50 protein-coding genes are annotated in these 45,975 nt (G+C 72.8%); 25 read left to right on the forward strand and 25 right to left on the reverse strand.

Features of this window, described 5'->3' with window-relative positions; genetic code table 11:
* Positions 1-327: 327 nt before the first annotated feature.
* Complete coding sequence (locus tag ACTJKO_RS12035) at positions 328-1,683, reverse strand: MATE family efflux transporter (RefSeq protein ID WP_440688961.1); 1,356 nt, start codon at positions 1,681-1,683, stop codon at positions 328-330.
* On the opposite strand from ACTJKO_RS12035, the gene ACTJKO_RS12040 reads away from it, so the two are divergent.
* Complete coding sequence (locus tag ACTJKO_RS12040) at positions 1,676-2,347, forward strand: GAP family protein (RefSeq protein WP_440688963.1); 672 nt, start codon at positions 1,676-1,678, stop codon at positions 2,345-2,347. The genes ACTJKO_RS12035 and ACTJKO_RS12040 overlap by 8 nt on opposite strands.
* 15 nt (positions 2,348-2,362) lie before the next feature.
* Here ACTJKO_RS12040 and ACTJKO_RS12045 read toward each other — a convergent pair whose 3' ends face one another.
* Positions 2,363-3,700: a uracil-xanthine permease family protein gene (locus ACTJKO_RS12045; protein WP_440688965.1), complete on the reverse strand. Its 1,338-nt coding sequence runs from the start codon at positions 3,698-3,700 to the stop codon at positions 2,363-2,365.
* An 81-nt stretch (positions 3,701-3,781) separates the two neighbouring features.
* On the opposite strand from ACTJKO_RS12045, the gene ACTJKO_RS12050 reads away from it, so the two are divergent.
* Positions 3,782-5,746: a M13 family metallopeptidase gene (locus ACTJKO_RS12050; protein WP_440688967.1), complete on the forward strand. Its 1,965-nt coding sequence runs from the start codon at positions 3,782-3,784 to the stop codon at positions 5,744-5,746.
* On the forward strand, positions 5,746-6,702 hold the full coding sequence (locus ACTJKO_RS12055) for a serine hydrolase (RefSeq protein WP_440688969.1): 957 nt from the start codon (positions 5,746-5,748) through the stop codon (positions 6,700-6,702). Before ACTJKO_RS12050 ends, ACTJKO_RS12055 begins: the two co-directional genes overlap by 1 nt.
* A 6-nt stretch (positions 6,703-6,708) precedes the next feature.
* Here ACTJKO_RS12055 and ACTJKO_RS12060 read toward each other — a convergent pair whose 3' ends face one another.
* Positions 6,709-7,536, reverse strand: coding sequence for a phosphotransferase family protein (locus tag ACTJKO_RS12060; protein WP_440688971.1), 828 nt, complete (start codon positions 7,534-7,536; stop codon positions 6,709-6,711).
* Between the two features lie 22 nt (positions 7,537-7,558).
* Here ACTJKO_RS12060 and ACTJKO_RS12065 point away from each other — a divergent pair, with 22 nt between their 5' ends.
* Positions 7,559-7,903, forward strand: a complete 345-nt coding sequence (locus tag ACTJKO_RS12065) for a YciI family protein (RefSeq protein WP_440688973.1) — start codon at positions 7,559-7,561, stop codon at positions 7,901-7,903.
* A 23-nt stretch (positions 7,904-7,926) separates the two neighbouring features.
* On the opposite strand, the gene ACTJKO_RS12070 is transcribed toward ACTJKO_RS12065, so the two are convergent.
* The 3 genes from ACTJKO_RS12070 to ACTJKO_RS12080 form a co-directional block, all read right to left on the reverse strand.
* Positions 7,927-9,213, reverse strand: a complete 1,287-nt coding sequence (locus tag ACTJKO_RS12070) for an alpha/beta hydrolase (protein ID WP_440688975.1) — start codon at positions 9,211-9,213, stop codon at positions 7,927-7,929.
* Between the two features lie 107 nt (positions 9,214-9,320).
* Positions 9,321-9,734: a GNAT family N-acetyltransferase gene (locus ACTJKO_RS12075; RefSeq protein ID WP_440688977.1), complete on the reverse strand. Its 414-nt coding sequence runs from the start codon at positions 9,732-9,734 to the stop codon at positions 9,321-9,323.
* Between the two features lie 19 nt (positions 9,735-9,753).
* Positions 9,754-10,452, reverse strand: a complete 699-nt coding sequence (locus tag ACTJKO_RS12080) for a DUF4232 domain-containing protein (RefSeq protein ID WP_440688979.1) — start codon at positions 10,450-10,452, stop codon at positions 9,754-9,756.
* Positions 10,453-10,554: 102 nt separating this feature from the next.
* On the opposite strand from ACTJKO_RS12080, the gene ACTJKO_RS12085 reads away from it, so the two are divergent.
* Complete coding sequence (locus ACTJKO_RS12085; protein ID WP_440688981.1) at positions 10,555-10,830, forward strand: hypothetical protein; 276 nt, start codon at positions 10,555-10,557, stop codon at positions 10,828-10,830.
* A 3-nt stretch (positions 10,831-10,833) separates the two neighbouring features.
* Here the strand turns inward: ACTJKO_RS12085 and ACTJKO_RS12090 are convergent, their stop codons facing one another.
* Both ACTJKO_RS12090 and ACTJKO_RS12095 read right to left on the reverse strand, forming a co-directional pair.
* Complete coding sequence (locus tag ACTJKO_RS12090; RefSeq protein WP_440688983.1) at positions 10,834-11,244, reverse strand: NUDIX hydrolase; 411 nt, start codon at positions 11,242-11,244, stop codon at positions 10,834-10,836.
* Between the two features lie 17 nt (positions 11,245-11,261).
* Positions 11,262-12,584 carry a glutamyl-tRNA reductase gene (locus ACTJKO_RS12095; protein ID WP_440688985.1) on the reverse strand — a complete coding sequence of 441 codons (1,323 nt, stop codon included), beginning with the start codon at positions 12,582-12,584 and terminating at the stop codon, positions 11,262-11,264.
* Between the two features lie 90 nt (positions 12,585-12,674).
* Between ACTJKO_RS12095 and hemE the strand changes: the two genes are divergently transcribed.
* The 11 genes from hemE to hemL all read left to right on the forward strand — a co-directional run bounded on the left by hemE (position 12,675) and on the right by hemL (position 22,503).
* Positions 12,675-13,799, forward strand: a complete 1,125-nt coding sequence (gene hemE / locus ACTJKO_RS12100; RefSeq protein WP_440688987.1) for a uroporphyrinogen decarboxylase — start codon at positions 12,675-12,677, stop codon at positions 13,797-13,799.
* Complete coding sequence (locus tag ACTJKO_RS12105) at positions 13,796-15,118, forward strand: protoporphyrinogen/coproporphyrinogen oxidase (RefSeq protein ID WP_440688989.1); 1,323 nt, start codon at positions 13,796-13,798, stop codon at positions 15,116-15,118. The genes hemE and ACTJKO_RS12105 overlap by 4 nt, the downstream gene beginning before the upstream one ends.
* 99 nt (positions 15,119-15,217) lie before the next feature.
* Complete coding sequence (locus ACTJKO_RS12110; protein WP_440688991.1) at positions 15,218-15,472, forward strand: hypothetical protein; 255 nt, start codon at positions 15,218-15,220, stop codon at positions 15,470-15,472.
* Positions 15,469-15,927 carry a phage holin family protein gene (locus ACTJKO_RS12115; protein WP_440688993.1) on the forward strand — a complete coding sequence of 153 codons (459 nt, stop codon included), beginning with the start codon at positions 15,469-15,471 and terminating at the stop codon, positions 15,925-15,927. Before ACTJKO_RS12110 ends, ACTJKO_RS12115 begins: the two co-directional genes overlap by 4 nt.
* Positions 15,928-15,963: 36 nt before the next feature.
* The gene (locus ACTJKO_RS12120; protein WP_440688995.1) at positions 15,964-16,194 is read left to right on the forward strand and encodes a DUF3618 domain-containing protein; all 231 of its coding nucleotides are present in this window, start codon (positions 15,964-15,966) and stop codon (positions 16,192-16,194) included.
* Positions 16,195-16,251: 57 nt separating this feature from the next.
* Positions 16,252-16,977: a hydrogen peroxide-dependent heme synthase gene (gene hemQ / locus ACTJKO_RS12125; RefSeq protein ID WP_440688997.1), complete on the forward strand. Its 726-nt coding sequence runs from the start codon at positions 16,252-16,254 to the stop codon at positions 16,975-16,977.
* Complete coding sequence (locus tag ACTJKO_RS12130) at positions 16,974-18,209, forward strand: ferrochelatase (protein ID WP_440688999.1); 1,236 nt, start codon at positions 16,974-16,976, stop codon at positions 18,207-18,209. Before hemQ ends, ACTJKO_RS12130 begins: the two co-directional genes overlap by 4 nt.
* Entirely contained in the window at positions 18,206-19,252 is a 1,047-nt protein-coding gene (gene hemC / locus ACTJKO_RS12135; protein WP_440689001.1) for a hydroxymethylbilane synthase, read from the forward strand. Before ACTJKO_RS12130 ends, hemC begins: the two co-directional genes overlap by 4 nt.
* A gap of 289 nt (positions 19,253-19,541) precedes the next feature.
* On the forward strand, positions 19,542-20,123 hold the full coding sequence (locus tag ACTJKO_RS12140; protein WP_440689003.1) for a uroporphyrinogen-III synthase: 582 nt from the start codon (positions 19,542-19,544) through the stop codon (positions 20,121-20,123).
* Entirely contained in the window at positions 20,120-21,175 is a 1,056-nt protein-coding gene (gene hemB / locus ACTJKO_RS12145) for a porphobilinogen synthase (RefSeq protein WP_440689005.1), read from the forward strand. Before ACTJKO_RS12140 ends, hemB begins: the two co-directional genes overlap by 4 nt.
* Positions 21,172-22,503 (forward strand): glutamate-1-semialdehyde 2,1-aminomutase, encoded by a 1,332-nt coding sequence (gene hemL / locus ACTJKO_RS12150; protein WP_440689007.1) that lies wholly within the window; start codon positions 21,172-21,174, stop codon positions 22,501-22,503. The genes hemB and hemL overlap by 4 nt, the downstream gene beginning before the upstream one ends.
* Before the next feature lie 112 nt (positions 22,504-22,615).
* Here hemL and ACTJKO_RS12155 read toward each other — a convergent pair whose 3' ends face one another.
* From ACTJKO_RS12155 to ACTJKO_RS12170, 4 genes are all read right to left on the reverse strand, one after another.
* Positions 22,616-23,413, reverse strand: a complete 798-nt coding sequence (locus ACTJKO_RS12155) for an ABC transporter ATP-binding protein (RefSeq protein ID WP_440689009.1) — start codon at positions 23,411-23,413, stop codon at positions 22,616-22,618.
* A 31-nt stretch (positions 23,414-23,444) separates the two neighbouring features.
* On the reverse strand, positions 23,445-24,152 hold the full coding sequence (locus ACTJKO_RS12160; RefSeq protein ID WP_440689011.1) for a GntR family transcriptional regulator: 708 nt from the start codon (positions 24,150-24,152) through the stop codon (positions 23,445-23,447).
* Between the two features lie 98 nt (positions 24,153-24,250).
* Positions 24,251-25,228 carry an acrylyl-CoA reductase family protein gene (locus ACTJKO_RS12165; protein ID WP_440689013.1) on the reverse strand — a complete coding sequence of 326 codons (978 nt, stop codon included), beginning with the start codon at positions 25,226-25,228 and terminating at the stop codon, positions 24,251-24,253.
* Between the two features lie 51 nt (positions 25,229-25,279).
* A complete protein-coding gene (locus tag ACTJKO_RS12170; protein ID WP_440689015.1) occupies positions 25,280-26,308 on the reverse strand; it encodes a 6-phosphofructokinase in 1,029 nt (342 codons plus the stop codon).
* A gap of 79 nt (positions 26,309-26,387) precedes the next feature.
* Between ACTJKO_RS12170 and ACTJKO_RS12175 the strand changes: the two genes are divergently transcribed.
* Positions 26,388-27,350 carry a DNA-3-methyladenine glycosylase family protein gene (locus ACTJKO_RS12175; RefSeq protein ID WP_440689067.1) on the forward strand — a complete coding sequence of 321 codons (963 nt, stop codon included), beginning with the start codon at positions 26,388-26,390 and terminating at the stop codon, positions 27,348-27,350.
* A gap of 107 nt (positions 27,351-27,457) precedes the next feature.
* Here ACTJKO_RS12175 and ACTJKO_RS12180 read toward each other — a convergent pair whose 3' ends face one another.
* Both ACTJKO_RS12180 and ACTJKO_RS12185 read right to left on the reverse strand, forming a co-directional pair.
* Positions 27,458-28,303, reverse strand: coding sequence for an NAD-dependent epimerase/dehydratase family protein (locus ACTJKO_RS12180; protein WP_440689017.1), 846 nt, complete (start codon positions 28,301-28,303; stop codon positions 27,458-27,460).
* A 36-nt stretch (positions 28,304-28,339) separates the two neighbouring features.
* Positions 28,340-28,939, reverse strand: coding sequence for a COG4315 family predicted lipoprotein (locus tag ACTJKO_RS12185; protein WP_440689019.1), 600 nt, complete (start codon positions 28,937-28,939; stop codon positions 28,340-28,342).
* Positions 28,940-29,078: 139 nt separating this feature from the next.
* On the opposite strand from ACTJKO_RS12185, the gene ACTJKO_RS12190 reads away from it, so the two are divergent.
* The 3 genes from ACTJKO_RS12190 to ACTJKO_RS12200 are packed head-to-tail and all read left to right on the forward strand — an operon-like array spanning position 29,079 to position 30,978.
* A complete protein-coding gene (locus tag ACTJKO_RS12190; RefSeq protein WP_440689021.1) occupies positions 29,079-29,762 on the forward strand; it encodes a YceI family protein in 684 nt (227 codons plus the stop codon).
* Positions 29,759-30,274 carry a sigma-70 family RNA polymerase sigma factor gene (locus ACTJKO_RS12195; RefSeq protein ID WP_440689023.1) on the forward strand — a complete coding sequence of 172 codons (516 nt, stop codon included), beginning with the start codon at positions 29,759-29,761 and terminating at the stop codon, positions 30,272-30,274. Before ACTJKO_RS12190 ends, ACTJKO_RS12195 begins: the two co-directional genes overlap by 4 nt.
* Positions 30,271-30,978 (forward strand): anti-sigma factor family protein, encoded by a 708-nt coding sequence (locus ACTJKO_RS12200; protein WP_440689025.1) that lies wholly within the window; start codon positions 30,271-30,273, stop codon positions 30,976-30,978. The genes ACTJKO_RS12195 and ACTJKO_RS12200 overlap by 4 nt, the downstream gene beginning before the upstream one ends.
* Before the next feature lie 54 nt (positions 30,979-31,032).
* On the opposite strand, the gene ACTJKO_RS12205 is transcribed toward ACTJKO_RS12200, so the two are convergent.
* A complete protein-coding gene (locus tag ACTJKO_RS12205; protein ID WP_440689026.1) occupies positions 31,033-31,509 on the reverse strand; it encodes a MarR family winged helix-turn-helix transcriptional regulator in 477 nt (158 codons plus the stop codon).
* Positions 31,510-31,624: 115 nt separating this feature from the next.
* Between ACTJKO_RS12205 and ACTJKO_RS12210 the strand changes: the two genes are divergently transcribed.
* The gene (locus tag ACTJKO_RS12210) at positions 31,625-35,194 is read left to right on the forward strand and encodes a proline dehydrogenase family protein (protein WP_440689028.1); all 3,570 of its coding nucleotides are present in this window, start codon (positions 31,625-31,627) and stop codon (positions 35,192-35,194) included.
* Positions 35,187-35,915, forward strand: a complete 729-nt coding sequence (locus ACTJKO_RS12215; protein WP_440689030.1) for a tyrosine-protein phosphatase — start codon at positions 35,187-35,189, stop codon at positions 35,913-35,915. The genes ACTJKO_RS12210 and ACTJKO_RS12215 overlap by 8 nt, the downstream gene beginning before the upstream one ends.
* A 33-nt stretch (positions 35,916-35,948) precedes the next feature.
* On the opposite strand, the gene ACTJKO_RS12220 is transcribed toward ACTJKO_RS12215, so the two are convergent.
* The 9 genes from ACTJKO_RS12220 to ACTJKO_RS12260 all read right to left on the reverse strand — a co-directional run bounded on the left by ACTJKO_RS12220 (position 35,949) and on the right by ACTJKO_RS12260 (position 41,946).
* Positions 35,949-36,146 (reverse strand): hypothetical protein, encoded by a 198-nt coding sequence (locus ACTJKO_RS12220; RefSeq protein ID WP_440689032.1) that lies wholly within the window; start codon positions 36,144-36,146, stop codon positions 35,949-35,951.
* A 10-nt stretch (positions 36,147-36,156) separates the two neighbouring features.
* Positions 36,157-36,735: a dihydrofolate reductase family protein gene (locus ACTJKO_RS12225; RefSeq protein WP_440689034.1), complete on the reverse strand. Its 579-nt coding sequence runs from the start codon at positions 36,733-36,735 to the stop codon at positions 36,157-36,159.
* Between the two features lie 10 nt (positions 36,736-36,745).
* Entirely contained in the window at positions 36,746-37,108 is a 363-nt protein-coding gene (locus ACTJKO_RS12230; RefSeq protein ID WP_440689036.1) for a hypothetical protein, read from the reverse strand.
* A complete protein-coding gene (locus ACTJKO_RS12235) occupies positions 37,105-38,100 on the reverse strand; it encodes an SDR family oxidoreductase (protein ID WP_440689037.1) in 996 nt (331 codons plus the stop codon). Before ACTJKO_RS12235 ends, ACTJKO_RS12230 begins: the two co-directional genes overlap by 4 nt.
* A gap of 80 nt (positions 38,101-38,180) precedes the next feature.
* The gene (locus tag ACTJKO_RS12240) at positions 38,181-39,452 is read right to left on the reverse strand and encodes a phosphatidylserine decarboxylase family protein (RefSeq protein ID WP_440689039.1); all 1,272 of its coding nucleotides are present in this window, start codon (positions 39,450-39,452) and stop codon (positions 38,181-38,183) included.
* A gap of 52 nt (positions 39,453-39,504) precedes the next feature.
* A complete protein-coding gene (locus tag ACTJKO_RS12245; protein ID WP_440689041.1) occupies positions 39,505-40,269 on the reverse strand; it encodes a YqjF family protein in 765 nt (254 codons plus the stop codon).
* Positions 40,266-41,099 (reverse strand): nitroreductase family protein, encoded by an 834-nt coding sequence (locus ACTJKO_RS12250; RefSeq protein ID WP_440689043.1) that lies wholly within the window; start codon positions 41,097-41,099, stop codon positions 40,266-40,268. Before ACTJKO_RS12250 ends, ACTJKO_RS12245 begins: the two co-directional genes overlap by 4 nt.
* Positions 41,100-41,126: 27 nt before the next feature.
* Entirely contained in the window at positions 41,127-41,498 is a 372-nt protein-coding gene (locus tag ACTJKO_RS12255) for a hypothetical protein (RefSeq protein WP_440689045.1), read from the reverse strand.
* Positions 41,499-41,508: 10 nt separating this feature from the next.
* Complete coding sequence (locus ACTJKO_RS12260; protein ID WP_440689047.1) at positions 41,509-41,946, reverse strand: Lrp/AsnC family transcriptional regulator; 438 nt, start codon at positions 41,944-41,946, stop codon at positions 41,509-41,511.
* A 237-nt stretch (positions 41,947-42,183) separates the two neighbouring features.
* Here ACTJKO_RS12260 and ddaH point away from each other — a divergent pair, with 237 nt between their 5' ends.
* A complete protein-coding gene (ddaH, locus tag ACTJKO_RS12265) occupies positions 42,184-43,086 on the forward strand; it encodes a dimethylargininase (RefSeq protein WP_440689049.1) in 903 nt (300 codons plus the stop codon).
* On the forward strand, positions 43,086-44,309 hold the full coding sequence (gene rocD / locus ACTJKO_RS12270) for an ornithine--oxo-acid transaminase (protein ID WP_440689051.1): 1,224 nt from the start codon (positions 43,086-43,088) through the stop codon (positions 44,307-44,309). Before ddaH ends, rocD begins: the two co-directional genes overlap by 1 nt.
* A 123-nt stretch (positions 44,310-44,432) precedes the next feature.
* On the opposite strand, the gene ACTJKO_RS12275 is transcribed toward rocD, so the two are convergent.
* Positions 44,433-45,425 (reverse strand): NAD-dependent epimerase/dehydratase family protein, encoded by a 993-nt coding sequence (locus ACTJKO_RS12275; RefSeq protein ID WP_440689053.1) that lies wholly within the window; start codon positions 45,423-45,425, stop codon positions 44,433-44,435.
* Between the two features lie 193 nt (positions 45,426-45,618).
* Here ACTJKO_RS12275 and ACTJKO_RS12280 point away from each other — a divergent pair.
* Positions 45,619-45,975: aldo/keto reductase (locus tag ACTJKO_RS12280; RefSeq protein WP_440689055.1), on the forward strand; the 357-nt coding region annotated here is incomplete at its 3' end.

Here is a 45,975-nt window from a genome sequence, read left to right on the forward strand (position 1 = left end):
CGTTGCGTGCGCGCGCGGACTGTTGCGTGCGCGCGGGGGCGACATCCCCGCTGTCGTACGACGTCGACGATGTCGTTCGGGGTCCGCGCGGGGCGGTGGCGCGGGCGGCACGGCGTGGCCGACTCGGTACGACATTGTCGCTGTCGTGCGACGTCGGCAAAGTCGTTGCGTGCGCGCGCGGACTGTTGCGTGCACGCGGGGGTGACATCTCCGCTGTCGTACGACGTCGACAACGTCGTTCGGAGTCCGCGCGGGCTGGCAGCGCGGGCCGGGCGCCGCCGCCGATGCCGCACCGGCCCGCCGGACCTGCACCGCGCCTCCCGTCCGTCAGCGCGCCAGGGCGACCTCGATCCACTCACGGCGGTGCGCACGGACCCCGAGGGTGACCGCACGGATGCCGATGTACCCGAACGCGAACGCAGCCCACAAGCCGGCGAGCGTCCCACCCGCCCACCACAGCAGCGGCAGGTAGACCACGAGGTTCACGCCGCCCGCGATCGCGAGGTACCGGGCGTCGCCAGCCCCGATGAGCACCCCGTCCAGCACGAACACGTACCCGGCGACCGGCATGCCGACCGCGATGAGGAGCAGGACCGTCGGCAGGGCCGAGCGCACCGCCGCCGAGTCGGAGAACACCGGGCCGAGCACCCCGCTGACGAGCAGCGTGAGCACCCCGAGCAGCACCCCGCCGACGATGCCGAGCACGACCAGGCGCCCGGTCACGAGTCGGACCCGCCCGGGGTCGCGGGCACCGAGCCCGTGGCCGACGAGCGCCTGCCCGGCGATCGCCAGGGCGTCCAACGCGAACGCCAACGTCGAGAACACGGTGAGGCCGACCTGCGTCGTGGCGAGCCCCGTCGTGCCGAGGGCGGTGGCCGACGTGACGGTCGCGAGCATCGCAACTCGCAGCGACGCGGTCCGCAGGAACAGCCACGCGCCGGAGCGCAGCGCGCGGACCACGCCGGAGGCCCCGGGACGGAGCGGTGCGCCCGACGAACGCGCGGCCCGCACCGCGATGGCGACGTACACGGCCGCCATCGTCCACTGCACGATGACCGTCCCGGCAGCGGAGCCCTCGACACCCCACCCCGCGCCGTAGATGAGCACGGCGTTGAGCAGCCCGTTCGCCACGAACCCGATCGTCGCCACGACGAGCGGCGTCCTCGTGTCCTGCAGCCCCCGGAGCAGACCCGTCGACGCCGTCACGACGAGGATCGCCGGCAGCCCGACGAGCGAGAGGAGGAGGTACGCGGTCGCCTGCGCGGACACCGCACCGGACGCCCCGAACGCGGACACGAGCGGTCCGGCGAGCGGCCATCCGGCGAGGGCCAGCACGACCCCGAGCGCCAGCGCGAGCCACATCCCGTCGATGCCGGCGTGCACGGCTCCTCGTCGATCCCCAGCACCGAGCGCACGGGCCACGGCCGGCGTGGTCGAGTAGGCGAGGAAGACGAGCAACCCGGTGACGGTCTGCAGCACCGCGCCCGCCAGGCCCACGGCGGCGAGGGAGGTCGCCCCGAGGTGGCCGACGAGCGCCGTGTCCGTCATGAGGAACAGCGGTTCGACGACGAGCGCCCCGAGGGCCGGCACGGCGAGCCGGACGATGTCCCGGTCGACGGACCTGGTCTCGGGGGAACGACGCACCGGGACATTCTCCCGGGGATACGCTCCGGTCGTGGACATCCTCGCCCTCGTGCCGGGAGCGGTCGGCATCGCGTCGAGCCCGTTGACCGTGGCCGCGATCGTGTTCCTGCTCGGGCAGCGGCGTGGTCACGGCTCTGCGGTCGCGTGCGCCGTGGGGTGGATCACGACGATCGTGGTGGCGCTGGTGGTCTCGGTGCTCCTCGGGGAGCGGCTGCCCGCGCCGTCGGACGACGGCGTACCGGTCCAGGCGATCGTGGCGCTGTGCGCGTCCGTCCTGCTCCTCGCCCTCGCGGTGTGGCAGTGGGTGCGGCGCACCCTGCCGGACGGCTCACCGGCGAGCACCCGGTGGGCGGACGCCATGGAGGCGGTGGGGCCCGCTCGGGCGTTCGGGCTCGGTGGGCTGCTGTTCCTCAGCCCGAAGCTGTTCGTGCTCGTCTTCGCCGCCGGCCTCGCGTTCGGCGACGCCGACCCGAGCGCCCCCGAGACCGTCGTCGCCGGGGCGCTGTTCGTGCTGGTGTCGGGGTCGACGGCACTCCTGCCGATCCTGCTCGCGGCGACGCTCGGGTCGCATGCGCGGCGCGCGCTGGACGGAATGCGGAGGTGGATCGCCCGGTGGGGGTCGCTGTCACTCGTGGCGGTGCTCGTCGTGCTGGCGGTGGTGCAGCTCGCCATCGGTCTGGCGGGCCTGCACGCAGCGGCGTGAGCGGCTGCCCGGAGGTCAGTCCCGGCGCGGCTCCGCAGGGATGCCACCCGTGGCGGCGTGGGCCTCGTCCGACACCGCGGGCGTCGGCTCGTCGGTGCCACGGGCACGGCCGACGAGGTCCATCAGGTGGTAGACCACGATCGCGGCGACCGTCCCGAGGATGATGCCGCCGAAGCTGGCCTCGCCGAACGAGAACGTGAAGTCGGCGATGCCGATGATGAGCGCGATGCCCGCTGTCAGCTGGTTCTTCGGCTTCGCGAAGTCGACGCGGTTCTCCACCCAGATCCGGATGCCGATCACACCGATCAGGCCGTACAGCGCCGTGGTCGCCCCGCCGAGCACCCCCGGCGGGACCGACGAGATGACCGCGCCGATCTTCGGGGAGAGCCCGAGGAGGACGGCGACGATCGCCGCGACCCAGTAGGCCGCCGTCGAGAACACCCGGGTGGCCGCCATCACGCCGATGTTCTCGCCGTAGGTCGTCGTCGCCGATCCGCCGCCGAGGCCGGCCAGGACGGTCGAGATGCCGTCGGCGAAGAGCGCACGCCCGGTGAGCGGGGTGAGGTCCCGCCCGGTCAGCTGGCCGACCCCCTTGACGTGTCCGACGTTCTCGGCGATGAGCGCGAGCACGACCGGCACGAACGCGAGGTAGATCGCGAACTGCGACGCGTCGAACGCCGGCGCGGTGAACTCCGGCAGTCCGATCCAGGCGGCTTTGCCGACCGCGTCGAACGACACCTCGCCGCCGATGAGCGCCGCGACGTAGCCGACGACGACGCCGATCACGATCGACAGCCGCCCGACGAGGCCCTTGAACAGGACGGTCACGAGGATGATCGCCGAGAGCGTGATCACGGCGACGACCGGTGCCTTCGTGAAGTTGTCGCGTGCGGCCGGGGCGAGGTTGAACCCGATGAGCGCCACGATCGCGCCGGAGACCACCGGGGGCATGAGCCGGTCGATCCACCCCGCGCCGGCGAGGTGCACCACGGCGCCGATGACCGCGAGGAGCGCGCCGACCACGATGATCCCGGAGAGCGCGAGCGGGATGCCGCCGATCTTCGTCGCGGCGGCGATCGGCGCGATGAACGCGAACGACGACCCGAGGTAGCTCGGCAGGCGGTTGCCGGTGACGAGCAGGAACAGGATGGTGCCGATGCCGCTGAAGAGCAGGGTCGTGGACGGCGGGAAGCCGGTCAGGAGCGGCACGAGGAAGGTCGCGCCGAACATCGCCACGACGTGCTGCACGCCCAGCCCGATCGTCCGGCCCCAGCTGAGTCGCTCGTCCGGTGCCACGATCGTCGTCGCGGAGACGGTGGCGCCGTCCCCGTGCAGCTTCCACGGAAGTCCCATGCGACGACCGTACCGGCAGCTGTCCACAGGTGACGGCGCCCGCCCTGCTCGATCATGGCGACGGTGGCTATCGTTGTCCGCATGACCGACGTCGCAAGCACCTCCGGGATCCACACCGACGAGCTGGACGCCACGGTCCGCCCGCAGGACGACCTGTACCGCCACGTGAACGGCTCGTGGATCGACGCCACGCCGATCCCCGACGACAAGGCCCGGTACGGCTCGTTCACGGTGCTGGCCGAGGAAGCCGAGCTCGCCGTGCGGGACATCATCGAGCGCTCGCAGCAGGCTGCCCCCGGTACCGAGGAGCGCAAGGTCGGCGACCTCTACACGTCCTTCACCGACGAAGCGCGGCTGGAAGCCCTCGGGACCGCCCCGATCGAGCCCCTGCTCGCCGAGATCGCGGCGATCGACTCCGTCGAGGGCGTCGTCCGCACGGTCGGCCGCTTCGAGCGCCTCGGGCTGCCGAGCTTCCTGCAGCTCTTCGTCGACAACGACCCGGGGGACCCCGAGTCCTACGTGGTGTTCCTCGAGCAGTCCGGTCTCGGGCTGCCCGACGAGTCCTACTACCGCGAAGAGCGGTTCGCCGACATCCGGACGAAGTACCGCGAGTTCGTCGCGGCGATGTTCCCGCTCGCCGGGTTCGCCGACGGTGGTTCGCGCACGGACAACGTCATCGCGCTCGAGACCGCCCTCGCCGCGCAGCACTGGGACAACGTCACCACGCGGGACAGCCAGAAGACATACAACAAGCTGCCGTGGGCCGAGGTCGCGGCGTTGGCCCCCGACATCCGGCTCGAGCACTGGTGGGAAGCGATCGACGCCCCCGCCGGGGCCTTCGCGACCGTCGTCGTCCGTGAGCCCTCCTTCGTGACCGGCCTCGCCCGGCTGCTGCGCGACGAGCCGTTGGAGATGTGGAAGGACTGGCTGCGCTGGCAGGTGATCCGCGCCTCCGCGGCCTACCTGACGAGCGCGTTCTCGGCGACCAACTTCTCGTTCTACGGCACCGCCCTCACCGGCGCTCCGAAGCAGCGCGAGCGCTGGAAGCGCGGCGTCTCCCTGGTCGAGGGGGCGATGGGCGAGGCCGTCGGTCGCGTCTACGTGCAGGAGCACTTCGACGAGACCTCCAAGGCGGCCATGGACGACCTCGTCGCCAACCTGGTCGAGGCGTACCGGCAGAGCATCACGGCCCTCGACTGGATGACCGACGAGACCCGTGCGCGTGCCCTCGACAAGCTCGACAAGTTCACGCCGAAGATCGGGTACCCGGTGAAGTGGCGGGACTACTCGGCGCTCCAGGTCTCGGCGGACGACCTCATCGGCAACGTCCGGGCGATCGCGAGCTTCCAGGTCGACCGCGAGCTCGGCAAGATCGGGAAGCCGATCGACCGCGACGAGTGGTTCATGACCCCGCAGACCATCAACGCGTACTACAACCCGGGCTTCAACGAGATCGTGTTCCCTGCGGCGATCCTGCAGTTCCCGTTCTTCGACGCCACGCGCGACCCCGCCGCGAACTACGGTGCGATCGGCGCCGTGATCGGGCACGAGATCGGCCACGGCTTCGACGACCAGGGCTCGCAGTACGACGGTGACGGCCGGCTCGAGAACTGGTGGTCCGAGGCGGACCGCACGGCGTTCGAGGACCGTACGAAGGCGCTCATCGCCCAGTACGACGCGCTGGTCCCCACCGAGGTGCCGGACGGACACGTCAACGGCGCGCTCACCATCGGCGAGAACATCGGTGACCTCGGCGGTCTGTCGATCGCCTGGAAGGCCTACCTCATCTCCCTCGACGGCCAGGAGCCGCCGGTGGTCGACGGACTGACGGGCGCGGAGCGGTTCTTCCTGAGCTGGGCGCAGGCCTGGCGGATGGCGATCCGTCCCGAGGAAGCCGCACGCCTGCTGAGCATCGACCCGCACTCGCCGAACGAGTTCCGGTGCAACCAGGTCGTCCGGAACATCGACGTCTGGTACGACACCTTCGGGGTGACCGAGCAGGACGCGATGTACCTCGACCCGGCCGAGCGCGTCTCGATCTGGTGATGGCCGAGCCGGACGCGGCTCCGTCCTCGGAGCCCGGAGCGGCTCGGCGGTCGCGTCGACGTCAGCACGCCGGCGGCGCCGAGGGTCGCGCGCGCGGTCGGCACCGTGGCGGTGCGGACGACCGCTTCGCGTCGACCCTGGAGGCGCTGGGCACCATCGCCCGTGACGGTGCGTCCGTCAGTGCCTCCGTCATCGACACCTCCAGCGGCAAGGCCCTGCTGGCGGTGGACGACCGGCTCGTCCAGCCGGTCGCGAGCCTCGGGCGGGTGCTGCTCCTCGTCGAGGTCGCGGCGCGGCTCGAGGACGGCGGGCTGCACGGGGACCGACTGCAACGGATGGCCCGGGACACCGCGACCGGCGCCGGGCTCTGGCAGTTCCTGCAGGAGCCGACCATGCAGGTGTCCGACCTCGCGACCCTGGTGGGCGCGACCGCCGACGCCTGGGCCATGAATGCGCTCGTGTCGACCGTCGGGATCGACGCCGTCCGTGAGCGTGCGGAGTCCCTGGGGATCGAGCGCACCGCACTCATCGACCGCGTCCGGGACCGCCGTGGTCCGGACGACGCCCCGGACGCCTCCGTCGCCTCGACCGGCGAACTGAGCTGGTTGATGCGCGGGCTGGCGCTCGGCGAGGTCGTGGACGAAGCGGTGTCGAACCGGGTGCTCGGGTGGCTCTCGCTGGCGGCTGACCTCAGCCTCGTGGCGGGGTCGTTCGGACTCGACCCGTTGGCGCACCGGGCGCTCGACCACGGGTTGCAGGTCGTCTCGGTGACGGGGTCGAGCACGGGTGTCCGGGCGGAGACCGGGATCCTGCGCGGCCCGGGCTCGTCGGTGAGCTACGCGGTGACGGTGACGTTCGACGACGCCTCGCTCCAGCGACGGTTGGCGGTGATCGAAGCGCTGCGGACGATGGGCACCGAGGTGCTCGAGGCCGTGCACGAGCCGGCGCACCGCTGATCGTCCTCAGCCGAGCAGGTGGCGCACCCAGGCGTCGAACCGGCTGCGGATGACCGGTGCCGTCACCCCGCTCTGGCCGATGCCGAGGTAGTTGGGCTCCCAGGTCTCGACGTACGGGTCCGCTCGGGAGGCCGCGATCAGGTCCCACGCGTGCACGTCGTCGACGAGCCGTCCGGCGTGGACCTCGTAGCTGCGCAGGAACCGGTCCGCCGCGTCCGGCGCACCGAGCAGCACGAGGTCCTGGCGGCACCAGGCGATGTCGACACCCCGTGGGGCGGACATGGCGCCGGACCAGTCGACGATGCCGGTGAGGACGGCGCCGTCCCACACGGCGTTGCCGCACCAGAAGTCCCCGTGCGTGAGGACTCGGGTGCGGTCGGTGCGCTCCCACGCCTCGCGCGCCCGTGCCGCCAGCCGACCCGCGTGCCGGGTCGGGGCTCTCGACTCGTCCGGCAGCCCGACGGGAGCGATCCGGTGGATGCGCGCCAGGGCCGCGCCCATCTGCTCGGCGATCACCATGGGGTCGAGGCCGTCCGCGGGCGGCGCTCCGGGGAGTGCGGTCGTGACGATCGTCGGGACGCCGTCGACCTGGCCGTGCGCGAGCACCGACGGTGCCAGCTCGCCGAGCGGGCCGAGGAGGGTGAGGACCGCCACCTCCCGCCGGACGGCGTCGTCGCCGCGCGGGAAGGTCCGCACCACCACCCGTCGACCGGCGTCGTCCGCCATCACCGTCCGCGCGTGCTGGCCGCCGGTGAGCACGCGGTCGTGCTCGAGGGGGCGGCCGAGCAGACGGGCACCGAGGTCGACGGCGGTCGGGGCGGTGTGCGGCGGCATCCGGTCAGCGTAGTTTCACGCCATGACGAAGTACCTGATCTCGTTCGACGAGGGGACGATGGTGTTCCCGGCAGCGGAACTCGAGGCGGTGTCGGACGCGACGCACGCCGTGGTGCGGGAGGCGAAGGCCGCCGGCGTCTGGGTGTTCGGCGGTGGACTGCTCGAGGCGTCCGCCGGTGCCGTGGTCGAGACGGACGGCACGGTGCGCGATCCGGCCGTCCGGAGCGGGAAGGACACCTTCATCGGTGGGTTCTGCATCGTGGACGTGCCGACGCGTGCGGAGGCGCTGGAGTGGGCGCGGCACATGGCCGCGACGTGCCGGTGCGCGCAGGAGGTCCGCGAGTTCATGGACGACCCCGACTCCTGACGGTGCCCGCGAGCGGCGGGAGCTCAGCGCGGCTCCGCCAGGCCCGTCCGCCGCATGAACCACGCGACCCCCTCCTGGAGCGCGTGTCCGGCGGTGTGCCAGTCGTGGCCTCCGTCGGGGACGAGGTGCGCGGTCACCTGCACGCCGGCGGCTTCGGCCGCTGCTGCGACCCGTTGCACGTTCGGACCGTAGCGGTGGTCGTCCGCACCGGCAGCGATGAACGCCGCGGACGCGGAGTACGGCGCGTCCTGCTGCAGGATCCGCAGGGGCTGAGCGTCTTCGTAGGCCCGTTCGTCGCCACCGAATCCGCGCGCGACGGTGTCGGAGCGGTCCTGCAGTGTCGGGCCGAGCTGCCCGGAGACGTCGATCCACGACCCGAACAGGTCCGGGTCGGTCGCGCCCAGCTGCAACGCGCACGTCCCGCCCTGCGAGAAACCGCTGATCGCCCAGTTCGAGGGCCCGGCAGCGACGTGCAGGTGTTCCCGCACCCAGTCGGGCACGTCCCGCGTCAGGTACGTCGCGCTGTCGCCCAGTGGTCCGTCGACGCACATCGGGTTCCGCGTCGCCTCGCCGAGCTGGTCCGGCATGACCACGATGGGCGCCAGCCCGTGGTGCTCCGCCGCGAGGGCGTCGAGTCGCGACGCCATGCGACCCGCCTCGACGATGTTCGCGGGTGCGGCGCCGGGCCCCTGGCCGGAGAGCATGACGACCACGGGGAGCATCGGGGCGTGCTCGACGAGTGCCGCAGGCGGGAGGTAGACGACCGCCGGCCGCGCGGGGAAGCGCGACACGGACCCGGGGATCGTCACGGAACCGTAGCGGCCCGTCCGCGGCATGTCCGCGGGGGCCTGCCAGTGCGCGACGTCCGCCTGCTGCCCAGAGGGGTGTCGGTCGTCCGGGAGGCGGAGGGCACGGATGTGGGACTGACCGAGCGCCTCGGTGACCGTCGGGAACAGCCCGGCGTCCCGGTTCACGGCGAGGCCCGCCGAGAGGACCGCTGCCGGCACGAGGACCGCGGCGATGCCCTTCGTCAGCGCCCGCCCGCGGACGAGCCCGACGACGGCCACGGCGAGCAGCGCGCACGCGACCGCCACCCACACGCGGTCGACCGACGTGGGTGCGACGCCCAGGACGTCGATGACGTCGCCGAGCCACCAGGTGAGCAGGACCCCGACGCCCGCGCCGACGGCCGCCGCGATGAGCAGGGCGCGCCAGGAGCGTCGCGTGACGATGAGCAGGACCACCGTGAGCAGGCCGGTGACGGCGTAGCTCGCCAGGAGCGTGTGGGCGGAGAGCAGCGAGATCGTCACGGGTCGTCCATCGAGGGCGGAGGGCAGCGGGCGAGGTGAGCGTACCGGTGCCGGGCTGCTGATCCGGTCCGACCCGCGCGCTCGCGGACGGCCTGACACGACGGTGCTCAGCGCAGGAGGACGAAGGACCGCAGGGGCGACGGCGTCGCGTCGTGGGCCTCGACGAAGCCGCGGGACTCGTAGAAGGCACGCTGGCCGGGGTCCGCGTCCGTCAGCAGGACCGTCTGGCGGACCCGGTCGTACCGCCGGAGCGCCTCGTCGAGCAGCGCGCCGCCGATGCCCTGCCGCTGCGCCGCGGGGGCCACGAGCACGTCCTGGACGTAGGCGATCGTCGCGCCGTCCGACACCGTCCGGAGGAGTCCGACGAGCACACCGTCCTGCCGGGCGGTCAGCACCGTGTGCGATCCCGCGATGGCGTCCTCGAGCAGCTCGGGATCACGGGTGTAGGCCGTCCAACCCACGGCGTCGTACAGGGCGAGGAGCTCTCCACGCTCGGGGCGCTCGGTCGCGACGATCAGCATCGAGCCATCGTCGCAGAGTTCAGTCGACCGCCTGGCCCTGCGGGACGAGCGCTTGCACGTTCAGGATCGTGACGGCGGTCGAACGGCACGCTGGGTGTCCCCGGTCCTCGACGTACAGCGACTGCTTCGACCCGGGTGGGTAGACGCGGAACCCGTCGGGGGTGACCGGGTGGCACTTCGCGGAGGGGTAGTCCTGCGCGTTCGTGATCTTGAGCGGGGCAACGGCCTCCTGGCCGGGCGCGAGCGTCACGGTGGGGTGCGCGGACGCACGGTCCTGGGACGCCGCGGCACCGATCTGCGTGCCCGTGCCGCCACCGACGAACGAGACACCCGGCCACCCCTGCAAGGTGCAGCTCGTCGTCCCGGTGTTCTCGAGGGTGAGGTGCGTGTACGTGCTCCCGGCCGCTCCGCCGCTGCCGGCCTCCTCGCCGGCCCGGAGGGAACCGGCGGAGCACGGTGCCGTCGCGGCGACGCCGCTCCCGCCTCCCGTCGGGGCGGACGCCGGTGCGCTCGCACCACCCGTCGTCGCACCACCCGTCGCCGCCCCGCTCGGAGCCGAGGTCGCCCCGTCGGCCGTCGACGAGGCCGAGGGCACCGCGGAGCTGGCCACGGTCGACGGCGACGCGGCACGACCGCCACCGGACGAGCAGCCGGCCAGGACACCGACGGCGACGAGACCGGCGGCGACGAGCAGTGGGACCCGATCGCGATGGTGCATGACCCAACGCAACCACCGGCGCGGGGTACAGGATTCGGGATGCACCCAGCCGTCACGAGCACACTCACGACACGTACCAGGATGCGAGCGACGGAGGTCGACATGGCAGGCAAGCACGAGCAGGCACGCGGCGACGAGGGCCGATCCGACGGCGTCGAGCCGCGGGCGGGATCCTTCACCGACAGCGAGATCCCCGGCGAGCCGCACGTCGAGTCGAACGAACCCGCCGGCGAGTTCGTCTCGAGCGAGATCCCGGGCGAGGTCCGGCCCGAGGGCGGCGACGGCGAGGGCGAGTACGTCGAGTCCGAGATCCCGGGCGAGGCCGAACCCACGCAGGACGGCGAGATCGGGCACTACACCGACCGCGACCTGCTCTGACGACTAGTCGATGAGCTCCGCCGCCACCAGGCGGCGGAGCGTCTCGACGCCCGCGGGCGGGCAGCGGTCCGCGTCCGCGGAGGTGACCCACTCCACCTCGTCCACCTCGGCCGAGGCGACGGGCGTGACGGAGTCGAGCGCGCCTCCCGACCGGACCAGGAACAGCGTCATCGCGACGAGGGTTCCGGGCGCCTGCCCGTGCGCCGGCTCCGTCACCGTGCCGAACTCGTCGACGTCCTCGGGGACGAGCCGCAGGCCGGTCTCCTCGTACGCCTCGCGGATGACGGCCTCGAGGTCGGTCTCGTGCGGTTCCGCCTTCCCGCCGGGCAGGTAGAGCACGTCGCGGGCACGTGCGCGCACCATGAGCACGCGGCGGTCGCGCACCAGCAGCAGTGCGCTGACCCGCAGGGTCACCGGGTCGGACGGGAGGCTCAGCTCGCGTCCGCCTCGTCGGAGCGGTCCGCAACGGTGCGCTCGGGCGCGGTGCGCTCCGCCAGCGGCACCACCGGCGACGGCAGCTCCGCCTCGGGCTCGGGACGGACGCCGAAGAGGGCGTCGAGCGCGCCGACGAACTCCTCGCCGCGACCGGCGCGGCCGAGCTCGCGTGCTCGGACCGAGGGGCGGTGCAGCAGGACGCCGACGAGGTGCCGGAGCGCGCGCTCGGTCTGCTCGGCGGACTCGGAGTCGCCGTCGGCGCGACGCTTCGCGCGGTCGATCTCGTCGTCGAGGATGTCGAAGACGTGCTTGCGGAACGCCACGAGCGCCGGCGTCGTCGACTGCTCGAGCGCCTGGGCCCGGAAGCGCGAGACGGCGTCGTCGACCATCGCACGGGCCTCGGACTCCGCGTTCAGCTCGGCGATCGGGGCGTGGATGCTGATGGTCTCGAGGTCGAGCAGCTCGACACCGTCGACATCGGCCGCGTCCGGGTCGACGTTGCGGGGGAGCCCGAGGTCGATGACGATGCGACGCACGCCGTCGTCGAGGTCGGCCGGTTCGACGACCGGGACCTCGCTGGAGGTGCAGGTGATGAGGACGTCGCTCGCGGCGATGGCCTGCCGGAGGTCCGTCGCAGCGACGAGGTCGTGCTTCGCGGCGAACCAGGGCGCGCGTCCGGAGGGGGAGAAGACCTGGATGGTCGTGGCCCCGCGGTCCCGGAGCGCGGCGATCGTCGTGGCGGCGTAGCTGCCGGTGCCGACGAGGAGTACACGGGCGCGGCCCCAGTCCGTCACGCGCGACGACGCGAGCTCGAGGCCGAGGCGCACGAGCGACCGACCGGCAGCGCCGATCCGGGTGCGTGTCTTGACGCCGCGGGAGGTGTGCGCGGCCTCCTGGAACAGGCGTTCGAGGTCAGAGGTGGTGGTGCCGTTGGACCGGGCGTCCTCGAGGGACCGCCGGACCTGCCCGGAGATCTCGGTCTCGCCGACGACGACGGACTCGAGGCCGCTCGAGACGGCGAAGAGGTGCTGCACGACGTCCTTGCCGCCGAGCACCTGTACGGAGTCGCGGACGTCGGCGGGGTCGAGGTCGCTCGCGGCCGCGACGGCATCGACGGTCGCCGACACGGCGGAGTCGCGGTCGTCCCCAGCGATGTCGAGGTAGGCCTCGAAGCGGTTGCAGGTCGCCAGGACGACGGCTCCGTCCAGCACGTCGGAGTCGGTCACGAGACGGCTCGCGGCGTTCGGTGCGCCGATGCTCAGTCGCTCCAGGAGGTCGAAGCTGGCGTTGCGGTGCGACGCCGTGAGACAGATGAGCACGTCCCCCATGGTAACTCGCATCCCGTCCGGCCCCGATCGTGGTCCTGCGTGCTCGGGATACGCCCTGTTCGCCGATGGGAGAATCGTCCGGTGACCGACGCACCGACCACCCTCCTCCCCGCATCGCACCCGCTCGTGTCCGGGCGCACGTCGGGCTCGCCGCTCGTCCGCGCGCTCCGTGGCGACCGGCCGGAGACGCTGCCGGTGTGGTTCATGCGCCAGGCGGGCCGGTCGTTGCCCGAGTACCGGGAACTCCGCGTCGGCACGGCCATGCTCGACGCCTGCCTCGACCCGGCGATGGCCTCCGAGATCACGCTGCAGCCCGTCCGTCGGCACGGGGTGGACGCGGGCATCTTCTTCAGCGACATCGTCGTGCCGATCAAGCTCGCCGGCGTGGACGTCGAGATCGTCCCCGGTCGCGGCCCCGTGCTCGGGTCCCCGATCCGGACCGCCGCCGACGTCGACGCGCTCGGGCAGCTCGACGCCGCCGCGCTCGCGCCGATCTCGGACGCCGTGTCGCGGACCGTCGAGCAGCTCGGCAGCACACCGCTCATCGGGTTCGCCGGAGCGCCCTTCACGCTCGCGGCGTACCTCGTCGAGGGCGGTCCGTCGAAGGACCACATCCGCGCGCGCACGTTGATGCACAGCGACCCGGAGACCTGGTCGCGCCTGCTCGCCTGGGCGGCGGAGGTGTCGGGGGCGTTCCTGCGCGCGCAGGTGCTCGCCGGCGCGTCGGCGGCGCAGCTCTTCGACTCGTGGGTCGGTTCGTTGTCCCGTGCCGACTACGTCCGGTCGGTCGCCCCGCACTCCGCCGCGGCGTCGGCGCACGTGGCCGACCTCGGCGTCCCCCGCATCCACTTCGGTGTCGGCAGCGGTGAGGTCCTGCACGAGATGACGACCTTCGGCACGGACACCGTGGGCGTCGACGCGGTCGGTGTCGACTGGCGCGTGCCGCTCGACGAGGCCGTCCGTCGTGTCGGTACCGGCGTCACCGTGCAGGGCAACATCGACCCGGCGATGCTCGCCGCGCCCTGGCCGGTGCTCGAGTCCCACGTGCGCGACGTCGTCCGCCGCGGGGGCACCGCACGGGCGCACGTCGTGAACCTCGGGCACGGTGTCCCCCCGGAGACCGATCCGGCGGTCCTCACCCGCGTCGTGTCGCTCGTCCACGAGCTCGGCGACGGGACGGACGTGCCCTCCGAGGCCGCCGCGTGACCGACGTGGTGGTGGTCGGCGGCGGGGTCGCCGGCCTCGTCGCCGCGCGGGACCTCGCCAAGGGCGGCGCGCACGTCGTGCTCGTCGAGGCCTCGGACGTCCTCGGCGGGATGATCCGTCGGCACACCGTCGCCGGACTCGACCTCGACATGGGGGCGGACTCGTTCGCGACCCGCAACGACGCGGTCGGTCGCCTGGCGATCGAGCTCGGGCTGGGCAACGAGGTCACCACGCCGGACCCGCGGGGCGCGTGGCTGATGACCCGCGACGGTCGGACCTTCCCGATCCCGCAGACCGGACTCCTGGGCATCCCGGGCAGCCCGATGGCCGCGGACGTGCTGGCCGTGGTGGGGCAGCGCGCGGCGCTCCGGGCGCAGATGGACTCCCTCCTGCCGTCGCCGGTCGGGTCGAAGGCGACCTCGCTCGGCGCGATGGTCCGGACGCGGATGGGCGCGCAGGTCCTCGACGACCTGGTCGTGCCGATCGTCGCCGGGGTGCACTCCACCCACCCGGACCGTCTCGACCCCGACCGGGTGGCGCCGGGGCTCCGGGCGGCGATGCTCCGCGAGGGATCGCTCGCGCGCGCGGTCCTCGCGCTCCGGGCACGGGCGACCGCCGGGTCCGCCGTCCAGGGCATCCGCGGGGGGATCGTGCGGCTCGTGGACGAGCTCGTCGCGGACATGGAGACCTACCACGTGGACGTCCGGATGGGCGCCCGCGCGACGGCCGTCGAACAGCACGCGGTCGACGTCGTGACCGCGGACGGCGGAGCGGAACGACTCGTGGCGGAGCACGTCCTGTCCTCGACGTCCGACCCGGACCGCACCACCCCTGCCGCCCGGACGGGGATCGAACTCGTGACGCTCGTGGTCGACCGACCCGAGCTGGACGCCGCTCCTCGGGGCACCGGGATGCTCGTGCACCCGGACGCCACCGGGGTCCGCGCGAAGGCGATCACCCACTCTACGGTGAAGTGGCCGTGGCTCGCCGAGGCCGCCGAGGGGCGCCACGTCCTCCGGCTCAGCTACGCGGTCCCGGCGGCGGACGACGACGCCGCCCGGGTGGGCACGAGCCGCCCGGTGGACCCGGCGGACCCGACCGGCAGGCGCGCCACCGACGACGCGACCGCCCTCCTCGGCGTCCCGGTCACCCCTGCGTCCGTCGTCGGCGCCGCCAGCGTCCGTTGGCAGGGCCCGGACACCACGGCCGCCGGACTGGCGGACGGCGTCGTGGGGATCGGTGAGGCGTCCGCGGGCCGGGGTCTGGCCGGGATCGTGGCGTCCTCGCGCGCCGCTGCTGAACGCATCCTGGATTCCTGAGCGGACCACAGACGAGGAGAGGGCTACTGTTGCAGGAACGCCGGACGTATTCCGTTCGGCGCATGACCACCGCACACTGACCCAACGGAGGAATCGCACATGCGAGGCAAGCTCCTGTTCGTCGCCGGCGCCGCTCTCGGGTACGTCCTGGGATCGCGAGCCGGACGGGCGCGGTACGAGCAGATCAAGACCGTCAGCGGCAAGATCTGGAACAGCAACGGCGTCCAGAAGAGCGTCCACGTCGCCGAGGACTTCATCGCCGACAAGACCCCTGACGTCGCCGAGTTCGTCGGCGAGCAGACGAAGAAGGTCGTCCGCAAGGTCGGGCAGAAGAAGGACGAACAGACCTCATGACGGACACCCGCGACCGCAAGCCGCGTTCGCTGTTCGGTCTGGTCGGCGACGTCCCCAAGCTCGTCAAGGAGCTGGTCAAGGGCGAGCTGAACCTGCTCAAGGCCGAGATGCTGACGAAGGCGAAGATCTTCGGTCTCGCCGCCGGTCTGCTCGTGGGCGCGCTCGTCATCGTCCTCTACGCGATCGGCGTCCTGCTGACCGCCGCCGTGATGGGACTCGCCACCGTGATGCCCGCGTGGCTCGCTGCCATCGTGATCGCCGTCGTGATGCTCATCGTCGCCGGGATCCTCGGGTGGCTCGGGTGGAAGCGCCTCAAGAAGGGGCTCCCGATCACGCCGAAGCGCACCATCGACAGCGTCAAGAACGACATCAACGCAGTGAAGGGCATGGGCAAGAAGCCGACGCCGCCGAACCGGTACGGTGCCCGCAAGCCGGACGTCGACGGCCGCTTCTAGCGAGCCGGACCCCATCACCCACACCGGAGGACCCACGTGACCGATCAGCACGACGACCTGGCCGACCGCGTCGCGGCGACCCGCGCGCAGCTGTTCGACACCCTCGACGCGATCGAGGACAAGCTCAACGTCCCGAAGCAGCTCGGCATCGCGGCCGCGAAGGTCAAGCGAGGGTTCGACGAGCAGCCCGTGCCGTACCTGGCCGGGCTCGCAGCGGGCGTGGCGGTGGTCGGGGGTATCGTCGTAGCGGTGCTCCGACGGCGGTAGCGCTCGCCGTCGAAAGGGGAGCGGCGTCACCTTTGTGACCGATAGGACAATGGACACATGAGTTCCACCGTGCCCACGCACGACGCACACGCGACCTCCCCTGACGGCATCGACCCGAACCTCCTCACCGCGTACGCGCTGTGGGCCGTGTTCCGCCGTCCGCTCGGTCCGATCCACCGGGTGGGGGACGACGCGGTGGCCGAGCTGGACGCCGTGGTCTCCGCCGCTGCCGAGCGCGGCGTGACGATCCGGGGCTTCTACGACGTCTCGGGCTTCCGCGCGGACGCCGACGTCATGATCTGGCTGCACGGCGACGACGCGCAGGCCATCCAGGCGGTGCTGCGCGAGATCCGCCGCACGGGGCTGTTCCAGGATGCCGAGCCGGTGTGGCACGCGATGGCGATGCACCGCGAAGCCGAGTTCAACAAGCGGCACACCCCCGCGTTCCTCCGCGGCAAGGACCCGGAGGCGTGGATCACCGTCTACCCGTTCGTCCGGTCGTACGAGTGGTACCTCCTGCCCGAGGAAGAGCGCTCGACGATGCTGCGCGACCACGGGATCGCCGGAGCGAAGTACCGCCGCGTGCTCACGAACACGATCGCCACGTTCGCGCTGAGCGACTACGAGTGGATCCTGCCGCTCGAGAGCCCCGACCTGGTCGACCTGGTCGATCTCATGCGCGACCTGCGCTACACCGAGGCGCGCCTGCACGTGCGCGAGGAGGTCCCGTTCTTCACCGGTCGTCGGGTGACGACCGCCGAGCTGCCGGAGGTGCTCTCGTGACCGACACGTCCCACATCACGAACGGTCAGGCCGTCATCGGTGCGACGCCGGCCGCCGCCGCCGGGCCCGAACACGTCGAGGTGCCGGTCGCGTACGACGCGATCCTCCTCGCCGGCTTCGGTGGTCCGGAGGGCCAGGACGACGTCATCCCGTTCCTCCGCAACGTCACGCGTGGTCGTGGCATCCCGGACGAGCGTCTGGAAGAGGTCGCCCACCACTACCGGCACTTCGGCGGCGTGAGCCCGATCAACGCGCAGAACCGGGCGCTCAAGGCAGCGCTCGAGGCCGAGCTCGCGAACCGTGGCGTGGACCTGCCGGTCCTCTGGGGCAACCGCAACTGGGACCCCTACCTCGAGGACGCCGTCCGTGACGCGGCGGACAAGGGCTACGGGCAGCTGCTGGCGATCGCGACGAGCGCGTACTCGTCCTTCTCGAGCTGCCGCCAGTACCGCGAGGACTTCGCGCGTGTGCTCGACTCCACCGGCCTGATCGACACCGTGAAGATCGACAAGGTCCGGCAGTTCTTCGACCACCCCGGCTTCGTCCGGCCGTTCGTCGACGGCGTGCGCGACGGCCTCGCGAAGGCGATCGCCGAGAACGACGGCATCGACCCCGCGACCGAGATCCACGTCCTGTTCTCGACGCACTCGATCCCGTCGACCGACGCCGCTCGCTCCGGCCCCGACTTCCGCGGCTTCGGCGAGCACGGCGCGTACGAGGCGCAGCACCTCGCAGTGGCGCAGGTCGTCCTCGACCAGGCCTGGGCGGAGCTGCTCGAGCAGCCCGAGCACGAGTCGCTGCGGGGCACGAGCAAGCCCGCGTGGAAGCTCGTCTACCAGTCGCGTTCGGGGCCGCCGAGCATGCCGTGGCTCGAGCCCGACATCAACGACTACATGAACGAGACGCTGCAGGGCGGCCCGACGCGTGCCGTCCTGATCGTCCCGCTCGGCTTCGTGAGCGACCACATGGAGGTCATGTGGGACCTCGACGAAGAGGCCACCGAGACCGCCCGTGAGCTCGGCTTCTGGTCGGTCCGCACCCAGACCCCCGGGGTGGACCCGGCCTACGTCGCGGGCCTCGTCGACCTCGTGCTCGAGCGGGTGAACGGCACGCCGACGAGCGAGCGTCCGCACGAGACGGACCTCGGGCCGTGGTACGACGTGTGCCGCCCGGGCTGCTGCGAGAACGTGCGCGCCGGGTTCAAGCCGGCCGCGGCCGGACTCGCACCGTGACCGACACCGCTGTGACCGGCACCACCCCGACGGACGGCCCGGCCCCGATCCGCCTCGGCACCCGGGCCAGCCGGCTCGCGGTCGCGCAGTCGCAGGACGTCGCCGACCGCCTGGCGAAGGCCTCCGGTCGTCCGGTCGAGCTCGTCACGGTGACGAGCGAGGGCGACACGAACCGCGCCTCCTTGGCGAGCCTCGGCGGTACGGGCGTGTTCGCGAGCGCGCTCCGTGAGGCCCTGGTCGCGGGTGAGGTCGACGTCCTCGTGCACTCGCTCAAGGACCTCCCGACGGCACCGTACCCGGGGCTGACGATCGCCGCCGTCCCGAAGCGTGCCGACGCCCGTGACGTCCTGGTCGCCCGGAACGCCGCCACGATCGAGACCCTGCCCGAGGGCGCGAAGGTCGGCACCGGTTCGCCTCGACGCGTCGCGCAGCTCAAGGCGAAGCGTCCCGACCTCGACGTGGTGGACATCCGCGGCAACATCGACACGCGGCTGGGCCGGGTGGACGACGACCTCGACGCCGTCGTGCTCGCGGCCGCCGGACTGACGCGCATCGACCGGCTCGACGTCGCCACCGAGATGCTCGACCTCGGCTTCTGGCCGAGTGCTCCGGGACAGGGCGCGCTCGCGATCGAGACCCGTGCGGACGAGTCCGATCGGAACCTGCTCGCCGCGCTGCGGAAGATCGAGCACGCGCCGACCCGGCTGACGGTCGCCGCGGAGCGCGAGGTGCTCGCGAAGCTCGAGGCCGGGTGCTCCGCACCGATCGGTGCGACCGCGATCGTCGACGCAGAGCTGCTGCTCGTGTCGGCGACGGTCTACCGTCCCGACGGCACCGAGTACCGGACCGCGTCGCACGCGTCCGTCCTCGAGGGCTCCGCGCAGGACCGGCTCGACGAGGCGCTCGCACTCGGCGGCCGCGTCGCGGCCGAACTCCTCGAGAACGGCGCCGCAGAGCTGGCGGACCTGGCCTCCTCGGTCGCCGACGACACGACCGACGGCCCGCACACCGCGGGCCCGGGCCTGGCCACCCCGGCCGGGTAGGACGGTCGCCACGCACGCCGTCGCCACCGCCACGGACGCGGCGCGATCCCCGGTCGTCCTCGTCCCGCGCGGCGGTGCCTGGGGCGACCGGGTCGCTGCGGCCGCCCGGCAGCGTGGGCTCGTCCCCGTGGTCGTGCCGCTCATCGCGGACGAGCCGCCGGCCGACCCGGCGCCCCTCGATCGAGCGGTGCGTCGTCTCGTCGCACAGGCAGAAGCGGGCGGGGACGCTCGGGAACCGGTGCGAGCCGCAAGGCGCGCCCCGGCTGCCGACGGAGGCGACCGGACCACCGTGGGCAGCTACGCGTGGATCGCGGTGACCAGCGCGACGGCGGTGCGCGTCGTCGCGGAACGGGTGCCGCGCCTCCCGTCCGACGTCGGGGTCGCCGCGGTCGGCGAATCGACCGCACGAGCCGCGCGGGCCGCAGGCTGGACCGTCGACCTCGTCCCCGCGGAGTCCTCCGCGGCGGCCCTGGCCGACGCCCTCCCGTCCACCCGCGGCACCGTGCTGTTCCCCCGGTCGGACCTCGCCGCGCCGACCTTCGTCGACGCCCTCCGTGCCCGTGCGATCGACGTGGACGACGTGGTCGCGTACCGTACCGTGGGGACCGGCTCCGGGCCGCTCTCCCTCGACCGTCGGCCCGACGTGGTGCTCGTCACCAGCGGCAGCGTCGCCCGCGAGGTCGTCCGCCGGATGGCGCCGCTGGACCCGCGCACGCTGGTCGCGTGCATCGGACCGGGGACCGCTGCGGACGCCCGCGCCGCCGGACTGCCGGTGCACGTCGTCAGTGCCTCGCGGTCCGCCGAAGCCCTGCTCGACGCCGTCGTCGAGACACTCCCTCCACACGTCCCCGAACAGGAAGGCACACCGTGACCGGCCGCTTCCCCCAGATCCGCCCCCGTCGACTCCGCGCCACCCCAGCGATGCGGCGACTCGTCGCCGAGACGCGACTGCACCCCGCCGAACTCGTGCTGCCGATGTTCATCCGCGAAGGCGCCACCGAGGCGATCGACATCCAGAGCATGCCGGGCGTGCAGCAGCACTCGCTCGACTCGTTCCGGCGCGCGCTGCACGAGGCGGCGTCGGTCGGGGTCGGGGGCGTGAACCTGTTCGGCGTGCCGACGACGAAGGACGCACAGGGGTCCGGCGCGACCGACCCGGACGGCATCCTCAACGTCGCGATCCGCATCGCCCGAGAGGAGGTCGGTGACGCGCTGGTCGTCCAGTCCGACCTCTGCCTCGACGAGTTCACCGACCACGGCCACTGCGGCGTGCTCGCCTCGGACGGCTCGGTCGACAACGACGCCACGCTCGAGCGGTACCGCGACATGGCGGTCGTGCAGGCCGAGGCCGGCGCCGAACTCGTCTGCATGAGCGGCATGATGGACGGTCAGATCGCCGCGGCGCGGGACGCGCTCGACGCTGCCGGACACCCGGGCACCGCGCTGCTCGCCTACGCCGCGAAGTACGCGTCGGCGTTCTACGGGCCGTTCCGCGAAGCGGTCGACTCTTCGCTGGTCGGCGACCGCCGGACGTACCAGATCGACGCCGCGAACGGTCGGCAGGGGCTGCGCGAGGTCGAGCAGGACATCGCCGAGGGCGCCGACATCGTCATGGTGAAGCCGGCGATGAGCTACCTCGACGTGCTCGCGGAGACCGCCGCGACCTCGCCCGTGCCGGTCTGGGCCTACCAGATCTCCGGCGAGTACGCGATGATCACCGCCGCCGCGCAGAACGGCTGGATCGACCGGGACGCCGCCGCCATGGAGGCGCTGGTCGGCATCAAGCGCGCCGGAGCGGACGCGATCCTCACCTACTTCGCCGTCGACATCGCGCGGAAGCTGAACGAGGAGGCGGGTCTCCGCACCTCCGGCAGCACCGCGGACGTCGCCGGCATCGCCTCGACCGGGAAGGCCCCCGAATGACCACCAACGACCAGCTCTTCGGCCGCGCCAAGAACAGCATCCCGGGCGGCGTCAACTCGCCCGTCCGCGCGTACGGTTCCGTCGGCGGGACCCCGCGCTTCCTGACGTCCGCGAAGGGTGCGTACGTCACCGACGCCGAGGGACGCGAGTACGTCGACCTCGTGGCGTCGTGGGGCCCGGCGATCCTCGGGCACGCCCACCCTGCGACGGTCGAGGCCGTGCAGCAGGCCGCGGCGCGCGGACTGAGCTTCGGCGCGTCGACGCCGGGGGAGACCGAGCTCGCCGAACTCGTGAAGCAGCGGGTCTCGGTGGACGGCGACGGTCCGGTCGAGAAGCTGCGCATGGTGTCCACGGGCACCGAGGCGACGATGACCGCGATCCGCCTGGCGCGGGGGTACACCGGCCGGGACCTCCTCGTGAAGTTCGCCGGGCACTACCACGGGCACTCGGACTCCCTGCTGGCCGAGGCGGGTTCGGGCGTCGCGACCCTGGCGCTCCCCGGCAGCGCCGGCATCACCGCCGAGACCGCCGCGCAGACCCTCGTCCTGCCCTACAACGACCTCGACGCGGTCCGCCGGGCGTTCGACGAGCACTCCGAGCGCATCGCGGGCGTCATCGTCGAGGCGGCCGCCGCGAACATGGGCGTCCTCGCGCCCGAGCGGGGCTTCAACCGTGCGCTCGCGCAGATCGTCCAGTCGCACGGCGCGTTGCTCATCGTCGACGAGGTGCTCACCGGCTTCCGCGTCGGTCCCGCCGGCTGGTGGGGGCTCGAGGCCGCGAACGTCGTGCCGGACGGTGCCGGGTGGAAGCCCGACCTCGTCACCTTCGGCAAGGTCATCGGCGGCGGCATGCCGCTCGCCGCGCTCGGCGGCCGACGCGAGGTCATGGACTACCTCGCCCCGCTCGGGCCCGTCTACCAGGCCGGCACCCTCTCCGGGAACCCGCTCGCCGTGGCTGCGGGCATCGCGACGCTCCGTGCCGCCACCGCGGACGTGTACGCGCACCTCGACCGGACCGCGGCCGTGATCGCCGACGCGACGAGCGCGGCGCTCTCGGCCGAGGGTGTCGCGCACACCGTGCAGCATGCGGGCAACCTGTTCTCGTTCGCCTTCACCGAGACCGCCCCGCGGGACTACGACGACGTCCGGGCGCAGGAGGCGTTCCGCTACGCACCGTTCTTCCACGCCATGCTCGATGCGGGGGTGACCCTGCCGCCGAGCGTGTTCGAGGCGTGGTTCCTCACCGCCGCGCACGACGATCGTGCCGTCGGCCGGGTGCTCGACGCGTTGCCGGTCGCGGCGAAGGCAGCGGCGGCGGCGACGGAGTAGCCGCCCTCGCGTCGAACCGCGTTTCCGACATCGAACCAGCGTCCGCGCCTGGTTCGACGTCGTGTGCGTGGTTCGACCCGCGGGAGCGCGATCCGGGGGGGGCACCGGGCGTCTAGGACGCCCGGCGCGCCGCCCATCGGCCCTCGGCCCGCAGGATCGCGAGCGGGAAGTCGAAGGCGTGCGACACCGCTGCCGACGTGATGACCTCGTCGGAGGTGCCCTGCGCGACGGCGGCCCCGTCGCGGAGGAGCATCGCGTGCGAGGTCGAGGCCGGCAGGTCCTCCAGGTGGTGGGTGACCATCACGCTGCCGAGCTCGGGGTGCCGGTGGCGGAGGGCGTCGACCGTCTCGAGCAGGTGCTCCCGGGCGGCGACGTCGAGTCCCGTCGCGGGCTCGTCGAGCAGGAGCAGGCGCGGCTCGGACATGAGCGCGCGGGCGATGAGGGTCCGTCCGCGCTCGCCCTGCGACAGGACGGGCCAGCGGGCGTCCCGACGTGCGGTGAGGCCGACGTCGGCGATGTGCTGCTCCGCGGTCGCCACCTGCTCCGGGGCCGGCTCCCACCGCATCATGAGGTCGGTCGTCCCGGTCAGACCGGTCAGCACGGTCTCGAGCACCGTCAGCGGGGAGAGCATCCGGTGGCGCGGGTCGACGTGCCCGATGTGCTCGCGGAGCTCCCGGACGTCGACCCGTCCGAGCCGACGGCCGAGCACCTCCACCGTGCCCGCGGTCGGGTGCCCGGTGGCCCCGAGGACGGCGAGCAGCGTGGACTTGCCCGCGCCGTTCGGCCCGAGGAGCGCCCAGTGCTCCCCGCGCCGGACGGTCAGGTCGATGTCGTGCAGGAGGTCCCGGCCGGAGCGGGTCACCCGGACGCCGGTCGCCCGGACGAGGACGTCGTCGTTGCTGCTGCTCACGACACCATCGTGCCGCAGACCAGCGTTCCGCTCAGCGCCCGCGCCCGGTCTGGGCCAGCGTGCTCTCGGTCGGCGCGACCTCGCGGATGTTCTCGGTGTGTTCCTCGACGGTGGCCGTCAGGGAACGGATCGACGCACCGGCGGCCTCGCCGTCGCGCTTCTTGATCGCCGCCCGGAGCGGGTCGATGAAGTGCTTCACGTCCCAGAACAGGCCGCTCGGGTGCGTCAGCGCGAGGAAGTTCGTCCGCGGGAGCAGCGAGACCGAGAGCTGGGTGAGCAGGTCGTTGTCCGCCGCCGCGATGAGCGCCGTCACCACGGTGCCGAGGTGCTGCGACATGGCGGCCCGGTCCTCGGCGTCCGCTGCCGTCCGGAGTGCCTCGAGCGTGCCGAGCAGGTCCTTCGCCGTCCCGTCGTCGAGCTTCGGCACCGCCCAGCGCGCCGCGAGCTCGGTGAACCCGCCGAGGACCTGCAGGGTGTCGTCGAACTGCTTCAGGGTCGGGGTGGCGACGCGCGTGTACCGGTTCGCCTCCATCTCGACCAGTCCGTAGTCGACCAGCTTGGCGATCGCCTCGCGGATCGGGGTGCGGCTCACTCCGAGCCACTGCACGAGCTCGTCGTCGTTGAGGCGCTCACCGGCCTGCAACGTGCCGTCCTGGATCGCGGCGAGCATCTTCTCGAGCACGACGTCGCGCAGGAGCTTGCGCGGCGAGTTCTCGACGGTCGACTTGGGTACCGGCATGCCGGGCTCCTCACAGGCTCAGGTGTTCTGTACTCAAATCCTAACGTGTCAATATGCAAACGCTTGTGAAATACTGCGGTCGCTGGACGCCGCGCGCGTCAGCGGTCGACGGCCACCACCGTCCGCCCGTGGACCCGCCCTGCGACCACGTCGGCGCCGACCGCGATCGCCTCCTCGAGCCCGACCGTGTGCGTCACCCCGGCGAGCACCGCCGGGTCGAGATCGGTCGCGAGACGGTCCCACGCCTGCCGGCGCAGGGCGACGGGCGCGTCGACCGAGTTGATGCCGAGCAGCGACACCGCGCGCAGGATGAACGGCATCACGGTCGTGGGCAGCGCGGCGTCCTGCGCCAGCCCGCACGCCGTCACCGCCCCGCCCCACGTCGTCGCGGCGAGCACGTTCGCGAGCGTCGTACCACCGACGCTGTCCACGGCGCCCGCCCACGTCGCGCGCTGCAGCGGCTTGCCGGGGTCGGACAGGGCCCCGCGGTCGACGACGTCGGTCGCGCCGAGCCTCCGGAGCGACTCCTCGTTGGCGGTCCGACCCGTCGACGCCGTCACCCGGTACCCGCGAGCGGCCAGCAGGGCGATCGCCACCGTGCCGACCCCGCCCGAGGCGCCCGTCACCAGGACCGGACCGGCACCCGGCTCGACGAACCGCTCGAGCGCGAGCACGCTGAGCATCGCCGTGAAGCCCGCCGTGCCGATGGCCGCTGCGAAGGCGTCGTCGACGGCGTCCGGGAGCACCACGAGCGACCCGGACGGCACCACCGCGTGCGCCGCCCACCCGCCGTGCCGGGTCTCGCCCAGACCGGCGCCGTTCAGGACGACCCGGTCACCGATCGCGACGTCGTGCACGCCCGGACCGAGGGCCGCGACCGTGCCGACGGCGTCGATCCCGGGCACGAGCGGGTCGAGCCGGGCCACTCCGGGGTTCCGTGCGAGGGCCAGACCGTCCTTGTAGTTGACGCTCGAGTAGGTGACGTCGACGAGGGCCTCGCCCTCGGCGGGGTCGGGGACGTCGACCTCGGTGACGGCGGGGGCGGTGGAGCTGGAGACGAGGACTGCGCGGGTCACGCGTCGGACGCTACCCGCGCCTCCCGTCCGGGGTGCAGCCGCGGGACCACGTCAGCCGAACATGATGGCGGCTTCGTCGTACCGGTCCTGCGGGACGGTCTTCAGCTCACCGAGGGCGTCCTCGAACGACACGTGCACGATGTCCGTGCCCTTGAGCGCCACCATCCGGCCCCACCGCTCCTCGACCACGGAGTCGATCGCCGCCAGCCCGAGGCGCGTCGAGAGCACCCGGTCGTACGCGGTGGGCGTTCCGCCGCGCTGGATGTGCCCGAGCGTCGTCGCGCGGGTCTCGATGCCCGTCATCTCCTCGATCACGGGAGCGAGGCGCTCACCGATGCCGCCGAGACGGGGACGGCCGAACGCATCGAGGCCGCGCTCGGTGTGCGCGTTGTCCTCGTGGTCCGGCACGAACCCCTCGGCGACGACGACGAGCGGGGCACGACCACGGTCGTACGCCGCACGGACCCATGCGGCGATCTGCTCCATGCTCGTCTTCTGCTCCGGGATGAGGATCGCGTGCGCGCCGGCCGCCATGCCGGAGTGCAGGGCGATCCACCCGACGTGCCGGCCCATCACCTCGGCGACCATGCAGCGCGAGTGCGACTCGCCCGTGGTGCGCAGCCGGTCCATGGCCTCGGTGGCGATCGCGACCGCGGTGTCGAAGCCGAACGTGTAGTCCGTCGCGCCGAGGTCGTTGTCGACGGTCTTCGGGACGCCGACGATCTTCAGTCCGGCGTCGGTGAGGCGCTTCGCGGCCGCGAGGGTGCCCTCACCGCCGATCGCGACGATGGCGTCGATGCCGTGCCGCTCGAGGGTCTTCGAGATGTTCTCCACGCCGCCGTTCGGACCCTCGAACGGGTTCGTCCGGCTCGTCCCGAGGATCGTGCCGCCCTGCTTCGCGATGCCCTGGATGTCCTTCCGCCCGAGCGGGACGATGTCGCCGTCGACGACGCCCCGCCAGCCGTCCCGGAAGCCGACGAACTCGTGGCCGTAGATCGCGATCCCCTTCAGCACGATGCCGCGGATGACCGCGTTCAGGCCGGGGCAGTCGCCTCCGGAGGTGAGGATGCCGATGCGCATGGGGACTCCAACGTCGGGTGTGCGGGGACGCCTCCCATCATGTCTGACGGTGGTGGGGCATTACCATCCCCGTGTGTCTCTGCCAGCTCCCGTCGCGTCCGGTGCCGCCGACGCGACGGCTGCGGCCGGTCGTGTGGACACCGTGTACCGGCCTGGAGGCGCGGTGGACGTCCGCGCGACGCTCCGGCCCCTGCAGCGCGGCTCCGGCGACCCCGCCTTCCGGGTGGTCGGCGCCGACACGTGGCTCACCCTGCGGACGCCGACCGGACCGGCCTCGGTGCTCGTCCGGCGTGCGGGCTGCGACGCGATCGCGGTGTCCGCGTGGGGCGACGGCGCGGAGTGGGCGGTGGTGCACGCGCCGGAGTTGCTCGGTCGTGGGGACGACTGGTCGGCGCTGGACGTGTCGGGGCACCCGTTCCTGGCGGACGCCCGGCACCGGCAGCCCGGACTCCGACTGCTCCGCACGAACGCCGTCATCGCCGCGCTCGTGCCGGCGATCATGGAGCAGAAGGTCACCTCGCGGCAGGCCTGGCGTGCGTGGCGGTACCTGCTCCGGCGGTTCGGGACGCCCGCACCGGGCCCCGCTCCGGCGGACATGTGGGTGCAGCCGACCGCCGACGAGTGGGCTCGCGTCCCGAGCTGGGAGTGGCACCGCGCCGGCATCGAACCCGGGCGCTCGGCGACGGTGATGCGGGCGGTCCGGGTCGCACCCGCGCTCGAGCGGACCCTGGCCCTCGGCCGCGGCGGGGCGGTCGTCGCCGCGCGGCTGCAGTCGATCCCGGGCGTCGGGAGGTGGACGGCTGCCGAGACCGCGCAGCGCGCCCACGGCGACCCGGATTCGCCGAGCGTGGGGGACTACCACGTGCCGGCCCTCGTCGGGTGGGCGCTGACCGGCGGCCCCGTGGACGACGACGGGATGCTCGAGCTGCTCGAGCCGTGGCGCGGGCACCGGGAACGCGTCGTGCGGTTGATCGGCGGCTCGGGCTTCCGGAAGCCGACGTTCGGCCCGCGCATGACGATCCAGGACCACCGCCACCACTGACCGGGTGCGGTTGGGTTCGGTTCGAACTTCGTTCCCGACGTCGAACCGGGTCAGCGCCGCGGTTCGACGTCGGGAACGAGGTTCGAAGTCGCCGGCGTCCGCCCCGGCTACGGGTGGCGGGTGCCCTCGCCGGCGAGCACGGCGCGGTAGCCCTCGCGGAAGGACGGGTACCGGGGCGCCCAGCCCGTCGAGCGCAGCAGGGCGTTCGAGAGCCGCTTGTCCCCGCCCGCCTGACGTCCGGAGGCCTCGGCACGCGGCGGCTCCGGGGCGCCGAGCTCGGCCGCGAGGAACGTGTACACGTCGTCGAGGCGCACCGGTTCGTCGTCGGTGACGAGGTAGGTCGGCGCCGGGTCGTCCAGCGTCGCGAGGTGCACGAGCGCCGCGGCGGCATCGTCACGGTGGATCCGGTTCGTGTGCGGCGAGGTGCCCGACGACCGCCGTGCCGTGCCGTTCCGCACCTGGTCGACCAGCCGCTCCCGCCCGGGGCCGTAGACGCCCGAGAGCCGCGCGAGCACGGCGCCCGGTGCCCGCGAGCGGAGCAGCGCCTCGGCGTCGAGCAGGACCTCCGAGGTCGGGGTGCTCGCGACCGCCGGGGTGTCCTCGGTCACCGCGCTGCCGTCGTCGACGTCGTACACCGCCGTCGAGGACACCACCACGAGCCGCGGATCGGACCCCGACGCCGCGATGCCGTCGAGGACGTTCCGGAGCCCGTCGACGTAGGTCGCCCGGTACTCGTCGACCTCCCGGCTGCCGGCGGCCACGGCCACCACGACCACGTCCGTCCCCGGCTCGATGCGGGGCACCTCCTGCCGCAGGTCGACCGCACGGCCGACGATCGGCGCGGGCACGAGCTCGGCCCGCCGCCGGAGGCCCGTCACACGGTGCCCCCGTGCGGCGAAGCGCAGGCCGGTCTCGATCCCGAGGTCGCCGCAGCCGGCGATGACGATGTCCACCGCTCCATCATGGGCCAGCGGCCGGGGCGCGGCGGCTCAGCGGTGCTCGGACCCGTCCGGGTCCACCGCGTACCAGACACCGCCCACGCCCTGCCCGGTGACGTCACCGGCCTTCGAGTCTCCGGCGTAGGTGTAGACCGGCCGGCCGTCGACGGTGACCTGGAGCTTCCCGTCGACACCGGTGATCGTGCCGACCGTGCCCGTCACGCCGGACACCGTGGGCTTCGGCGCGTCGGACTCGATCGCCGGCCAGGCAGCGGCGCACCCACCCGTGCAGGTGCTCCTCCCGGAGCCCTTGACGTCCTCGTCGTAGAAGTACGCCGTCATGCCCTTCCCGTCGACGACGACCGTGCCCAGCGAGGTCGACGCGGTCGCGATGCCGTCGTCCGAGCCGTGGCCGCCGCTCGTGGCCCCGCCGTGGTCGTCCGTTCCGTACAGCCCGCCGGACGACGCGGACGACCCGGCCGATGCGGACGAGGACGACGTCGCGGACGAGGACGTCGACGATGCTGCCGACGGCGACGAGGACGCCCCGGAGGACGCCGTCGACTGTGTGGCGCACCCGGCGAGCACCGTCGCCGCGAACGCGACGCCCACGACCAGCAGTGCGGGACGGGTTGAACGGATGGTGCGCATGGGTGACCCCTGTCCTGCGGACCCGGGCCGGGCCTCCCGGCTGGAACGGTTCCGCTCACCGGTGACACGGGACGCCACGCCGGATCGTTCGATCCCGCTCCGGATCGAACGATCCGCGCACGTGCCTCGTTGACCGGGTGTGGAGAGACGAACGAAGGTCCTGCTCGGCATCGCCGCCGGGGTGGTCGTCGTCGGCGCCGCCGGCGTCATCGGCGGCCCGGTGGTCTACGCGGGCCTGGTGAACGGCGCTGCCGACGCCGCGCCCTCGCTCGCGCCGACCGGAGGTGCGACGCTGTCGGCCGCCGAGGCCGACGGCACGTGGACGTCCACGCGGACGAGTTTCGCGGGGTACCGGGTGCACGAGGTCCTCCGGGGCCAGGATGTGACCGTGACCGGACGCACGGAGGACGTCGACGCACGGGCCACCGTCGCGGGCGGATCCCTCACCGCGGCCACGGTCACGGTGCGGGTCGCCTCGATCAGCACGCCCGAGGCCGCGCGCGACGAGTACTTCCGCGGGACCGCGCTGCAGACCGACCGCTTCCCGACGGCGACGTTCCGGGTGACGGAACCCGTCGACGTCCGGGCGGCGCTCGCCGGGACCGACCGTGACGTCGCGCTCCACGGGGACCTCACCCTGCACGGCGTCACGCGCACCGTGACGGCGAAGGCGCAGCTCGGCGTCGACCGCGACGGAGACGTCCAGGCCGCCGGCTCCGTCCCGATCACGTTCTCGGACTACGGCGTCCGGGCACCCGACCTCGGGTTCGTGACCGTGGACGGGCACGGCGCGGTCGAGTTCTCCCTCGAGCTGGCACGGTGACCGTGGACGCCCGGCCGGCCGACGAACTCCTCACGGCACTCCACGGCGAGCACGGTGACGCGCTCCGTCGGTACGTGCTGCACCTCACCGCGGACCGGGCGCTCACCGAGGACGTCGTGCAGGAGACGCTCGTGCGGGCGTGGCAGCGACCGGCCGTGCTGGAACGGGAACCGGACGCGGCACGGGCGTGGCTGTTCACGGTCGCCCGGAACCTCGTGGTCGACGACGCCCGCTCCGCCCGGCGGCGTCGTGAGGTCGGGTCGGACGAGCCCGTCGACGAGGTCGAACCGGACCGTACGGACGCGGTGCTCGACGGCATCGTCGTCGCCGACGCCCTCGCGGCCCTCTCGCCCGAGCACCGACGCGTGGTGGTCGACGCGTACTGGCTCGGCCACACCGTGCCGGAGATCGCCCGACGCCACGGGATCCCGGAGGGCACCGCGAAGTCGCGACTGCACTACGGTCTGCGCGCGCTCCGGCTCGCACTGCAGGAACGAGGGGTGACCCGATGACCGACGACCGCTACCGGGACTGGGACGCCGCGTACGTGCTCGGGTCCCTGCCGACGGACGAGCGGCTCGAGTACGAGCGGCACCTGGAGACGTGCGCGGCCTGCCGCGCCGCCGTCGCGGAACTCGCGGGCATGCCCGGACTCCTCGGACGCCTCCCCGCCGAGGACGCGGTCGCGATCGCGGAGCCGGACGGGAGGCGCGACGCGGCCCCGGGACGTCCGCTCGCCGAGGTCGCGCACCGCGTCCGGACGCGTCGCCGGCGCCGGCGGGTGCTCGTCGCGGCCACCGCGGGTCTGGCCGTCGTCGTGGCCGTGCTCGGCGGGGTCGCGGTCGGTGCCGGTGCTCCCGCTCCGTCTCCCGTGACCCCCGGGGGCACCGCCGTCCCGCAGGCCGGGGAGCGGTACGCGATGTCGTCGGGCAGCGGACTGACCGTGGACCTCGACGTCACGGGGAAGGCGTGGGGCACGCGGTTCGACTGGGGGTGCGAGTACGGCGGTCGGGACTGGGGGACGGGCAGCACCGTGATGTACGACCTCGTCGTCGTGCGGAAGGACGGGACGCACACGACGGTCGCGTCGTGGAACGCCTCGGGCCGCCGCGCTGCCGGGCTGGCCGCGGCGACGGACGTGCCGCTCGCGTCGATCGCGTCGGTCGAGGTCCGCCTGCACGGACAGTCGCGATCGCTGGCGTCGGTCGCGCTCTGACGCGTCGGCGCGTCCGCGCGGTCCGGGCGCTCAGCCGTCGTCGGAGCCGGGCCCTCAGCCGTCGTCGGAGCCGGCGTCCGGGTCCGGGCCGATCGCGGCGTCGAGTCGCGCACTGACGGACCGGAGGGTCTCGGCGTCCGTCCCCACGGGCCTCCAGAACAGGTCCTCGAGCGCGCCCGTGTGCGCTCGGATGCCGGCGAGCACCGCACGGCGGCCGTCCGCGGTCATCACCACCCAGCTGCCGCGCCCGTCCGTCGGGCAGTCGGCCCGCTCGACCAGGCCGCGCGCGACCATGCGGGTCACCTGGTGGCTCACGCGGGACTTCTCCCACCCGATGCCCGACGCGATGTCCCGCACCCGCAACCGGTGGTCCGGGTCGCGGTGCAGTCCGATGAGGATCTCGAACTCCGGGATCGAGATCCCGGCGCCCTGCTGCACGGCGTGGTCGAGCGCGCGGTCGAGCCGCCTCCAGACGTCGTGGTAGGCGTCCCACGTGGCCCAGTCGTGGCCCTCGGCCCCCTCGTTCGACATTGCGCCAGCGTATCCACCTCCGGCGCACCCGACGGTGGTCAACCGTCCGGCCGACTCAGGGGACGCACACGGTTCGCTCCGAGGTGCGGTCGGCGGTCCGGCATACGATCGGAGCATGCCGAGCGCCCGACTGCAGGACTGCACCGACGACGCCGTCGCCCTCGTGCGGCGGTGGTCGGCGGCGTCCGCGGGGACGAAGCCCGACCCCGGCGCGGCGCGGCTGGCCGACGTCCTGCGGGACGAACACGGGCTCGACTTCACGCGCGGCTTCGTGGACAAGGTGATCCGCCCCGAGGACCCGCGGGTCGCCGCGCGCAACCTCGAGAAGGTCAGCCAGGACGTCCCCGAGTTCCTCGCGTGGTACCTCCGCGGTGCCGTGTCGCTCGGCGGCGGCTTCGCGACCATGGCGCCGTGGGCGGTGGTCCCGACCGCCCGCCGGATCCTGCGCCGGATGACCGGCCACCTCGTCATCGACGCGACCCCGTCGAAGCTCGGTCCGGCGCTCGCGAAGGTCGGCGGCCCGGGCACCCGGTTGAACGTCAACCTGCTGGGCGAGGCGGTGCTCGGTAGCGCGGAGAGCGACCGACGGCTGCAGGGCACGATGGACCTCCTCGCACGGGACGACGTCGACTACGTGTCGATCAAGGTGAGCGCCGTCGTCCCGCAGATGTCGATGTGGGCCTTCGACCAGACCGTCGAACGGGTGGTCGACCGGCTCGTGCCGCTCTACCGACTCGCTGCGTCGGCGTCGACCCCGAAGTTCATCAACCTCGACATGGAGGAGTACCGCGACCTCGACGTCACGCTCGCGGTGTTCCGGACACTGCTCGACCGTGACGAGTTCCTCGGTCTCGAAGCCGGCATCGTGCTGCAGGCGTACCTGCCCGACGCGGCCGGCGCCCTCGACGCCCTGACCGCGTGGGCGCAGGAACGCCGTCAGCGCGGCGGTGCCCCGATCAAGGTCCGGCTCGTCAAGGGCGCCAACCTCGCGATGGAGCGGGTCGACGCGATCCTGCACGGCTGGCCCCTCGCGACGTGGGGGTCCAAGCGGGAGACCGACACCGCCTACCTGCGGCTGCTCGACACCGCACTCACCCCGGAGCGCATCGACGCGGTCCGGATCGGTGTCGCCGGCCACAACCTGTTCGACCTCGCCACCGCGTGGACGCTCGCGCAGCGCCGCGGGGTGACCGACGGGGTCGACGTCGAGATGCTCCTCGGCATGGCGTCCACGCACGCCGACGCCGTCCGCGCCGACGTCGGACAGGTCCTCCTCTACACGCCGGTCGTGCAGCCCGACCAGTTCGACTCCGCCATCGCCTACCTCGCACGCCGGCTGCAGGAGAGCGCCAGCCCCGAGAACTTCATCGCGAGCGCGGCGGACATCGACCACGACGAGAGCGTCTTCGAGCGTGAACGCGGACGTTGGCTCGCCTCGGTCGAGGCGCTCGACGCTCCCGACCCCGTGCCGTCGATCAACCGGACGCAGGACCGACGGCTCCCGCTCGGCGAGCCCGTCCACCGCGAGGGCTTCGAGAACGTCCCGGACACCGACCCGGCGATCGCGGCCAACCGCTCGTGGGCGCTCGACGTCCTGCGCCGGGTGCCCCGGTCGCAGCTGGGTGCGCAGACGATCCGAGGCGCGAAGGTCGCCGACCGCTCCAAGCTCGAGCGCATCATCGCCCGGACCGCGCAGGCCGGCGTGAACTGGGGGCGGCAGGACCCCTCCGACCGCGCCGAGCTGCTCGACCTGATCGCTCACGAACTCGAGACCCGCCGGGCGGACCTCATCGAGGTGATGGCCGCCGAGACCGGCAAGACCCTCAGTGAGGCGGACACCGAGGTCAGCGAGGCGATCGACTTCGCCCACCACTACGCCGAGAGCGCCCGGCGGCTCGGCACGATGGACGGCGACGGCGCCCGGTACGTGCCGCCGCGCCTCACCGTCGTCGTGCCGCCGTGGAACTTCCCCGTGTCGATCCCCGCCGGGGGCGTCCTGGCGGCGCTCGCGGCCGGGAGCGGCGTCGTGCTCAAGCCCGCTCCGGAGGCCAAGCGCTGCGGTGCCCTGCTCGCCGACGTGTTCTGGGACGCCGGGGTCCCGCACTCCCTGCTCCAACTGGTCGACCTCGACGAGGACGAGCTCGGGCGCGACCTCATCGGGCACCCGACGGTCGACCGCATCATCCTCACCGGGTCGGCGGACACCGCCCGGGCGTTCCGCTGGTGGCGCGCCGGGCTGCCGCTGACGGCGGAGACGAGCGGGAAGAACGCGATCGTGGTCACGCCCTCGGCCGACCTCGACCTCGCGGTGCAGGACATCGTGCAGTCGGCGTTCGGGCACGCGGGTCAGAAGTGCTCCGCGGCGTCCCTCGTGATCCTCGTCGGGTCCGTGGGCGAGAGCGAACGGTTCCGGCGTCAGCTCGTCGACGCGACCCGCACGTTGCGCGTCGCCTGGCCGGACGACCCCACCGCACAGATGGGTCCGGTCATCGCCGAGCCGACCGGCAAGCTGAAGGCCGGACTGACCGAACTCGGACCGGGCGAGTCCTGGCTCGTGCAGCCCGCACCGCTCGACGACTCCGGACGGCTGTGGTCGCCGGGGATCCGCGACGGTGTCCGGCCGGGCAGCGCCTTCCACCAGACCGAGTACTTCGGCCCGGTGCTCGGCATCATGCGGGCGGAGACGCTCGACCAGGCGCTCGCGATCCAGAACGGGACGGACTACGGGCTCACGGCGGGCATCCACTCGCTCGACGTCGACGAGGTCGCGGACTGGCTCGCCGGGGTGCAGGCCGGCAACCTGTACGTCAACCGCGGCATCACGGGCGCGGTCGTCCGTCGGCAGCCGTTCGGCGGGTGGAAGCGCTCGGCCGTCGGCACGGGCACGAAGGCCGGCGGCCCGCTGTACGTGGCCACGCTCGGACGCTGGGAGCCCCTGCCCCGAACCGTGCACAAGAGCATCCAGCTGCAGGGGCTGCCGCCGCGCGTCACCGCCGTGATCGAGGCCGCACGCAGCGGCCTGTCGTTCGAGGAGTTCGACCAGGTCCGGGCAGGCGCGCTGAGCGACGTCCGGGCGCGCACCACCGAGTTCGGCGTCTCGCACGATCCCTCCGGACTCGTCGTGCAGCGCAACGTGCTGCGGTGGCGGCCCCAGTCCGTGATCGTGCGGCAGGCCGAGGGGGCCACCACCGGTGACCTCGTCCGGGTGTTGGTCGCCGCGACCGCCGCTCGTGCCCACCTCCTGCTGAGCACCGCCCGGCCCCTGCCCGGCCCGCTCACCCAGCTGCTCGCGTCCAGCCGGTCGCCCCTGCACGTCGTCGACCACCTCGTCGAGTCGGACGACGAGTTCCTCCGTCGTGCCGCGTCCGGCGACGTCTTCCGGCAGGAGTGGTCCACCGGCGACGACGAGCCCCAGGACGCCCTCGAGACCGTGCTGTCCCAGGGGCAGGACCGGCCGGCGCACACGGCGTTCGGCGGCCCCGGCGCCCGCATCCGACTGGTGGGCGGAGACCCGCTCGCGCTCGAGGAAGCCCTCGGCGCGAGCGTCGACGTGGCCGTCCACGACGGGCCCGTGGTGGAGGCCGGGATCATCGAGATGCTGCCGTTCCTGCGAGAGCAGTCGGTCTCGATCACGGCGCACCGCTTCGGTGACCTCGACCCGGACTTCTCGGACCTCCGTGTCTGATGCCCGCGCCCTCCGGGCCGAGGGACTGTTCAACGGCCGGGACCTCGGGGGACTCCCGCGCACGGACGGATCGACCACCCCGCACGGCCGGGTGTTCCGCTCGGAGGGGGTCGACCGCCTGAGCGCGGCGGGGTGGGACACGCTGCACGCCGCCGGCGTCCGCACCGTCGTCGACCTGCGTGCACCGTCCGAGACCGCGAAGGACACGGGGACGCGTCCCGACTGGCTCACCACCGTCGTCGTCGACCACGACGGGTCGGACGCGGCACCGTCGTTCTGGGAGGCCTACGGGGAGACCGGGCTCGTCGGGACGCCGCTGTACTACGGCCCGCACCTCGCCGAGCTGCCCGAGCGCACGGGGGAGGCGCTGCGAGCCGTCGCCCGTGCCCAGCCCGGCGGGGTGCTCTTCCACTGCGCCGGCGGGCGGGACCGCACCGGGATCGTCGCGCTCGCCCTGTTGACGATCGCGGGCGTCGACCGGGAGGCGATCGTCGCGGACTACCTCGTCACCGTCGAGAACGCCCCGGCGCTCCTGGCCTCGATCGGTGTCCCGCCGAACGAGGAGAGGATCGAGGCGCTCTGCGCGGAGCACGGCACCACGGTCGAGGGCGCGTTCCGTGCGGCCCTCGCCGGCTTCGACGCCGACCGCTTCGTCGAGCGCTCGGGTCTCACGGCATCCGACCTGGAGGCGCTGCGCACCTTCCGCGCGCACGTCGCCTGAGCGGCGACCAGCGCCTCCGGGCCGGTGCCGGGGTCAGTCCTCGACGTCGCCGGCTTCCTCGTCCTCGACGCCGGTCTCGTCCATCCGGTCGCGCAGGTGGTCGGCCATCGCCCCGGCGCCCTCGTCACGGTGGTCGTTGTCGACCTGCTCGATGAGGCCGTGCAGCTTCTCGTGGTTCGTGGCCTCGGTGGCGCCGTCCATGACGGGTTCGGTCTGCTCGTCGTCGCTCATGCCCGCGACGCTACGCCGCGGTGGATGGACGTCGGACCGCGGCGTGCGCATCGTGGAGGTCGGTGGCCCGGTACCGCAGCTCGGTCGCACCGCCCGAGAACGACGTCGTGTCGAGCAGTTCGAGCACCGGGGTGGGCGCGGCCACCGGGAGCAGCGGCGCCCCGGCCCCGAGTGCGATCGGCATCACCGTGACGCGCAGCTCGTCGAGCAGCCCGGCCTGCTGGTACTGCGCCGCGAGCAGCCCGCCGCCGAGGACCCACACGTCACGCTCGCCGGCGGCCCGCTCGACGACGGCCTGGTGGTCCTCCACGGCGCCGGTGACGAAGTGCACGTCGGCACCGTCCGGCACCGGCAGCTCGCGGGAGGTGAACACCCACGTCGGCAGGCCCGGGTACGCCCAGGTGTCGTCGTGGGCGAGCAACCACTCGTACGTGGTCGCGCCCATCACGATCGCCCCGACGCCCGCGAAGAAGCGGTCGTGGTGTTCCCGGAACGGCTCGAACCCGAACTGCAGCAGCCAGTCGAGGTCGTCGTCGGGCGCGGCGACGAACCCGTCCAGCGAGGAGGCGACGGAGTAGATCGTGCTCATGCCGGCGACGCTAGCGACGGCCTCCGACAGCGCCGGGCCCGGTCCCGACGGCGGTCCACTCGGCGATGGTGAGCACCAGGGCGGTCACGACCTGACCGGCGGCGAACCCCCGACGGCGTCGGTCGGCGACCGCGACCGGGACCATGGACGCCCCGTGCAGCACGTCGACCAGCCCGCTCAGCGTGTGGGCGTCAGCGGTGCCCGAGCGTCCGACGAGCACCGCCTGCGCGAGCTGCCGCGCCGCGAGGACCGTGTCGAGGACGGGCTCCGCGCTGCCCCGGACCGCCCGGACCCCGTGCACGATGCCGACCACGGCCCGGAGCGCCACGGCTGCAGAGCCCCGGGCGGCCGGTCGGCGGGCCGTGCGCGTCACCGCCGTCGTCCCGCCGCCAGGGCCACCGCTCCGGCCGCGCCGAGCACGGCGCCGAGCAGCCCGTTGCCGAGCCGGCGGTGCTCCACCCACCATGTCTGCGGGGACCACGCGTGGGCGGCGTCGTCGAACACCCCGTGGGCACCGTGGTCACCCGGCACGGGGTCGTACAGGTTGTCCTGCATCTCCAGGCCGTCCTTCTGCGGGTTCTGCTGCCCGGACACGAGCGTCTTCGCGGCGTACCAGTCCGCGAACCGCCCGCTGATCCGGTTGCCGAGGATCGTGTACACCGTGGACTCGCCGACCCAGGTGCGACGGCGGGGCCGTTCCGCCACGGTGGCGATCGCCCGGGCACCGACCTCGGGCTGGTAGATCGGGGCGACGGGCTGCGGGTGGTGCGGCAGCTTCGACTTCACCCACTGGAACTGGATCGTGTTGAGCGCCGGCATGTCCACCCGGGACACCCGGACGTTGCTGCCCTGCTCGATCAGCTCGGACACGACCGACTCGGTGAACCCCACGATCGCGTGCTTCGCCCCGCAGTAGGCGGCCTGCAGCGGGATGCCGCGGAACCCGAGCGCCGAACCGACCTGGATCACCTGTCCCCGGTCGCGCGGCACCATCCGGGTGAGGGCGGCCCGGGTGCCGTTCACGAACCCGAGGTACGTGACCTGCAGGGCTCGCTCGAAGTCCTCCGGCGCGGTGTCGAGGAACCGGCCGAACACCCCGACCATGACCCCGTTCACCCACAGGTCGATCGGCCCGAGCTCCTGCTCGACACGGTCGGCCGCTGCTTCGACGGCCGCACGGTCGGAGACGTCCGCGACGAGGGCGAGACCACGGCGTCCCGCTGCCTCCACCTCGGCCACCGCGGCGTCGACCCCGTCCTGCCCACGGGCGAGGACGGCAACGTCCCACCCGCGCGCCGCCAGTTCCCGGACCGTCGCCCGTCCCAGTCCCGCCGATCCTCCGGTCACCACTGCCACTCGCGTCATGCATCCGTTGTACGCACGGGGCCGCCCGGCCGACTCAGCCGTTGTCCCCCGCCCCGACCGGAGACGCGCCACCGGACGGGTCAGCCGGGCTGCTCCTCCCGCCGCCGCGCCGTCGCCAGGTGCGACCGCACGTGCAGCAGCACCGGCTCCTCGTGGGGCGCCTGGGGGATCGCCTCGAGCGAGAACGACTCGACGACCCCCGGCCCGAACAGCACGCAGACGGTCGAGCCGCCGAACTGGAAGTACCCGAGCTCGTCGCCCTTGCCGATCCGCGCCCCGGGCTCGATCCCGTCGCCGATCACGCACGAGGACACGTCCGACATCCCGATGAACACGACGGCGACGAGACCGACCGCTGGGTCGTCCGCGTCGATGACGATGACCGCCCGCGTCGCGACGTGCGCGAGGTACCCCTGCGACAGCGTGGGCTCGGCGGCATCGGAACCCTGCGAGTCCGCTTCCGAGTAGTAGGTGCCCGGTTCGACCCACGCGCGGACGATCCGGCCCGACACGGGGCTGTGCCAGCGGTGGTAGTCGAGTGCGCTCAGGAACGCCTGGAACACCGTGCCGCCCACGAACGCGTCCACCGACTCGTCACCGGCGAGCAGCTCGTCGAGGGAGTACGGCTCCGCCTTCGCCCAGAACTCGTCGCGGCGGTGCACGTCGCTCGCGATCCGGTACGGCGTCGCCTCGCACGGGCTCACGATCACGGCGTCGTCGTCGGGATCGGCCACGGGGCGCTCGCCGTCGCGGAACCGTCGCGTGAAGAAGTCGTTCCACGACGAGAAGCCCCAGTGCGGGTCGTCGGGGTCGTGCTGGAACTGGTCCATGCCGACCGCGCGACGGGCGGCGTCGCTCCGCCAGCCGGAGGGCGTGTCCACGATGACGTCCGCCGACATGGGTGAGGAGAGGAACGTGCACCACGAGTCGAGGATCTCCCGCAGCGCGGCGTTGACCCGGGGGTCCCGGTAGAACGCGAACCCGGCGGGCGTCGCCTTCGTCCAGTCGAGCACGCCGTCGAGCGGGGTCATCACCATCTGCTCGTCGCCGTACTCCGGCGCGCTGCGGATCACCTCGTCGACGAGGGCCAGCAGCTCGTCCAGGCTCTCGAGGTGCCGTTCGGCGTACTGCCTGCTCGTCGGCACCTGGGCGATCATCTCGTTCGCCTGCATCCGGAGCACGGGGTCGCCCTCGACGAGGTCCCGGAACGCGGCGACCGCCGGGTGCAGCTCCTGGTCGGGCTCGCGCTCGGCGAGGCGTTCACGCTGCCCACGCAGCCAGGATTCGAGATGGGCCTGTTCGGCGGGCAACCACCCGGCCCGACGACGGACGTCCTGCGATGCTCCGGTCACGACTCCGGAACGTACCGGAACGACCGTGCGGCGGTCTCAGCGGACGGCCCGGTCAGCGTCCGAGACCGAACCGGGTCGTCACTCCGGGGGAGTACAGGACCGAGTCCGGCTCGAGCTCGGAGAGCGCGAAGGGCAGCCCGGCCGCCCCGACGAGGTCGTCACGGAGCGACACGACCGACGCCCGGTGCAGCGGCCACGACTCGTGCTCGTTCGGCCAGAACCGCGTCCGCCCGAACCGGTGCACGTGCATGCCCCACCGAGCCGTCAGGAACGTCTCGAGGTCGGTCGGCTCGACCACGTCGCCGATCCGCACGTCGACGAGCGAGCGCAGGTGCGTCCCGTGCCGCCGCATCGCGTACGCCACCCGACCGGGCGCGGGGCGGCGCTGCTCGGCGATGGCCCACCGGTACGGCAGGCCGGTCGCCACCCGCGCGCCGACGGTCGGCGCGAGCTTGCCCGCGTCGAGCGAGAGGAAGACGACCCCGCGCTGCCCGCGGTCGTCGACCGTGTACACGCGGACGTTGACCTCGACGAAGTCGCCGATGCTCCCCACCGACACCGGTGGGAAGCGGGTGTCCTCGAAGCGGAAGCAGATGAGCCCCACCCACGTGGTCGCCCCGTCGTCGACGCCGTCCGCACCGAGGGTGTCCGGACGGGTGCCCGCCGGCAGCAGTGGCGCCACCGCGGAGACGTCGACCCGCCAGTGCACGAAGACGACGTCCCGCCAGGCCTGCTCGATCCACGGCCGTCCGGTGAGCGCGGGCGCGACGGCGGACGGGAGGCGCGGCTCGGCCGGGTCCGGCAGAGCTGCGGTCACGAGGTGGTCTCCTCCGGCGCGATGTGTCCAGCCACGGGCGCGTCGTCCCACCCCTGCTGCGGCGTGTCGCACGTCCCGCGGAACACGTACTGCGACGGCCGCTTCCGCTCGCTGGACGTCCAGTCGATCGCCGGGCGTCGACGCTCCGGTGGCAGGTAGCCGATGCGGTACACGGCCATCAGCTCGAGCGACTCCGGCACCCGCAGCAGCCCCTCGATCTCCTCCCACGCGCCGGGGGTCTCCATCGGGAACGAGACGAACTGGATGCCGAGACCGAGCTCCGTGGTGGCGAGCCAGATGTTCTCCATCGCCGCGCCCATGCTGAACACCGAGTAGAAGCCGGACAGCTCCTCCTTCCGGTACTCGTGCCGGTCCAGCATCACCCCGAGCAGCAGTGGCGACCCCGCCACGAGCTTCCGGTTCTCCTCACCGAGGGTGTGCGGCACCCGCAGCGTGTTCATGAGCAGTTGCCCGCGCTTGGTGAACACCTGCTTCGTGAACGGCTTGAGGGGCCCGGGGAGCTTGTCGAACAGCATGCCGTCCCGCCGCTCGTCCATCTCGGCCTGCGAGAACCGGAAGTACGGCTTGTAGCGCTCGAAGAACGTGCCCTCGGCCATGGTCCTGGTCATCGAGGAGCCGCTGATCTCGGCGACGCGGTCGATCGTCTCGCGCTCCTCGACCAGGACGAACCGCCACGGCTGGCTGTTGAGCTGCGACGGAGCACGACCGGCGAGCTCCATGAGCAACCGCTGGTGCTCCTCGGACACCGGGTCGGGCAGGAACGCCCCGTTGGTCGTGCGCCGGCGTCGGATCGCCTCGAAGAGCTCCACTGGTTCCCTCGTGTCTCGTGGTCCCGGTCACCGTCTGGCGAGCAACGCCCCCAGGTAGGACGGCGCAGCGGCGACCGCGACTCTCCAGTGTGCTCCCGAGCGCGGGTTCGTGCGTGGAGCGACGGCGAGCGGCACGAGGGCGGGCAGCAGGAAGAGTGTGGACCGGTCGCGCGTCCAGACCGGGGTGGTGGCGGCGACACCGGTGAGCGTCGCCGTCACGACGAACAGCCCGTGGTGCACGACCCGGAGCTTCCTCGTCCGGATGACCCGCACCGCCACGGCCGTACCCCACAGGCAGTTCGCCAGGTACGCCAGCGCGGCCGAGGCGACCAGCCGCCGGGCGGCACGCGATCCCGTGGGAGCCGAGCCGCGCCTCCCGGCCCTCGTCGTCCGTCGCATGCCCGCGACGCTACGCGGTCTCGCGGCTCACGAGCTTCGACAGCACGATCGCGCTGCGCGTGTGGTCGACCTGCGGTGCGAGTCGGACCTTGTCGAGCGCTTCCTCGAGTGCCGACAGGTCCTTCGAGCGCATGTGCACCACGGCGTCGGCGCTGCCGGTGACCGTGCCGGCGTCGATGACCTCGGGCACCGTGTCGAGCAGGGAGCGGAGTTCGTCCGGTGAGACGGTGCCGCGGCAGTAGAGCTCCACCCAGGCCTCGGTCCCGCGGTCCTCGACGGCGGGGTCGACCTTGATGGTGAAGCCCTGGATGACCCCGTCGCCCACGAGCCGGTCCACCCGACGCTTCACGGCGGAGGCCGAGAGCCCGACGACCGACCCGATGTCGCCGTACCCGGCGCGGGCGTTCTCCCGGAGTTCGTCCAGGATGCGGTGGTCGAGCGAATCCATTGCACCCATGCTACGCGGAGTCGTTGCACGTCCGGCCGGTCCAGCGCACGAAACGTGCGTGACCCGAACGGGTGCCAGCAGCGTCACGGCGGGGGACTGCACCTCCTGGACGGTCTGTGCGAGGATCGTCGTGGCGTCGACCTGGTCCGCTGCGGTGAGTGAGCCTGCATCTCACCGGAGCTCTTCTCCCGTGGTGGTTCCTGGCAGGCTCGGGCCCCGGTCCCTCCAGGAGGACTGATGTCGAACACCGCACCCGAACCGCTCACCGCGCCGGCCCGGACGGCCACCAAGCGCTCGATCCTCATGTGCAAGCCGACGCACTACACGGTGAGCTACCGGATCAACCCGTGGATGCACCCCGAGGACCCGACCGACACCTCGAAGGCCGTGCAGCAGTGGCAGTCCCTCGTCGACGTGTACGAGCAGCTCGGCTTCGACATCGAGTACATCGACCCGATCGAGGGCCTGCCGGACATGGTCTACGCGGCCAACGGCGGCTTCGTGCTCGACGGCATCGCGTACGGCGCGAAGTTCCAGTACCCCGAGCGTCAGCCCGAGGGCCCGGCGTACATGGAGTGGTTCCGCTCCGCCGGCCTGACCGTCGCCGAGCCCGAGGAGACCAACGAGGGCGAGGGTGACTTCCTGCTCGTCGGCGACACGATCTTCGCCGGCACCGGCTTCCGGTCCGACAGCTCCTCGCACGAGGAACTCGCCCGCATCTTCGGCCGCGAGGTCGTCACGCTCAAGCTGATCAACCCGAACTTCTACCACCTCGACACCGCGATCGCCGTGCTCGACCCCGAGCCCGACGCCTCCGGCCGGTCGAACATCGCCTACCTCGAGAGCGCGTTCGACGAGCCCTCCCTGGCGATCCTGCGCGAGCGTTTCCCGGACGCGATCATCGCCACCGAGGAGGACGCCGCGATCCTCGGCCTCAACTCGTACTCCGACGGGTACAACGTCGTGATCGCCTCCCGCGCGACGACGTTCGCCGAGCAGCTGCGCGAGAAGGGCTACAACCCGATCGGCGTCGACCTGTCCGAGCTCCTGCTCGGCGGTGGTGGCGTGAAGTGCTGCACCCTCGACCTGCACCCGGTCGGGACCGGCACGTCCGTCGCACGGTCGCTCGGGGTCTCGTGATGACGACGGCGCTCGGCACGAACACCGCCGCTGCGCTCGCCGTCGAGGAGCGCTCGCTCGCCCACAACTACAGCCCGCTGCCGGTCGTCATCGCCTCCGGTGACGGCGCGTGGGTCACCGACGTCGACGGCAAGCGCTACCTGGACGGGCTCGCCGCGTACTCCGCGGTGAACTTCGGCCACGGCAACCCGCGCCTGCTCGACGCCGCACGCGCGCAGCTCGACCGGGTCACCCTGACGAGCCGGGCGTTCGTGAACGACCGGCTCGGGCCGTTCGCGGCCGGACTCGCGGCGTTGACACAGACCGACCTCGTGCTGCCGATGAACACCGGCGCCGAGGCCGTCGAGTCCGCGATCAAGGTCGCCCGCGCGTGGGGCTACCGGGTGAAGGGCGTCCCCGCGGGGCAGGCGACGATCATCGTGGCGTCCGGGAACTTCCACGGACGCACGACGACCATCGTCTCGTTCTCCGACGACCCGGCGGCGCACGACGACTTCGGCCCGTACACGCCCGGGTTCCGGACGGTGCCGTACGGCGACGCCGACGCCCTGCGCGCCGCGATGGACGAGACCGTCGTCGCCGTCCTGCTCGAGCCGATCCAGGGCGAGGGCGGTGTCGTCATCCCGCCCGCCGACTACCTGCCGGCGGTGCGCGCGGTGTGCGACGAGTTCGGCGCGCTGTTCGTCGCCGACGAGATCCAGTCGGGCCTCGGGCGGACGGGGCACACCCTCGCCGTCGAGCGCGTCGGCGTCCGCCCGGACCTCATCACGCTCGGCAAGGCCCTCGGCGGCGGGATCGTCCCGGTCTCCGCCGTAGTGGGCAGCCGCGAGGTCCTGGGCGTCCTCCGACCCGGCGAGCACGGCTCCACCTTCGGCGGCAACCCGTTGGCCGCCGCCGTCGGGTCCGAGGTCGTCGCGATGCTCGGCGAGGGCACGTTCCAGGAGCGCGCCCGCGCAGGGGAACCGCTGCTCCGCAGCCTGCTCGACGACCTCGTCGGGAACGGCGTCGTGGCGCACCGGGTCGCCGGCCTCTGGGCGGGCATCGACATCGACCCGTCCCTCGGCACCGGCAAGCAGGTCGCCGCGGACCTGGCCGACCGCGGCGTGCTCGTGAAGGACACGCACGGGTCGACGATCCGCTTCGCACCGCCGCTCGTCGTCACCGACGACGAACTCCGCCTCGCGATCGGCGCCCTCGCCGACGTGCTCAGCGCGCGGAGCTGACGGACCACGAGACGGACGGGAGGCGCAGCGTCGATCGGCGCCGCTCCCTCGCAGGCTCGGTCGGCGCGCCCCGCGCAACGCTTCGCGTCGCCGCTGAGCGGGGCGCGCCCGTCTGCTCGCTGGTCAGACCCGCCAGCGCTCCGCGAGCTGGTCCATGAGCGCGTCGAGCCGCTCGTCGACGACCTGCTCCTCCGGGTGCGCCTCGTACCAGGCGATCACCTCGCGCACGCCCTGCCGGTACGGCGTCCGCGGCCGGTACCACGGCACGAGCGACCGGACCTTGCTGTTGTCGAACACCGAGCTGTTCGCCTTGTCACCCAGCAGCGCAGCGCCCCACTCCGGGTCGACCGCGTTGATCGCGTCCGCCGGCACGTGCACGATCTCGAGGTCGTCCACCCCTGCCGCAGCGGCGATCTCCGCGGCGATCTGGTTCCACGTCGGCGCCTCGTCGCTCGTGATCGTGAATGCCTCGCCGATCGCCTCCGCTCGGTCGAGCAGCCCCGTGAAGCCGACCGCGAAGTCCCGGCTGTGCGTGATCGTCCACAGGCTCGACCCGTCCCCCGTGATGATGATCGGCTTGCCGGCACGCATCCGTGCCACGGCCGTCCACCCGCCGGTGAGCGGCAGCTTCGTCTCGTCGTAGGTGTGCGACGGCCGGACGATCGTCACCGGGAAGTCCTGCTCCCGGTACGCCCGCACGAGCAGTTCCTCGCACGCGATCTTGTCGCGCGAGTACTGCCAGTACGGGTTCTTCAACGGCGTCGACTCCGTGATCGGCAGGTGCGTCGCGGGCGTCTGGTACGCCGAGGCCGACGAGATGAACACGTACTGCCGCGTCCGCCCCGCGAAGAAGTCGACGTCCTGCTGCACCTGGTCGGCGGTGAAGGCGATCCAGTTCACGACCACGTCGAAGCGACGGTCGCCGAGCACGTCCGCCAGTGCGCTGCGGTCGGAGACGTCGGCCTGGAGGCGCGTCACACTGTCCGGGATCGGCCTGCCCCCGGTGGTGCCCCGGTTCAGCACGGTGACGTCGAACCCCTGCTCCACCGCCTCACGCACGCAGGCGGCGCTGATGACGCCGCTGCCGCCGATGAACAGCACGCTCGCTCCCGACATGGATGCTCCTTCGCTCCCGGCGGCGCACCGGCGCGCCGCACGCTGTCGATCCTGCCCCTCAGGGCCTGGGCCGCGCACGGAGCGGTCCGCTGGGTCGGGAGGTGACTTGCCGCTTGCGTCCTGCGTGAGCGGGTCGGGACTACCGTCACGGAACGAGCCGCACCGACGCGGCCACGACAGGAGTGACACGCACATGGAGTACCGCTACCTCGGCAACTCGGGCCTCAAGGTCTCCGAGATCACCTACGGCAACTGGCTCACCCACGCCTCCCAGGTCGAGAACGACGCGGCGATCGCCTGCGTCCGGGCGGCGCTCGACGTCGGCATCTCGACGTTCGACACCGCGGACGTCTACGCCAACACCGGTGCCGAGACCGTCCTCGGCGAGGCGCTGAAGGGCGAGCGTCGCCAGTCCCTCGAGATCGCGACGAAGGTGTTCGGTCCGACCGGGCCGAAGGGCCACAACGACACCGGCCTGTCCCGCAAGCACATCCTCGAGTCGATCGACGGCTCGCTGGAACGCCTGCAGACCGACTACGTCGACCTGTAC

The organism is Curtobacterium sp. 22159 (assembly GCF_052045775.1).
Taxonomy (GTDB): domain Bacteria; phylum Actinomycetota; class Actinomycetes; order Actinomycetales; family Microbacteriaceae; genus Curtobacterium.

What these genes read in the sequence shown, in the direction of transcription:
- ACTJKO_RS12260 (WP_440689047.1), bottom strand. Translation starts at nt 41,946, where the DNA reads ATGGATTCGCTCGACCACCGCATCCTGGACGAACTCCGGGAGAACGCC.
- ACTJKO_RS12075 (WP_440688977.1), bottom strand. Translation starts at nt 9,734, where the DNA reads ATGCTGATCGTCGCGACCGAGCGCCCCGAGCGTGGAGAGCTCCTCGCC.
- ACTJKO_RS12275 (WP_440689053.1), bottom strand. Translation starts at nt 45,425, where the DNA reads ATGTCGGGAGCGAGCGTGCTGTTCATCGGCGGCAGCGGCGTCATCAGC.
- ACTJKO_RS12200 (WP_440689025.1), top strand. Translation starts at nt 30,271, where the DNA reads ATGACCGACGACCGCTACCGGGACTGGGACGCCGCGTACGTGCTCGGG.
- ACTJKO_RS12065 (WP_440688973.1), top strand. Translation starts at nt 7,559, where the DNA reads ATGACGAAGTACCTGATCTCGTTCGACGAGGGGACGATGGTGTTCCCG.
- ACTJKO_RS12185 (WP_440689019.1), bottom strand. Translation starts at nt 28,939, where the DNA reads ATGCGCACCATCCGTTCAACCCGTCCCGCACTGCTGGTCGTGGGCGTC.
- ACTJKO_RS12210 (WP_440689028.1), top strand. Translation starts at nt 31,625, where the DNA reads ATGCCGAGCGCCCGACTGCAGGACTGCACCGACGACGCCGTCGCCCTC.
- ACTJKO_RS12035 (WP_440688961.1), bottom strand. Translation starts at nt 1,683, where the DNA reads ATGTCCACGACCGGAGCGTATCCCCGGGAGAATGTCCCGGTGCGTCGT.
- ACTJKO_RS12170 (WP_440689015.1), bottom strand. Translation starts at nt 26,308, where the DNA reads ATGCGCATCGGCATCCTCACCTCCGGAGGCGACTGCCCCGGCCTGAAC.
- ACTJKO_RS12255 (WP_440689045.1), bottom strand. Translation starts at nt 41,498, where the DNA reads ATGCGACGGACGACGAGGGCCGGGAGGCGCGGCTCGGCTCCCACGGGA.
- rocD (WP_440689051.1), top strand. Translation starts at nt 43,086, where the DNA reads ATGACGACGGCGCTCGGCACGAACACCGCCGCTGCGCTCGCCGTCGAG.
- ACTJKO_RS12050 (WP_440688967.1), top strand. Translation starts at nt 3,782, where the DNA reads ATGACCGACGTCGCAAGCACCTCCGGGATCCACACCGACGAGCTGGAC.
- ACTJKO_RS12110 (WP_440688991.1), top strand. Translation starts at nt 15,218, where the DNA reads ATGCGAGGCAAGCTCCTGTTCGTCGCCGGCGCCGCTCTCGGGTACGTC.
- hemQ (WP_440688997.1), top strand. Translation starts at nt 16,252, where the DNA reads ATGAGTTCCACCGTGCCCACGCACGACGCACACGCGACCTCCCCTGAC.
- ACTJKO_RS12160 (WP_440689011.1), bottom strand. Translation starts at nt 24,152, where the DNA reads ATGCCGGTACCCAAGTCGACCGTCGAGAACTCGCCGCGCAAGCTCCTG.
- hemL (WP_440689007.1), top strand. Translation starts at nt 21,172, where the DNA reads ATGACCACCAACGACCAGCTCTTCGGCCGCGCCAAGAACAGCATCCCG.
- ddaH (WP_440689049.1), top strand. Translation starts at nt 42,184, where the DNA reads ATGTCGAACACCGCACCCGAACCGCTCACCGCGCCGGCCCGGACGGCC.
- ACTJKO_RS12080 (WP_440688979.1), bottom strand. Translation starts at nt 10,452, where the DNA reads ATGCACCATCGCGATCGGGTCCCACTGCTCGTCGCCGCCGGTCTCGTC.
- ACTJKO_RS12045 (WP_440688965.1), bottom strand. Translation starts at nt 3,700, where the DNA reads ATGGGACTTCCGTGGAAGCTGCACGGGGACGGCGCCACCGTCTCCGCG.
- ACTJKO_RS12205 (WP_440689026.1), bottom strand. Translation starts at nt 31,509, where the DNA reads ATGTCGAACGAGGGGGCCGAGGGCCACGACTGGGCCACGTGGGACGCC.
- ACTJKO_RS12115 (WP_440688993.1), top strand. Translation starts at nt 15,469, where the DNA reads ATGACGGACACCCGCGACCGCAAGCCGCGTTCGCTGTTCGGTCTGGTC.
- ACTJKO_RS12220 (WP_440689032.1), bottom strand. Translation starts at nt 36,146, where the DNA reads ATGAGCGACGACGAGCAGACCGAACCCGTCATGGACGGCGCCACCGAG.
- ACTJKO_RS12225 (WP_440689034.1), bottom strand. Translation starts at nt 36,735, where the DNA reads ATGAGCACGATCTACTCCGTCGCCTCCTCGCTGGACGGGTTCGTCGCC.
- ACTJKO_RS12060 (WP_440688971.1), bottom strand. Translation starts at nt 7,536, where the DNA reads ATGCCGCCGCACACCGCCCCGACCGCCGTCGACCTCGGTGCCCGTCTG.
- ACTJKO_RS12235 (WP_440689037.1), bottom strand. Translation starts at nt 38,100, where the DNA reads ATGACGCGAGTGGCAGTGGTGACCGGAGGATCGGCGGGACTGGGACGG.
- ACTJKO_RS12085 (WP_440688981.1), top strand. Translation starts at nt 10,555, where the DNA reads ATGGCAGGCAAGCACGAGCAGGCACGCGGCGACGAGGGCCGATCCGAC.
- ACTJKO_RS12055 (WP_440688969.1), top strand. Translation starts at nt 5,746, where the DNA reads ATGGCCGAGCCGGACGCGGCTCCGTCCTCGGAGCCCGGAGCGGCTCGG.